This is a genomic window from Agrobacterium sp. CGMCC 11546, from assembly GCF_013365515.1.
Taxonomy (GTDB): domain Bacteria; phylum Pseudomonadota; class Alphaproteobacteria; order Rhizobiales; family Rhizobiaceae; genus Agrobacterium; species Agrobacterium fabrum.
The window spans coordinates 115,343-173,013 of sequence record NZ_CP047388.1; the positions used below are offsets into that span (position 1 = coordinate 115,343).

The window sequence follows — 57,671 nt, forward strand, 5'->3', positions numbered from 1 at the left end:
CCCGACATGCGCGACGAGCCGACGCCCATCGTGCCCTTTTCGGCGATCAACATCACCCGCTTGTCGGGGTGCTGCTGCTGCAGCGCGACGATTTGCGCCTGCGCTTCCGGCGAGATCATACACTGGCCGTGCAGCTGACGGTCGGAGCGCGAATGCGCCTGGTTGCCGGGAGACAGAAGGTCGGTGGAAATATCGCCTTCGGCGGCGATGAAGGTGACGATCTTGATCTCATCGTCGACATCGGGAAGCTTGGTGAAGAATTCGGCCTTGGCGTAGCTTTCGAGAACGTCTCTGGCGATGGCGCTGCCTGCCTTGTAGGCATCACGCAGGCGGAACATGTCTGCGTCGTAGAGGAAGACCTGGGTCTTCAGAACGTCACCCGCTTTGGCGGCGATCGCGGCATCGTCGCCGAGCGCGACATCGAGCAACACCTTGATCGACGGACCGCCCTTCATGTGCGACAGCAGCTCCAGCGCGAAGGAAGGTGTGATTTCGGGCACCAGCACTTCACCAAGGATGATCTGCTTCAGGAAGGCAGCCTTGACGCCGGCAGCACTCGTGGTGCCCGGCAGGGTGTTGTAGATGAAGAACTTCAGCGCATCGGCGCGATATTCGCTGCTGGCATCCTTGATGAGCTCGATGATTTCGGCCGTCAGAGCGCCGTCATCGATGGGTTTGGGCGCGAGACCCAGTGTTTCTCTGCTTTTGATTTCAGCCAGGTAATCCAGGTAAAGGTTCATCGCAATCCCAACGTCATGGTGTCTATGGAGCCAAACACAACGCCACCGGACGGTGGCATCGATAGCCCCGGGTTTCTGTCGTTTTCGACTACGCCAACCCGGGCCGGCTGACAAGATGCCGCACTCCGGTAAAGAACTCGTAGATCGATAAAAAGCCGGTTACTGGGTCTTCTCGAGAAGGCCCGTGCAAGCGTTCATAGAGTTGCAACCGATAGTGCATTTCACCCGGAAGTTTTCCGGTTCTCGCCGTTAATAAATTATTAACCAAATCGGCGCGAGTATTAGCTTATTCTAATTACCCGCTATTGGCGTAATTGGATGGCGTGCATGGCCAATCGGCAGCACGACAGCTTGGGAGGCAGCATGAGGTTTTCGGCATCAAGCTACTTGTTATCGCTGGCGGCACTGGTCCTCACACCGGCTTCAGGCCTTGCGCAGGTCGCCACGACGAATTTCAACGTCCAGATCACCATTCAGGCGGCATGCCAGATCAACTCGGCCGGCAATCTCGATTTCGGGACCAACGGCGTGATCGGCGCCCCGATCGACGTCACCAGTCAGATCGTCGTGCAATGTACGGCCAGCACGCCCTTCAGCCTCGGCCTCAGCGCCGGCGCCGGCTCGGGCGCGACGGTTGCCAACCGGCTGATGACGTCGGCTGCGGGTGCGACCATTTCCTACTCGCTCTATACGACTGCGGCACATAGCACGGTATGGGGAAATACCGTGGGAACGGACCGGCAAACGGGCACGGGAACCGGGGCACCGCAAAACTTCACTGTCTTTGGGCGCGTACCTGCCCAGACGACACCCGCGGTCGGCGTCTATACCGATACGGTGACGGCCACGCTCAATTACTGATCGCCATAGGGAGGATCGCGCATGCGTCTTTTTACCTTAGCGGCTGCGTTTTTTGCCGGTTTGAGTGTCTCACCTTCACAGGCTGCATCCTTGCGGGTCGCCCCCGTTCTTCTCGATCTCAAGGCCCCGACAGCGGCCTCCAGCCTTCGTATCTGGAACGATGCAAAAACCCCGATCAACGTGCAGGTCCGGATTTTCCGCTGGACCCAGCAGAACGGCCAGGATGTCTACACGGCGGTAAACGACGTCGTCGCCAGCCCGCCAATGACGCAGCTGAAGGGTGGGGCGGAAAATCTAATCCGCATCGTCCGGCTCTCCAAAACACCCGTCAGGGCGGAGGAAAGTTACCGCATCATCGTCGACGAATTGCCGCCAGCGGGAAAACCGCAATCCGGCACCGTCAATCTGGTGGTCCGCCACTCCATACCCGTTTTCTTCTCGCCCGCTTCCACCGGTGACGCAGAGCCGGTCTGGAAGGTGACGCCGCAGGGCAAGGGTTACAAGGTCTCGGTGTCGAACGCAGGCGAAAGGCGCATCAGGATTGCCAACCTGATACTGTCAGGCGGCAACGGCCAGCCAATTGGCCGGCAGCAGGGCCTCGTGGGTTATGTGCTTGGCAAATCCGCGGCAACCTTCCTCGTTCCGGCAACGGGCGGCAAGGCCGGCGGCACGCTGAAGATTTCGGCAGACAGCGAAGGCGGCCCCGTCAATGCGACGGCGCGCGTCTCGGGCGGCTGACCTTGCCGTTTTGACGATTGCCGGTTTGACGGTCTTTTTTTCGGGCAATTTCTCCATGGCGCAGGATATTCCCCCTGCGGCAGCAGCGCCTTCTTTTGCCGCAGGAGAAGCGGGACAATTGCAGCTCGAAGTCTACATCAATGATGTTTCGACGGACCTGATCGCCACATTTCGCCAAAACGACGCCGGATCGCTCCTCATCGAACCGGATCAGCTGAAGAATATCGGAATTTCCCCGGTCGAGAGCGCGGTCAGTGCGGATGGCTGGATCGATGTCTCCCGGCTGCCCGAGGTGACGGCGCGTTACGATGAAAGCACCCAGTCCGTGCATTTCACCCTGCCCATGGCGGCGCGGGCGAACAAGGTGATCGACGCCTCTGGCAAAAGCACGAACGAAGAAGGCGACGAGACCGGGGAGAAGGCCACGAGCAACTTTGGAGGTCTGGTGAATTACACGATCTATGGCTCGTCAGGCGGTGGCACATGGTCTGACATCGCCGATTTCAACGGCGTTTCCGCCCTTCTGGAAAGCCGGGTCTTCGGCCCGCTCGGCGTATTGTCCTCGTCCCAGGTTCTGAGCACGTCGCGCCTGTCGGAATTCGACACCCAGCGCCTCGATACCACCTGGAGCTATTCGAATGAAGAAACACTGACCACCTATCGGGCCGGTGACCTTATTACCGGCGGGCTGAGCTGGACCCGCCCCACCCGGCTGGGCGGCCTGCAGATCCGCCGGAATTTCGATCTGCGGCCGGATATCGTCACCATGCCCATGCCCGAATTTGCCGGTTCCGCCGCGGTGCCCTCCACGGTTGATGTCTACGTCAACAATATCCGCCGCCTGTCGCAGGATGTGCCGGAAGGCCCCTTCTCCATCACCAATCTTCCGGTCATCAGTGGCGCAGGCAATGCGAGGCTGGTGGTGCGGGATGCGCTCGGCCGCGAAATCGTGTCGGAAACGCCGTTTTATACCTCGCCCGACCTGCTGGCAAAGGGTCTCGTCGATTTCTCGGCCGAACTCGGTTTTGCCCGGCGCGACTACGGAACCTCGTCTTTCGATTATGACGACAGGCTGCTCGGATCGGCGACGGTGCGTTACGGCGTATCGGACGGGTTCACGGTCGAAGGCCATGCGGAAGGCGGAGAGGATTTCTACAATATCGGCCTCGGCGGTGTTTTCACGCTCGGAGCCCATGGATTGGCAGCACTTTCCGGCGCATCTAGCCATTTCGGCGATGAAAGCGGCTATCAGATTTCCGCAAGCGTCGAGGCCGAACTGCTCGGGGTGAGACTTAACGCGCGATCGCAACGAGCGTTCGGTGACTATAACGACATGGCATCCGTCTCCGCCAATACGTCGAAAATACAGCCGATTTCAGGGCTGCTCAGCGTGCGGCCGCCGCGCGCCCTCGACCAGATTTCCGTTTCCACGCCGCTCGGATTTGATGAGACAAGCCTGAATTTCTCCTACACCCAGCTCGAAACCTTCGATGAGCGCCGATCCCGCCTTCTCGGTCTCTCCGCCACGCGGCCATTTGGCGAAAACGGTAATATCTTCATTACCGCCTATAAGGACCTTGAAGACAGCAACTCCTACGGCATTTTTGCCGGCCTCTCCTGGTCTTTCGGTGGCGGCGTCTCGGGCTCCGCCGGCATGTCCTCCAATGCCGATGGATATTCCCTGACGGCTGAGGTCGTGAAATCCGAAGAACAGGCGGAGGGAAGTTACGGCTGGCGGCTGCGCGGCGCGCTTGGCGGCAATGATGTCGCCTCCGCATCCGGCAGCTATCGCGGCAGTGCCGCACGCGTTTCGGCCGGTGTCGACCAGTTCAACCGCACGACACAGGCCTATGCCCAGATCGAAGGATCGATCGCGGTCGCCGGCGGCGATGTCTTTATCGGCAACCGGATCGATGACGCCTTCGCCGTCGTGGATGCGGGGGCACCCGGTGTCGATATTCTGCTCGAAAACCGCCCGATCGGCCAGACGAACCGCCGCGGCAAGATATTGCTGCCGAACCTGCGCTCCTACGACATCAATAACATCACGCTCGACCCCAGCAACCTGCCGGTCGATGCCCGCATCGACCACACGAAACAGACAGTGCGACCGACCGAGCGCGCCGGCGCGGTCGTCAATTTCAAGGTGGAAACCGAGGGCCAGGTGGCGCTGGTGACCTTGAAGACGGAAAGTGGCGACTTCATCGAAACCGGATCAACCGGCACGATCGACGGCAAGCGCGAGTTCATCGTCGGCTATGACGGACAGGCCTATCTCGACAATATCGGCGAGACCCATCGGCTCAGCATCACGCAACCCACCAGGGGAAAATGCGAGGCCAAGATCACCGTTTCCACCGCAGGCGCTGAACGCACCACTCTCGAAACCCTCTGCAGGAGCGTTCAATGAAAGTCCTGATCCGCGCGGCGCTCGCCATCGCCGCCTCTTTCGCCGCCTCCCCCGTTCTGGCGCAAAGCTGCACCTTCAGCATGTCGGACATGAATTTCGGCTTCGTCAACCTCGCGGGCGGCGCAGCCGTGGACACCACGGCGACATTGTCGGTGACCTGCAACAACCCGTTGTCGCTGGCGCTTTCCATTCGCATCTGCCCCAACATCAATGCCGGCAGCGGCGGACAGTCGGGCGGCATCCGCCGGATGCTCCAGGGGAGCAACATCCTCAATTACCAGCTCTATCAGAACTCTGCCCGAACAACCTCCTGGGGATCGGTCACCCAGCCGGCGCTCGGCTCGCCGCCACCGATCGATATGGCGTTGCCGCTGCTGATCAACACCACGAGCCGCACGGTTTACGGCAGGATCAATGCGAGCCAGGCCTCTGCGGCACGCGGCCTTTATCTTTCCAGCTTTGCCGGCGGCGAGACCAACTTCACCTATACAAGCTACACGCTCCTGGCGCCCAGCTGTTCCTCCGTCACCCAGAACCCAACGCAGGTACCTTTCACCGTTTCGGCCGCGGTGGCGCCCACCTGCATCATCTCGGCCCAGAACATCAACTTCGGCAGTCACGGCGTACTCAATACGGCGGTCGATGCGAATGGCGCCATCAATCTCACCTGCACCAACGGCCTGAATTACAGCGTGGCGCTGAATGGCGGCCTGAGCAACAGCCCGCCCGCCGCGCGCCAGATGGTGCAGGGTGCTGCGTCGATCATCTACGGCCTCTATCGCGATGTAAGCCGCACCAATGTGTGGGGAAGCGCCGCCGGGCAAATCGCCACCGGCACCGGAAACGGCAGCCTGCAGACTTTGACCGTCTTTGGGCGCGTGCCGGCGCAGAATACACCGGCACCCGGAAATTACGCCGATACCGTCGTCGTGACGGTAAATTACTGACGTGCACCGGGTAAGGCGCCAAGTTCCAGCCGCCGATCGATACCGATGCCGGAGAGAAACGCCTCATCATGGCTGACGACCAGCAAGGCGCCGTCATAGGCCCTGAGACCCGCCTCCACGGCCGTAATGGAATCGATATCCAGATGGTTCGTCGGCTCATCAAGGATCAGCAATTGCGGCGGCTGCGGGCCACCGAGAACGCAGGCAAGGCCGGCACGCAACATCTGCCCACCCGAAAGTGTTCCGACGATCCGCAAGGCGGCATCCGCACGGAACATAAAGCGCGCGAGCGCTGCCCGGCAGGCATTTTCCCCTGATTGCGGGTTGAGCCTGAGGAAGTTATTGCGGATCGACAACGTCGCATCCAGCAGGCTGACCTGCTGATCGAGGAACGCGGCGCTGACACCGAGGTAAACGCTGCCTGCAAAGGGTGGCAAATCCCCTGTTATCACCGATAGCAGCGTCGTTTTTCCCGATCCATTCGGGCCGGTGACGGCGACCCGTTGCGGACCGGTTATCTCGAAGGACAGATCCTTAAGCACGGGATTTTCGGGAAAATATCCTGCGGTCAGACCTTGCAGGCTCAGGACGGTTTTAGTCGCACGCAAGCCGCTGGGCGGCAACGTGACGGTGACGTCCTGCAGGATTTCGATCCTTTCGCGTGCCGTCCGCAAATCATCCGCCGCTTCGGTTTTCAGGCGGCTGGCGAGATTGGCATTGTCCCCGCTCGTCTTTTCGGCGCGCCTCTTCATACCGCCGGCAGCGATGCGCGGCATGTCTCCCTTCGCCGCTTTTGCGGCCCCCTTCGCATCACGGCGCGCCTTGCGTTCCAATGCCTCCTGCGACTTCTTCCTGACCTCGGAGAGGCGCTTTTCGGCGCTGGCAATGTCCTGTTCTGCAGCGGCCAGTTCCAGCACCTTTTGCGCGCGATAATGGCTCCAATTGCCGCCATAGCGCATGGCACCGAGCGTGTTCATCTCGACGATGGCATCGAGCGTCTCGAGAAGCTCGCGATCATGGCTGACCACGATCGTTGCGCCGCGCCAGACCGCCAGGAAATCGACAAGGAACATGCGGCTGTCGCGGTCGAGATTGTTGGTCGGTTCGTCGAGAATGAGGAAATCCGGCACGGCGTGGATCTGCGCGGCAAGCGCTGCCCGAGTGCGTTGCCCGCCCGAGAGCGCAGAAAGCGGTGTGAGGGGGGATGCATCGAGCCCAACCACGGCCAGCGCCTCGGCAATCCTCTCCTCCAGCATCCAGTCGACATCGCCGAGTTCCTCGAGCGTTGCCATTCCCGCCTGCGCGCGCGAAAGGACGTGCAACGCATGGCGCGCCTCGAACAGGTCGGCGATGGTCTCATCGTCCCCGACCTGCACGCTTTGCCGCAGAACGCCGATCCTGCCGGAAAGGGAGACCGTGCCTGTTGATGGCAGCAGCTCACCGGTGATCAGCTTCAGAAGCGTCGTCTTGCCGACGCCGTTGCGTCCCACAAGGCCAACGCGTTCGAGGCCGAAGCGAAGATTGATATCGGAAAAAAGCAGATGACCGTCAGGTGTTGCCCACGAGAGGTCTGAAAGGGTGATGGCATGCGGCATGGATATGGGTTCTCCTGATGACAAGGCGTTGCGGCTTTGTGATCGGGTTGAAATCCATGATGCACCATCCTGTTGGTATTGCGGAGAAAACGCCCTTACGCGAACAAAGCGGCGCGTTCATGGCGTGGGTTCAATGTTCCGAAGGAAACGCCGGGAGGATGCCCCCGGCATTTCTTTTTTTCAGGCCACCAGGCCCTTGGTCAGTTCCAGCGCCTGCCGCTCGAACAGCCGGCGGTAGATGCCGTCATGGAGGCGGATCAGCGCCTGATGGTCGCCCTCCTCGACAATCCTGCCCTTGTCGAACACCAGCAGCCGGTCGAGCGCCCGGACCGTGGAAAGACGGTGGGCAATGACGAGCGTGGTGCGGCCATCCATCAGCCGTTCCATCGCCTGCTGGATCTGCACTTCGCTTTCGCTGTCGAGGCTTGACGTCGCTTCGTCTAGGATCAGCACCGGCGCATCCGCCAGGAACGCCCTGGCAATGGCGACGCGCTGGCGCTCGCCGCCCGACAGCTTGACACCGCGTTCGCCCACCATGGTCTCATAACCCTTCGGCAGGGACATGATGAAATCATGGGCGCTCGCCTGTTTCGCCGCCTGCTCGATCTCACGACGCGAGGCATCCGGCCGGCCATAGGCGATGTTTTCCGCCAGCGTGCGGTGGAACAGGATGGGTTCCTGCTGCACGATGGCGATCTGGCCGCGCAGGCTCGCCTGCGTGACATCGGCGATGTTCTGCCCGTCGATGCGGATAGCCCCCGCCTTTATGTCGTAAAGGCGCTGGATGAGCTTGACGAAGGTTGTCTTGCCCGAACCGGAGTGACCGACCAGACCCACACGCTCGCCCGGCTTGATGGTGACCGAGAAGTCCTCATAAAGCGGGGTTGCATGCGCGCCATACTGGAAGGTGACATGATCGAAGACGATCTCGCCCTTGCCGATATTGATCCGCTTGGCGTCCGGCCTGTCTTCGACACCCAGCGGCATCTTGTCGAGCAGCACCAGCTCTTCCATGTCATTGACGGCGCGCTGCAGGTTGCGGATATCCTGGCCCACATCGCGCAGATAGCCCTGCAACACGAAAAACATCGCCAGCACGAAGGTGATGTCGCCCGCTGTCGCCAGACCCTTCTGCCACATGATGAGGCCGGTGCCGAGGATGCCCGCCTGCATCGATACCATCATGAAGCTCTGGATCGTGCCGTTCAGCGTTCCACGTTTCCAGGTTCTGCGCGTCCGATTGTCCCATTTCACCAGCACATGACCAAGCCGCGTTTCTTCACGGGTTTCGGCACCGAAGGCTTTGACCACCGCGTTGCAGCTGATCGCATCCGCCAGCGCGCCGCCAAGCCGGGTGTCCCAGGCATTGGCAAGCCGCGCCGCCGGCGACACATAACCCATCGAAAGCCCGACCGTGACACCGATATAGATCAGCGAGCCGAGGCCGACGATCAGGCCCATGACCGGCCAGTAACTGCCAAGCACGATGGTGGCACCCATCAGCATGACGATGGAGGGCAGCAGCGCGACGAGCAGCAGGTCGTTGAGCGAATCCAGCGCCCACATGCCACGCGTGATCTTGCGCACCGTTGAGCCGGCAAAGCTGTTGGCGTGCCAGTCGGTGGAGAAACGCTGCACCTTGTGGAAGCCGTTATTGGTGACGTCAGCCATCGTCTTCAGCGTCAGCCGGATGATGCCGTTGAAGATGAACCAGCGCAGCACAACACTGGTAAAGCCAAGCGCAACCACGATGACGAAAGCGCGCAGAGCGCCATCACCCGCATTGGCACCCCCATTGTCACCAGCGATGGCATCAACGATCCGGCCGGAAAAGACCGGCACCATCACTTCGGCGAGCGTGCTGGCAACCACCAGCACGATGATGAAACCCACGAGCGCCTTTCGGTGGCTCCAATGGTTGAAAACAAAGCCGAGCACATGGCGATAGGCATCGGCGCGGAAATCGAGCTTCTTGCGAGACATTTTAACCAGCCCGGCGCCACGAAACAGGACGACCGGTCCTCAAAAACGGAAGTTGGACGGCACAGCCCGGGCGGGAGACAAGATGATCCCGTCAGATCAATCGGGCTATGAAGGAAAAGAAAACCGCATGTCGGGCGCGCATAAGGCGGGCCGCGAATGGATATGACCTAGTGTCGGGTCATTCCCTGCGGGAGGGTCTTGATGAATGATGATGTCATGCAACGCCTCCCTTTGTTCGATCTGACGCGGTGAAGTATTTTGTAGCTGAGCCGCTCGAGCTTGCCAAGCAGGTTTTTGCAACCTTGTGGCAAGTGATGTCAAAATAACACACCAGCCGACCGGTCGTCACAATCGTGGCCGCTCCGAGTGCGGCCACGATCTTCGAGGTCAATATCATCCGCCGCGCAATAAGACAGGATGCGCGACGGCAAGCCGGAAGCAGGGATTTAACGCTCCCGATCAGTCCATCTGCACATTCGCGTTCTTGACCACGGGTTCCCATTTGGCGATCTCCGCCGCGACGTGGTCTTTCAGTTCATCCGGCGAGGAGGCGACGATCTTTGCACTGAACTCCGCCATGCGGGCGGCGACGCCAGTATCGGCAAGCGCCTTCTTGGCGGCGGCGTTGAGCTTGTCGATCGCATCGGCCGGCGTGCCGGCGGGCGCAAAGAGCGCGTTCCAGGTGTAGGTCTCGTAACCCGGTACGGTTTCGGCAATCGTCGGCAGATCCGGGAAGGACGACGCCCGCTCCTTGGTGGTGACGCCGAGCGCCCGCAAGGTGCCGGATTTTATATGTCCTGACGAGGACGGCAGATTGTCGAACATGATGGAAATCTGGTTGCCGAGAAGATCGTTAAGCGCCGGTCCGGCTCCCTTGTAGGGCACATGCTGCATGCTGACGCCGGCCATGCTCTTGAACAGCTCGCCGGAAAGATGCAGCGGGGTGCCGTTGCCGGAAGAGGCATAGGCATATTTATCGGGTTCAGCTTTGAGGAGAGCGATCAGCTCCTCGACGCTGTTGACGTTGAGCTTCGGATTGACCACCAGCACATTCGGAACCACCACCAGCAGCGAAACCGGTGCGAAATCCTTCTGCGGGTCATAAGGCTTGGTCTTGAGGATAAGCGGGTTGAGCGCGTGGGTGGCAACCGTGCCCATCAGGATCGTATAACCATCGGGCTCGGCGCGGGCCACCCGGTCGGCGCCGAGATTGCCACCGGCTCCGGCGACATTTTCAACCACGATCTGCTGGCCAAGTTCGTCACCCATCTTCTGCGCGATGACACGCGCCACCACGTCGGTGGAGCCGCCCGCCGCGAAAGGAACGACCAGCGTGATCGTTCGATCGGGAAAGCCCTCGGCATTAGCAGTCATTCCCATCATGCCGAAAGACACCGCCGCGGCGGCAAGTTTCAACACGGTGCGCCGTTTTGAAGACCGGTAAATCATGAACCCTCCTTATACATGGCCTCCTCGCCATCGGCGCATAGTAGCTAAAATGCAAATCAGGGCAACCCGCCGGGTGCCGGGCGATCCCGGCAGGTTTTACGCAGCAGAAGCCCGTCAGGCCTTCAGGCGCTCTTCGACAACCCGCCAGTTGACCAGCTTGTCGAGCACGGCGCGGATATGGTCGGGCTTGCGGTTTTCATAATCGAGGTAATAGGCGTGTTCCCAGATATCGATGCCGAGATAGGCCGGGCGGCCAACGGCCACGGGGTTGTTGCCGTCCTCATATCCGATCAGCGCGAGCTTGTTGTCGTCGTCGCGCGTCAGCCACACCCAGCCGGTGCCGAACACCGTGTCGGACACATCGACCGCGCGTTTGATGAAACCGTCATAATCCCCGAAGGTCTCGTTGAGGGAAGCAGCGAGATCGCCTGTCGGCCGGTTCGGGCCGCCCGGAACGAATTGATCCCAATAGGCGACATGGTTCCAGGCCTGCGCGGCATTGTTGAAGATTTTGACATCCGCCGCCGCCTTCGACCTGGCGGATTCCTTGACGATCCCGGCCAGCTCCATGTCGGCATAGCGGGTGCCGGCCGCAAGCGTGTTCAGCTTGTCGAAATAGGCCTTATGGTGTTTTCCGTAATGCAGGCCGACCGTTCTTGCCGAAACGACGGGCGCCAGATCGGCCTCGGCAAAGGGAAGTTTCGGCTGTGTCAAAGGCAGTGCGGCCCGCGCGACATGCGGGCGGGGAAAAATCGCAACGGTGGCCGTTGCCGCGCCGGCGGTGAGAATGGTGCGTCTGGTGATGTCCATCATATCCTCCTCATGAACGGTGATATGGGACTAACCCCGAACTACGGCCCTGGTTTCCTCACGCGGATGCAAATCTGTCGCGAACCATGACGATCGGGGTAGCGACGTTGTGTAGACACTCTCCCCGGGGGACAGATGGATGGGTGACCAGCGCATAAAGAAAGGCCCTCCCGATTGGAGAGGGCCTTGCCCATCAGTAGCGATAGTAGTCACGACGGTCGCGGTAGTCCCGGCGATCGCGCCATTCACGCCATTCCCGTCTCGCCTGACGTTCACGCCATTCCCGGCGGCCTTCCCAGCGATCGCGCCGGTCCCAGCCGCGCTCATAACGTGGCGGGCCGTTCGGGCGGCAATAACCGCGCGGTGACAGGTGGAAGCCGCGTCCGCAGGCATAATCCACCGTCTGAACGTGGGATGCCGAAGGTGCGGACGGTTGGCCGACAGGCATGGCATTCGCGCCGGTGCCGAACAGGGCGCCGAAAATCAGTCCGGCGGTTAAAATCATCTTGCGCATCTTATCTCCCTCCTTGTGGGATAGGGGGATTTAGCGCCCAGCCGGGTGAACTGTGGCTGAATGAATCGTGATTTTTTCGTGGCAGCGGGCCGCAGCCGTGACCAACATCGGCGCGTTTAGAAGGAACCCTGCGACGGCTCGTACATTTACCAATGCAAGGAAAAATACAAAGGGAGAGCCCAATGGATTGGAATCGCGTTGAAGGCAACTGGAAGCAGATGAAGGGTAAGGTCAAGGAGCAGTGGGGCAAACTCACCGACGACGACCTCGACGTCATCAATGGCAAGCGCGAGCAGCTCGAAGGGAAGATCCAGGAGCGTTACGGCTACGAAAAGGATCGAACCAGGAAAGATATTGACGACTGGTACGGTCGTCAGGGCTGGTAGAGACAAGACCCCGCTTCGGCGGGGTTTTTGTTTTCTGCCAACTGCTTGCCGAGTGGACATCTCTCGATAATCATTCCAACTGCACCAGATGGCCAGGTGATACCGTTCTGTAATGTCGCGTCGGCGCTTCATAACCCATTGTTCGTATCGGGCTTTTCAGCTCGTCATTGGATATGCCGCGTCTCATCCCGCGCCGGGCCGGGTCGGGCACCGGTACCGCTGCCATGAGCTTTTTTGTGTACGGATGCTGCGGATTGTCGAAAACGGCGGCCCGCGGCCCGATTTCCACGATCTCGCCGAGATACATCACCGCTACACGATGGCTGACGCGCTCAACCACCGCCATGTCGTGCGAAATGAACAGGAAAGCAAGATTCAGGCTCTGCTGCAGGTCGAGCAGCAGGTTGCAGACCTGCGCCTTGATCGATACGTCGAGCGCCGAAACGCTTTCGTCGGCGACGATGACCTTTGGATCGAGCGCAAGCGCGCGGGCAATCGCGATGCGCTGGCGCTGGCCACCCGAAAATTCATGCGGGTAGCGATTGGCCATATCGGCCGACAGGCCTACCTTCTCCAGAAGATCGGCCGTCTTTTCCTTCGCCTGTTTCGTGCTGCCTAGCCTGTGCTTGATGAAAGGTTCGGAAATCGCCGTGCCAACAGTCATGCGTGGGTTGAGCGAGGAGAACGGGTCCTGAAAGATCATCTGCACGGATTTGCGCATGTTGCGCAGCCCAACGGTATCGAGCCGCATCACATCGTAACCGTCGAGCGACACATCGCCGGATGACGGTTCCACGAGGCGCATGATCGAGCGGCCTGTGGTGGATTTTCCGCAGCCGGATTCCCCCACAAGCGACAACGTCTCCCCCTGAAAGAGATCGAAGGAAACGTTTTCGACGGCATGGACCGCACCCGTCTGACGCGCCCAAAGACCGGAGCGGATGGGAAACCTTGTCACGAGGTTCTTGACCGACAGAACCGGTGTCTGACCGCTCGCAACCGTCTCCGCCACCTCCTGAGGTTCGGTCGAAAGACCGGTTTTGAGGTCGAGCACAGGAAACCGCGTCGGCCATTGCCGGTCATGCATCGAGCCGAGCTTCGGCACCGCCGAAAGCAGCGCCCGCGTGTAGGGATGCTGGCCACGTCGGAATATGTCCTCGGTCGCTCCGGTCTCGACCGCGTCACCGCGATACATGACGATCGTCCGGTCGGCGATTTCGGCCACCACGCCCATGTCGTGGGTGATGAAGAGAACCGACATGCCTTCCTCTTCCTGCAGCAGCTTGATCAGATCGAGGATCTGCCCCTGAATGGTGACGTCGAGCGCCGTCGTCGGCTCGTCAGCGATCAACAGTTTCGGGCGGGAGGCGAGCGCCATGGCGATCATCACGCGCTGGCGCATACCGCCGGAAAACTGATGCGGATATTCGTCGAAACGGCTTGATGCATTGGGAATGCGAACCTTTTCCAGAAGCCGCACCGTCTCCGCCCTTGACTGCTGCTTCGAAAGCCCCTTGTGGCGGATGAGGACTTCGGAAATCTGGCGGCCGATGGTGAAGATCGGATTGAGCGAGGTCATCGGCTCCTGAAAGATCATCGAGATATCGTTGCCGCGCACGCCGCGCATCTCTCTTTCCGAAAGCGCCAGCAGATTGCGCCCGTTGAGTAGCACTTCGCCGTCGATGCGGCTGGAGGCCGGGGCGAGCAGTCGCATCAGCGACAGCGAGGTGACCGACTTGCCGGAACCGGATTCGCCGACTATGGCGACGGTTTCGCCGGACTTAACATCGAATGAGACGTCGCGCACAACGCTTTTCCACTCGCCATCGACAAGGAAGGAGGTGGTAAGGTTTCGGACGGAGAGGACTGGTTTTGTCTCCATGATGTCACCGTCCCACCGCGTAGGCTTGCATGAGCCGCGGTGTGGCGGCAGCGCGCAGCAGGCCATCCGCATCCCGGCGAGCAGCGGTGAGCCGACCGACCGACCAGGCATCGGCAACAGTGACCCGGTGGCCGCGCCGGCGCAGCTCATCGAGCGTCGCCTCACCCACCGTGCTTTCCACCATGATTTCACCCGGCGAACTGGTGCGCGGATAAAACGAACCCGGAAAATGCGAGGTGTGGAACAGCGGCATGTCGATGGCCGCCTGCAGGTTCTTGCCGTGGTGAACATAACGAAGGAAGAACGGCAGTTGCCACTGGTCCTGCTGGTCGCCGCCGGGCGTGCCGAACACCATCGACGGGCGTCCCTGATGCAGCGCTAGTGAGGGCGTCAGCGTGGTGCGCGGCCGTTTGCCAGGTGCGAGCGACGTCGGCAGACCTTCCTTCAGCCAGAACATCTGGGCGCGGGAATTGAGCGCAAAACCGAGGCCCGGCACGATGGGCGACGATTGCAGCCAGCCACCTGAAGGCGTGGTGGAGACCATATTGCCCCAGCGGTCGATGACATCGATATGCACGGTGTCACCGCGCTTTTCCGTCAGATGCGACATGGTCGGCTCGTAGACGGTGCCCTTGCCGCTCATTTCGGCCAGCATGGCCAAGGTGGCATCCACCTGCTTTTCGTAACCAGGCACGGTGCCGGGGCGCAGTTCCAGCGAGGCCTTGCTGCCGATCAGTTTGCGACGCCCGACATTGTAGCCTTCAGAGAGAAGATACTCGGTCGGGATTTGTCCGAATTCCGGATCGCCGTAATAGACCTCACGGTCGGCAAAGGCGAGCTTCATGGTCTCGACAATGGTGTGGATGAAATCAGGACCGGACGGGTCCATGGCCGCAATGTCGAAACCCTTCAGAAGTGCCAGCGATTGCAGCAGCACCGGACCCTGTCCCCAGGCGGGCGTCTTGGCAATCGTCCAGTCGTGATAGTCGAGCGTCTGCGGCGCTTCGACGGTTGCGCTCCACCCGGCCATGTCCTGCGCCGTCAAAACCCCTTTGTGCTTCGAGCCACTAGCATCCATGACCTCTGCGGTCCTCACGTAACCGTCGATGGCTTCCGCAACGAAACCCCGATAAAACGCATCGCGCGCCGCCTCGATCTGGTTTTCGCGGCCGGAGCGCGCTTCGGCTTCGGTGACGATCCGCTGATAGGTCGCGGCCAGAACCGGGTTACGGAAATTGGTGTGAGGCTCCGGAGCCGCACCACCCGGCAGCCATGTCTCATGGGAGGTCGGCCATTCCTTCTCGAAGAAATCGGCCAGCCCCTTGATGGTGGCGGAGACGCGCGGCAGTGTTGGATGCCCATGCTCGGCATAATAGATGGCGGGTTCCAGCACATCGCGCACGCTCATCGTGCCATAATCACGCAACATCAGCATCCAGCCGTCGAATGCGCCGGGAATGACGGTGGCGAGCAGTCCGTCACCGGGGATCAGCTTCAGCCCTTCCGACGTATAGTGCTCAATCGTCGCACCGCTCGGGGCCGGCCCCTGCGCACAGATGACTTCCACCTTGTCCTTCTGCTTCGAATAAAACACGGCGGGCATGTCGCCGCCGGGGCCGCAGAGATGCGGCTCGACGATCTGCAGAACGAAACCGGTGGCGACGGCGGCGTCGAAAGCATTGCCGCCTTTTTCGAGGATCGCCATGCCAACCGCCGAGGCAATCCAGTGCGTTGAGGTGACGACGCCGAAGGTGCCAAGGATTTCAGGGCGTGTGGTGAATTCAGTCATTCCGATATTCCTTGTAAAAAATCATGCTTCGCGCGGATCGAGCGCGTCGCGCAGGCCGTCGCCGAGGAGATTGAAGCCGATGACGACGAGGAAGATGGCGATGCCGGGCCACATCGTCATCCAGGGTGCCTGGCTCAGGAAATTCTTCGCGGTGTTCAGCATCGAGCCCCAGGATGGCGCGGGGGCTTGCTGGCCAAGGCCGAGGAAGGAAAGGCTCGCCTCCGCGATGATGGCGGTCGCCACCGTCAGCGTCGCCTGCACGATGATGGGGGCAAAGACATTCGGCAGGATGTAGCGGGTCATGATATCGATGTGGTTCAGTCCGATGGACCTCGCCCCCTCGACATAATCTTCCATCTTGACGGCCAGCACCTGCCCGCGCGTCAACCGCACGAAAATCGGCATGGCGGAAAGGCCAATGGCGATCATCGCATTGGTGAGGCTCGGGCCAAGGAAGGCCGCAAGCGCAATCGCCATGATCAGGAAGGGCATGGCCAGCAACGCTTCGGTGATGCGGGAAATCACCATATCCACCCAGCCACCGAAATAACCGGCAATCAAACCGAAGGGCACGCCAATCACCACCGCGATCATCACGGAGACGACGCCCGCCATCAACGAGGCGCGGGCGCCATAGATCATGCGTGAAAGAATGTCGCGTCCGAGATCATCTGTGCCCAGCCAGTGGGCGGCCGACGGCGCCTTGCGGATGGCCGACCAGCTCGTCGCAACCGGGTCGGCAATCGGCAGGATCGGCGCGGCGATGGCAAGCACGGCGAAAAACAGCACGATGATCAAGCCGACAAGCGCCGATTTGTTGCGCTTCATTTTTTTCCAGGCGCGGCTTTCCTGCCGTGCCGCCGGTACGGATAGGTTTTGATCGAGAACGGTCATGATATCAGCCTCAGATTGTCGCCCTGAGGCGGGGATTGAGCAGGACATAGGCAATGTCGGCCAGAAGGTTCATGAGGATGAAACCAACGGCGGTGCAGAGCACAATGCCCTGCACGACGGCATAGTCGCGGGTGAACACCGCGTCGACCGTCATCTTGCCGAAGCCGGGAATGGTGAAAATCTGCTCCGTCAGCACCGCGCCGGCCAGCAATTCGCCGAAAAGCAGCGCCAGCAGCGTGATGACCGGCAGAAGCGCATTACGGAAACTATGCGACAGAATGATCTCGCGCGGCGAGAGCCCCTTGGCACGGGCGGTGCGGATATAGTCCGAACTCAAAACCGCCACCATCGCCGAGCGGGTATGACGCATCAGCGTCGCCGCTAACGCGTTGCCCAGCACGAAGGCGGGCATGATCATGGTTTCGATCGAACGGACAGGGTCTACGAAGATCGATTCATAACCGGACGCCGGCAGCCAGCCGAGCTTCACCGAAACAAGCAGGATCAACATGATACCGAGCCAGAAATTCGGGATGGACAGGCCGGAAAGCGCCACGATATTGGCCGTGTAATCGATCCACGTATTCTTCTTGACAGCAGCCAGAATGCCGATCGGAATGCCGATGACCATGGCAAAAAACATCGCCATGACAGCCAGCTGAATGGTGACAGGCAGCTTCTGGCCGATTAGTTCCAGCACGGGCTGGTTCGTCCGCAGCGAGATACCGAAATCGCCCGTCACCACGCCACCCAGCCAGTTGAGGTACTGCAACGGCACGGGGTCATTGAGGCGATATTTCTCACGCAGGAATTCGATCGTCGCGGGATCACGCTCCTCGCCCGCCATGGCAAGCACCGGATCACCCGGTAGCAGTTTCTGCAGCGAGAAAACGAAGATGGAAATGATCAGAAGCGTCGGGATCGCGACCAGTAGTCGCTTGCCGATATAAACAGGCATGGCATTGCCCCCGTTTGGGTCCGGTCTTGGCGGCCGCACGGCAAGCCGTGCGACCTATGCGAAGCGATCAGTCCTTGGAAACGCCGAGAAGGCGGATCATGCCATCAGGCGAAGGCGCCCAACCCTTGACCTTGTTGGAAATGGCATAGGCATAGGGCTGGTGGCCGAGATAGATGATCGGCATGTCATCGTTGAGGATGACGCTTGCGGCATCGTATTTTTCCTTGCGGACCGCATCTTCGGTCGAGGCGCGGGCCTCGTTCAGCAGCTTGTCGACCTCGGGATTGCAATATTTCACATCATTGATGCCGCCCTTGCAGGTGACGAACTGGTGCAGGTTGCCATCGGGATCGATACGTCCCGACCAGTCGGAACGGCTGAGCTGGTAGTTGCCGGCGGTCTGTTCGGACAGAAGCGTTGCAAATTCGGTCGCCTTCAGGGTGACGTTAAAGCCGGCCTCAGCCACCATGGACTGGATGACCTGCATCATCTGCGTCTGTGTTGTGTTGTTGGCGTGCTGGAGTTCGACATCAAGCGTCTCGTAGCCCGCCTCCTTCATCAGTTGCTTGGCCTTGTCGATGTCGCGCGTCGGTACTGGCAGGTTCTGGTTGAACCATGGGCTTGTCGGTGGGAATGACTGATTGCCGGCTTTGGAGGTACCCTCAAACACGATCTGGCCAATCGCTTCGCGGTCAATCGCGTAAGAGAAAGCCTGGCGCAGACGCTTGTCCTTGCCGAGCGGATTGTCGGCGCGCGCGCCATTATTGATGTTGACATACATAGCCATGTAACCCGGCCCGATCACATCGGCATAGATCAGTTTGGGGTCGTTTTTGACCGATTCCGCATCCGACGCCGAGATGCGCTCGGCGATATCAAGGTCGCCGGCACGAAGGTTCGCGAGCTTCACGGTCGTATCGGGGATTGGCAGATAAACGATCTTGTCGACGAGGATCTTGTCCTTGTCCCAATAGTCGGCAAATTTCTCCAGCACGATACGGTCCTGCTGGATGCGCTCGACGAATTTGAACGGTCCGGCGCAGACCGGCTTGGAGCCGAAATTCGCACCCAGTTCCTTCGCCGCTTTCGGCGCCACGATCATACCGGCGCGGTCGGAAAGCTGCGCCAGCAGGGTAACGTCAGGCGTCTTAAGCGTAAATTTAACATCCAGCGGTCCCGTCGCCTCGACCTTCTCGACCGAGGACAGTTCGCTCTTGCGGCGCGATTCCGGCAGCGTCATGTTGCGCTCGATAGTGGCGACGACGGCAGCCGCATCCAGTGTCTCGCCATCGTGGAATTTGACACCATCACGGATTTTCATGGTCAACACCTTGCCGCCTTCGGACCAGGCCCATTCGGTGGCCAGCTGCGGCACGATCTTCATATCCTGCGAGATATCCACCAGCTTGTCGCACATGGCGGTGTAGACGATGCGGCCGACAAAGGTGCGCGACTGCGCGGGGTCGAGCACATCGGCGTCGTCGTTGAGGCCGATGCGCAATTCGGACGATAGCGCCGGCACGGCGAGCACAGCGCTTGCCAACAGCGCAGCAGTCAGTGTCTGGATTTTCTTCATGTTCTTTCCTCTGGTCTGGTTATTTTGACTTTTTTGTCATTGGCCGCTCCTTCAAGGGACGACAGTTTTCACCCGTGGCCTCAAGAAGCCTCGGTTAGCGAATTATCGGCCTCAGCCGCATCGCCCTCCCCGGTTCTCTCTTCCAGAAAGCCGAGCGAGGTGGCGCGGATCAACCTTTCCTGATGCATGAGAAGGTGCTGGCGCATGGCTTCACCAGCGCGCGCCGGATCACGGTCGGCGATGGCTTCAACAATGGCCATGTGCTGTTCAAAAGACGCCCTGCCATTCGTACCACTGCGGCGGGCAAGTTCACGGATCGACTGCCATGTATCGTCCTGTCGGATACGGTTGACGACATCGAAGATCGACAGGAACAGCTTGTTGCCGGCGCTCTGGGCGATCTGCCGATGGAGCGAACCGTCCCATAATTCCTTGGCATCGGCATCGGTGCTTTGGCCGGTCTTTTCCACAAGGGCGCGCATACGCTCCACCTCGGCCGGCTTTGCGCGCATGGCAGCAAGCTGCGCCAGTTGCGGCTCAATGCGCAGGCGCACCTCCATGATTTCCATGAAATCCGTACCGGCGACCAGTTCCGTGACCTGGGCGGACCAATCATCCGGTTTTTCACCCACAAAGGTTCCGGCCCCCTGCCGCCGCCAGATCAGGCCCTCTGCTTCCAATACTTCCAAGGCGCGCCGAACGGCGCGGCGGCCGACGTTAAAACTTTCGGCAAAGGCCCGTTCTGTCGGTAAGCGGCCGTCCTTCGAGACCTCATTCGTGTGAATATAGTCCCGAAGGCGAGCAAGCGCGTAGTTGGAGTTGTCGTTGGGACCCGCCGTCAATGCCGCACCATTTCTGTGAACCAATCTTGTATTGGTTCATTTGGGGAGAAATTCGGGTGCAGGTCAAGCGTATTTTTGAACCATAATTTTTGGTGCTCAAAATATGGGCACGAAGCATTTTTCAAAGGCTGCGCGCGGCTTTCATCTGCACGTTCTAGAACAGGGAACCCGACAACAAACGTTCCCTCCGCAACACGCTGCAACACTTGGCGAAACCATGCGTTATAGTCTCGCAGATCATGAGATGCTGGGGGCGATATGGACGACAGCGTGGATATTCCGAAGATCAACCGGCTTGTGTTGCAGAACCTGATAGCCGGGCTGAGTGACGGGCTGATATTGCTCGAAAACGACGGAACAATCGCCTGGGCAAACAGGGCCGCACTTGAGATGCACCGCAAAGAGGCGATATCCGAGCTTGGCGCTGACACCGAAAGTTACAGGCGGAATTTCACGCTTCGCTATCGCAACAACCATCTTCTAGACGAAGGGCAGTATCCGCTTGAACGGCTTCTCGCCGGAGAGACATTCGAAGATGTGACGGTGGAGATATCCCCAAGCGACGATGAAACCGAATGCTGGGTCCACACCGTGCGCGGTCTCATTCTCGAAGATGCCGGCGCGAAACCGGATGTGCTGGTGCTGATCATTCGCGACGAGACACCGCGCTTCGAGGCGGAAGCGCGGTTCGAGAGCGCCTTTAACGCCAATCCCGCGCCGGGCCTGATCTGTAGGCTGGAGGACGAGCGCTTCATTCGCGTCAACCAGGGTTTTCTGGAAATGACCGGTTTCAGCCGCGAGGAGATCATCGGCGTCAGCGTCGAGGAGCTCGGGCTGTTTTCCGAATGCGAGACGGGGGAAGACGCCCTCAAGCGCCTGCATGAGGGCCGCATCATCCGCCAGCGCGAGGCGCTCATTCCCATTCCCGGCGGCGACAGGCTGGTGATCGTGGCGGGGGAAACGATTGCCGTTGCCGAAGAGCCCTGCATGCTTTTCACCTTCGCCGATCTCGATGGCCGCCGAAAAGCCCAGAATGCCCTTCGTCAGAGCGAGGAGCGTTTCTTCAAATCCTTCCGCCTCTCGCCCGTGCCGGCAGCGATTTCGAGGCTGGACGACTTTGTGCTGACCGAAGTCAATGATGCGTTTCTGACGCTGTGCGGGCGCAAGGAAGCCGAGGTTGTCGGCAAGACCGCGAGCGAATTGCGACTGTGGGACGATGTTCCGGCGCGGCGCGACATTGAAAAGCGGCTGAAGGACAATATCCCGATCCGCAATGAGGCCATGCGCATGAACCTTGCCGATGACGGCACGGCCGAATGCATCATTTCCGCCGAACGCGCCGAAATCAACGACCAGCTCTGTGTCATCTGGGCGATACAGGATGTCACCGAACGGCGCAGATCCGAGAACGAGTTGATCGAAGCCATCGAAAGCGTCATGACCGACACCTCCTGGTTCAGCCGCACCGTGGTGGAGCGGCTGGCGGGGCTGCGGCAGAATTCGCGTGGTGCGTCGCCCTCCGCCTCGCTGAAGGACCTGACGGACCGGGAGGAGCAGATATTGTCACTGATCTGCGATGGCTCCAGCGACAAGGAAATGAGCGACCGGCTGAACCTTTCCAAACACACGATCCGCAACCACATCGCCTCGCTCTACGGCAAGATCGGCGTCAACCGTCGCACCGCGGCGGTGATCTGGGCGCGAGAACGCGGTTTTACCGGCCGCAGGGAAAAATAGCGGTCAGCCCACGTAAATTAGGTCAGTTTGTACCAGTTGAACTAGTAGCTATTGCTCTACATGAGGCGATTTTCCCGGCCTATCTTTCCATCATGCCGTTATTAACAGCGGCACTCTCGAACGATGGAAGGAATTCGTCATGGATAATAACCGTATCGAAGGTATCGCCCGTCAGGCAAAGGGCACCATCAAGGAAGCCGCCGGAAAGATTACCGGCAACGACAAGCTTCAGGCGGAAGGCAAGGCCGAGAAACTGGCCGGCCAGGCGCAGGAGAAGCTCGGCCAGACGAAGGACACCGTCAAAAAAGCATTCAAGTGAACCGCCAATGTTCAAGGTTGGAGGTTTCACCATGATGCTTGCTTGTGAAGTAACCCCGGCGGCAAGCCTCCCCCAGGAGGTCAGCCTGTGTGCCGCCTTGCAAGCAGTGCTCGCCTATGCAGATGGACAGGAACACAGCTCGATCTCCGTCACATCCGTCGAGGGCCGCATCGTGCTCTCGGGCGAAGTGGAAACGCTTTCTGCCTTCGAACGTGCAGTCATCATCGCAGAATGTTTCGCATCGCGGCCGATCATTGCCGATCTGGCGATCCGGCAGCGCCCCCACACCTACCTGGATGCCGCTTCCCCGCGCATCCGCCTCGTGAATAATAACAGGAGTGACAAACAATGAAGAAACTCGTTCTTGCAACGGCAATCGCAACTCTGGCCATTGCCCCGCTCGCTTCCGCCGAAACCAAGCACAGCGGCAAGCGTGCAACGGAAACCGCCCAAAAGGAACGCGTCGGCACCCTGTCCTGTGAAATCGCTGGCGGCGTCGGTCTTGTCGTCGGTTCCAGCAAGGCCGTGAACTGCGAGTTCCGCCAGCGTTCCGGTAAGACGGAGCGTTATACCGGCACGATCGGCAAGCTCGGCCTCGACATTGGCGTGACCGGCAAGACCTATATGAGCTGGATCGTGCTGAATACCGCCGCAAGCCGCGTGGGTGACGGTGCGCTGAGCGGCGACTATGTCGGCGCTTCGGCAGGTGCGTCTGTTGGTGTCGGCGTTGGCGCCAATGCGCTGATCGGCGGTAATGCCAAGAACTTCGCGCTACAGCCGATCAGCGCCGAGGTCGGCACCGGCGTCAACGTTGCAGCGGGTGTATCGCACCTCAAGCTGAAGCGTGCAGGTTAAGTCGCCCATCCGGGCATCTCTCCCCCGGCAATGAGCAACGCAACAGCAAGCGCGCCGCGATGATCGCGGCGCGCTTTTTCAATTGCAATATGGATGAGAAGCATCAGGGCTTCGGCGGAGGCGGCGGTGCGTCCTCCATCGGACCATGGCCGATTTCACCCGCCGGACCGCGCCTCATATCATGCTTGGGACCATGGCGAGGCGGACCACCTGCCGGGCCCAATGCTTCGATGGTACCATCCTGTCGAACGATATAGCTCGCATGCAACACACCATCATCGAAACGGCCCTGTACGCTGATCGCCTCATCCACCTTCGCGGCTTTTCCATTTTCGCCTTCCGGTCCGGTATCAACGAGGGCACGGCCGCTGTCATCCTGAACGATGAACTTGTTGCCGAAGATTTCCGCCACCTTGCCCTTGAAGGTGACGAGGTTACCTTCCTTGACGGTGGAAATGGCAACGGGCGTCATCGGCGCCATTTCAGGCGTCGGCCTTGTCAGTTTGACGGCACCTGCACCGGCGGCGGCACCGACAGCAAGGATGGCAACGGCCGCGAACGTCATGGCCGCGGTTTTGCGACGGTGTTTCCGGTGTGGCGGCACCGGCGCTTCCGTCGCAGCTTTCGGCGCGGGGGAAGATTCGATTTCTTTATTGTCTTCAGAGTGGGACATGTTGATCTCCTGTTTGAATGGACAGGCATGTTTTAACCGCAGCCGGCCACCAGCAGCCTGAACCTTGTGGTTCAGCTTGAGTTAAGCCTTCCGGGCCTAATAAAACGCATCCAACACCATGAGCAAGCACACCATGCGGGTACTTCTTGTCGAAGACGACGGCGACCTTTCAAAGCGCATCGCGGCCAGCCTGCGCGCGGAGAATTTCGTCGTCGACATCGCCCAGAATGGCGAGGATGCCGAACATGCCGGCCTGACCGAGCTTTACGACGTCGCCATTCTTGACCTCGGATTGCCCAGGATCGACGGCGTTTCGGTCCTGAAATCCTGGCGGGCGGCGCAGCGCAACCTGCCTGTGCTGGTGCTGACGGCGCGCGACGGCTGGCCGGACAAGGTGGCAAGCTTCAAGGCCGGGGCAGATGATTTCCTGACCAAGCCGTTCAAGGTCGAAGAACTTGTTCTGCGGCTGCGTGCACTGGTTCGCCGCGCCACCGGCCATGCCGCCTCCATCGTTACCTGCGGTTCGCTTGTCTTCGACGCGCAGCTTGGAACCTTCGAACAGAACGGCCTGCCGCTAAAGCTCACCGCGCTGGAATGGCGCGTGCTCTCCTGCCTCATCCTGCGAAAAGAGGTGGTGGTTGATCGCCGTGAACTCATCGAACGGGTTTATGAAGGCGATGCGGAGGTGGATTCCAACTCCATCGAAGTCATCATCGCCCGCCTGCGGCGCAAGATCGGCGCCGAGCATATCGAGACCGTTCGGGGCCGCGGCTACATGTTGAAGGCCGAGCCATGAGCGAACCCAAGACCAACCACGGACCTTCGATATCGCGCCGCCTAACGGTTTTTTTAGTAATCTTCGTCACCGCAAGCGTGATGATCGCTTCGATCATTCTTTACCTCATCGTTGCCGGCGTCGTGCGTGAACAGATTGACCAGCGGCTCGATACGCAGATCGAAGGCCTGCGCAGCGCCCTTTCCAGCGACGAGGCCGGCCGGCTGACGCTGAATGCCGCCCTCGATGGCCCGCCTTTCGACAGGCGCGGCTCCGGCTGGTACTGGCAGATCCGTGGCGAGGACGTTGCCATCACCTCACGCTCGCTCGCCGGACAGAGCCTGGACAATCCACCTTCCCCCTTTAACTGGGGCAAGATGATGGAGCATGGGCCGCGTCCCGGCGTCAACGCCGAGCTTCACGGTCAGGACCTCTATCTTCGCTCCATCCAGACCATGGTGGGCGCGAAACTCATCGAAATCACTGCCACCGCACCCCGTTTTGCGCTCGTTGCGCCTGCCCGCAGTGCGCTCTTATGGCTGATCCCGGCCATGACGCTGCTGGGCGCAAGTCTCGTCGCGGGCATTTTCCTGCAGGTGCGCTATGGTCTGCGGCCCCTGCGGCAGCTGACTGCCGACATTTCCTCGATTTCGGCCGGCACGCTGGAACGATTGCCTGACGCGGATGTGCAGGAACTTCGCCCTGCCTCCCGCGAGATAAACCGCCTTGTAGAACAGAACAGCGAAAGGCTGACCGAGACGCGCCTGCATTTTGCCAATCTCGCCCATGGCCTGAAAACGCCGGTCACGAGCCTTTATCTCGCGCTCAACGATACCAACGACCCCGATAATACCATGCGGGCGCTGGTGGACAGGATCGACCAGAGAATCCGCCATCATCTCGCGCGCGCCCGCAAGACCGCTGCCGGTGGCGTGGCTGCTACAACACCGGTCAGGCCGAGGGTGGACGATATTCTCGAGATCATGACGCATATATATGCGGACCGGGGTGTCGTCGCGACTGTGGAGGTGGATGACACCTTGCGGGTGCAGGTCGGGCCTGAAGATCTGGACGAGATTATCGGCAACATTACGGACAATGCCTTCAAATGGGCAAAGGGTCGGGTCAGAATTTCTGCCCGCCAAACGGGGCGCGATATCTTGCTCACGATCTCGGACGATGGCCCTGGCATCGACAACGCTCTCGTCGCAGAGGTATTTGAACCCGGCAGACGCATGGACGAGACCGTGCCGGGAGACGGTTTCGGTCTTACCATCGTCAAGGAACTTGTCGAACTTCACGGCGGCAGGATCAGCATGGAGCGCAATGGCGATGGCGGGCTTACCTGCCTGCTCACCCTGCCCTCTGCGATATGATGCTCTCCAATCGTGGCCTGTTCCTCGATAAGCTTCTGCCTAGCGCCTGAAACAAATCCGGGCAGCACAGGGCTGCCCGGAGAATGTCAAAGGCGTCAATAATCAGCCGAACAGCGCAAGGCTGCTCTTCACCGTTACCCATACACCCCAGAGCAGCGGGATGCCGACCGCTGCCCAGGCGAGAGCCGCCTTGGCATCCAACCCGCCGCGGCCGATACCGAAGGAGCCAGTGGGGCCGGCATTGGCAGCGGCCGTCTTCGCCTGCAATGCTGCAACCTCAGCATCCGACATGAACCATTTATCGGCAAGCGGCCGCACGAAGGCATTGGCAATGAGGCCGATGGCCAGCATGCCGGCGAGGATATACATGGTGCTGGTATAAAGTGCAGGGCCCGGAGCAACGCCCGCGGCGATCTGTGCCTCGCGAATATAGTTGACGACCACGGGTCCGGCGATGCCGGCCGTCGCCCACGCCGTCAGGAGGCGGCCATGGATTGCCCCCACGAACTGCGTGCCGAAAATATCGGCGAGATAGGCGGGAATGGTCGCGAAACCACCGCCATACATGGAGAGGATGACGCCGAAGGCGAGCACGAAGAGCGCCTTGTTGCCCATCGTCGCCAGCGTCGGTGCCAGCGCATACAAAATGATGCCGAGAACGAAGAAGCAGAAATAGGTGTTCTTACGTCCGATCTTGTCGGACATCGACGCCCAGAAGAAACGACCGCCGATGTTGAACAGCGACAGGAGCCCGGTGAACCCGGCGGCAATCGCTGCGATCTGTGCCTTCTGTCCCGCATCGAGATCGGCAAAACCGACACTCGGCAGGCCGATCAGCGAACCGGCAAAGATTTCCTGCAACATCGGCGAGGCCATGCCGATGACGCCGATACCGGCAGAAACATTGAGGCAGAGAACCGCCCAGATCAACCAGAACTGCGGTGTTTTGTGCGCATCACGCAGATGGACGTGGCGAGTGGTGATCATGGCGCTTTTGGCCGCCGGCGCCGTCCAGCCTTCCGGACGCCAGCCGGCCGGGGGGATACGATAACCGAAGGCGCCCGCCATCATGAAGGCGAAATAAACCAGCGCCATGACGACGAAGGTCTGCCAGACGCCAATAGAGGCTTCGGTCTTGAAGGTATTCATCAGCAGGTTGGCGAGCGGCGCACCGATCATCGCACCACCGCCGAAGCCCATGATGGCCATGCCTGTCGCCATGCCGCGACGGTCCGGGAACCATTTGATCAGGGTCGAGACCGGGGAAATATAACCGAGGCCGAGGCCAACACCGCCGATGACGCCCGCACCCAGCCACATCAGCCAGAGCTGATGAGTGGCGACGCCGATTGCGGCCACCAGAATGCCGCCGCACCAGCAGCAGGCGGAAACGAAGCCCGCCTTGCGGGGTCCTACCCGTTCCAGCCAGCCGCCCCAGATGGCCGCCGAGCAGCCGAGAAGCACGAAGAACAGCGTATAAATCCAGCCGAGATCGGCCACGCGCCAGTTACACTCCGTGGTGAAAAGCGCCCCCATCAGAGTCAGGCTCGAGCAGCTCGGATCGGTCGCCGGCAGCGCTTTCGACAGCGGCAGCCAGAAAACACTGAAACCATAGGCCATGCCGATGCACAGATGGATGGCAAGAGCTGCCGGCGGCACCAGCCAGCGATTGAAACCCGGTCTTGCAATTATTCGTTCGCGGTCCAAAAATCCGGCCTGCGCCGCCTCTCCCGCCGTTGCGTCTGCTACTGCCATCGACATTACCTCCCTCGTGGATGTCTGGACATTTTCCATTCGCCCCGCCAGGCGAATCTCGATACCGCCGAACGTCCTCCCGTGCGGCGAAAAGCTTTATCGGTTTTCGCCCGGATCAGGCACGCGTCGTTTCCGGCACGCTCGGTTCTGACAGGGACTCGCCCGCAATCGGTCCTTTCCCGCCCGGCGCGCCCTTGGCATCGTCGCCGAGCCCCACGGCATCGGCTGCCGGCGCATCAGGCCTTCTGATCTCTTTCGATGCGGCAAGCACAAGCGGCAGAAACTCACCGGCGCCCGCATCCACCATCTCGAAGAAGCGGCGGCGCATGCGCGGTTCCCAGAACTTGTTGATATGCGTGGCAACGCCATCCACCCGAATATCCTCCGGCTGCGACAGGAAAAACGTCGCGATCTGGTTCGCCATCCTCACCAGCTTTTCATCCGTGTGATTGAGCAACATGACCTACTCCCCGCGCCAGCTCCCCGGCCAACGCCTCCATGAATGAGAAGGCCGGGACTGGCCCGGCCCCCGATTATTCCGCAGCTTCGAGCTTGCCGGCGATCCGGCGGGACTGACGCGCGAGCGCATCATATTCTTCCTGCCATTCCGTCGGCCCGTTGGAGGGCGACACCTGAACCGCCGTCACCTTGTATTCCGGACAATTCGTCGCCCAGTCGGAGAAGTCGGTGGTGATGACGTTCGCCTGCGTGCCGGGGTGATGGAAGGTCGTATAGACCACACCCGGTGCCACACGGTCGGTGATCAGCGCCCGGAGCGTCGTATCGCCGGACCGGCTGACGAGCTTGATCCAGTCGCCGTCCTTCACGCCGCGCTGTTCGGCATCGTGCGGATGGATTTCCAGCCGATCCTCCTCATGCCAGACCACGTTTTCGGTGCGCCGTGTCTGCGCGCCGACATTGTATTGCGACAGGATGCGGCCGGTGGTGAGCAGCAGCGGGAAACGCGGACCGGTGCGTTCATCCGTCGCCACATATTCGGTGCGGATGAATTTGCCCTTGCCACGCACGAAACCGTCCACATGCATGATCGGCGACCCTTCAGGGAATTTTTCGTTGCAGGGCCACTGCACCGACCCCATCTCTTCCAGATAAGCATATGAGACGCTGGCGAAGCTTGGCGTCGTTGCCGCGATCTCATCCATGATCTCAGAGGGATGCGTGTAGTTCCAGGCAAGGCCCATGGCCTGCGCCAGTTTCTGGGTCACTTCCCAGTCGGCATAACCGTTCTTCGGCGACATGACCTTGCGCACGCGGTTGATGCGGCGCTCCGCATTGGTGAAGGTGCCGTCCTTTTCGAGGAAGGTGGAACCGGGCAGGAACACATGGGCATAATTCGCCGTCTCGTTCAGAAAGAGATCGTGCACGACAACACATTCCATGGCCGCCAGGCCGGCGGATACGTGCTTGGTGTCCGGATCTGACTGGAGAATATCCTCACCCTGGATGTAGATGCCCTTGAAGCTGCCATCAACGGCCGCATCCAGCATGTTGGGGATGCGCAGCCCCGGCTCGTTGTTGAGCTTCACGCCCCAGAGTTTCTCGAACACGTCGCGTGTCGCATCGTCTGAAATATGGCGATAGCCCGGCAGCTCGTGCGGGAAAGACCCCATGTCGCAGGAGCCCTGCACATTGTTCTGACCGCGCAGCGGGTTGACGCCGACACCTGGACGGCCAATGTTACCCGTGACCATGGCGAGGTTGGCGATCGCCATGACGGTGGTCGAACCCTGGCTGTGTTCCGTGACACCAAGACCGTAATAGATCGCGCCATTACCGCCGGTGGCATAAAGCCGGGCCGCACCACGCAGATCTTCAGCCGGTACGCCCGTGAAACGTTCCGTCTCTTCCGGGCTATGCTGCGGCTCGGCGACAAAAGCGGCCCAGTCCTCGAATTCCGACCAGTCGCAACGCTCGCGAATGAAGGCCTCGTTGAACAACCCTTCCGTGACTATCACATGCGCCAGTGCTGTCAGGACGGCAACGTTTGTTCCCGGCAGCAACGGCAGATGGAAAGCGGCCTCCACATGCGGCGTGCGCACAAGATCAATGCGGCGCGGATCGATGACGATCAGTTTCGCGCCCTGACGCAGCCGCTTCTTCAGTCGCGAACCGAAAACCGGATGGCCGTCGGTCGGGTTGGCACCGATGACAAGCACCACGTCGGATTGTTCGACGCTGTCGAAATTCTGCGTGCCTGCGGAGGTGCCGAAGGCCTGGCCAAGACCATAACCCGTCGGCGAATGGCAGACGCGGGCGCAGGTATCGACGTTATTGTTGCCGAAGCCGGCGCGGACGAGTTTCTGCACGAGGAAGGTTTCCTCATTCGTGCAGCGCGACGAGGTGATGCCACCAATGGACTCCCGGCCATACTTGCCCTGAATGCGCCGAAACTCCGAAGCAACATAGGCAAAGGCCGCATCCCAGCTCACTTCCCGCCAGGGATCGCCGATGTTCTCGCGGATCATCGGGTTGAGAATGCGATCCCTGTGGGTCGCATAACCATAGGCGAAGCGACCCTTGACGCAGGAATGGCCGCGGTTTGCCTGCCCGTCCTTCCACGGCACCATGCGCACCAATTCCTCGCCGCGCATTTCCGCCTTGAAGGAGCAGCCGACGCCGCAATAGGCGCAGGTGGTCACCATCGAATGTTCCGGCTGGCCGATCTCGATCACCGATTTTTCGGTAAGTGTCGCGGTCGGACAGGCCTGCACGCAGGCGCCGCAGGAAACGCAGTCGGAATCGAGAAACGCCTCGTGCGCCCCGGGCGATACGCGGCTTTCGAAACCACGGCCTTCGATCGTCAGCGCGAAAGTGCCCTGCACTTCCTCGCAGGCCCGCACGCAGCGGGAACAGACGATGCATTTGGACGGATCATAGGTGAAATAGGGATTGCTTTCGTCCTTCGGCATCCAGCGGGCATTGAGATCGCCCCCTCCGGTGCGGGACTTGACGTGGTTGTCGCCCTCGTAACCGTAACGCACATCGCGAAGGCCCACGGCACCTGCCATGTCCTGCAATTCGCAATCGCCATTGGCGGCGCAGGTCAGACAGTCGAGCGGGTGGTCGGAGATATAAAGCTCCATCACGCCCTTGCGGATCTGCTTCAGCCGCTCGGTCTGGGTATGCACGACGAGACCGGCAGCAACCGGCGTGGTGCAGGAGGCGGGCGTGCCGTTGCGGCCCTCCACCTCGATAAGACAGAGGCGACAGGAACCGAAGGCATCCACCATGTCGGTAGCGCAGAGTTTCGGCACATCGATGCCAGCTTCGCGCGAGGCGCGCATGATCGAGGTTCCCGTCGGAACGGTGACCTGTCGACCGTCGATCGTGAGCGTCACCATATCCGTCGCGTTGGATTTCGGGGTGCCGTAGTCGAATTCGGTTACAAGGGCCATGGTCTTACTCCGCCGCTTCAACACGTGGGATGGGGGCAAAATCTTGCGGGAAATGTCTGAGCGCGCTCATGACGGGATAGGGCGTGAAACCGCCCAGCGCGCAAAGCGACCCAAATTTCATCGTTTCGCAGAGATCTTCGAGCAGCGCCGTGTTTTTCTCCCGCTCGATGCCAAGCGCGATCTTGTCGACAGTCTCGACGCCGCGCGTCGAGCCGATACGACAGGGCGTGCACTTGCCGCAGCTTTCGACCGCGCAGAATTCAAGGGCGAACCGAGCCTGATGCAGCATATCGGCGGTGTCGTCGAAAACCACGATCCCGGCGTGTCCGATAAGACCGCCAGCCGCCGTGAACGCTTCGTAGTCGAAGATCGTATCGAACAACGACACCGGAAAATAGGCGCCAAGCGGGCCGCCCACCTGCACCGCCTTAACGGGGCGGCCGGTGATCGTGCCGCCACCAATATCATTCACCAGCTGACCGAGGGACAAGCCGAAGGCGGTTTCGTAAAGCCCGCCATATCTGATGTTTCCGGCGAGCTGGATGGGGATGGTGCCATGCGACCGGCCGACGCCGAAATCGCGATAGAAAGCGGCACCGCGATCCATGATGACCGGGATGGACGCCAGCGAAATCACATTGTTGACGACGGTCGGCTTGCCGAACAGGCCCTGCAATGCCGGCAACGGCGGCTTGGCGCGCACCGTGCCACGTTTGCCTTCGAGACTGTTCAGGAGCGAAGTCTCCTCGCCGCAGACATAGGCGCCGGCGCCCATGCGTACTTCCATATCGAAAGCGCGGCCGGAACCGAGGACGGAGGACCCAAGAATGCCCTCACGCCTCGCGATCTCGATCGCCTTTTCCATGACCCTGATGGCGTAGGGATATTCCGACCGGGTATAGATGAAGCCCTTGGTGGCACCAACGGCAAGGCCGGCAATCGCCATGCCTTCGATCAGCACGAAAGGGTCACCCTCCATAATCATGCGGTCGGCGAAGGTGCCGCTATCGCCCTCATCGGCATTGCAGACGATATATTTCTGGTCTGCCATCGCATCCGCGACGGTCTTCCATTTGATGCCGGTCGGGAAACCCGCGCCGCCGCGTCCACGCAGGCCGCTTTCAGTCACCTGCGCAACGATGGCGAGCGGCTCCATGGTGACGGCTTTTTCGAGGCCTTTCATTCCCTGATAGGCGCGGTAATCCTCAAGCGATAGCGGGTCGGTCACGCCGCACCGGGCGAAGGTCAGGCGCGTCTGGTTTTTCAGAAAGGGAATGTCCTTCGTCGGCCCAAGACAGAGACGGTGATCGCCACCGGCAAGAAATTCCGCATCGAAAAGCGACGTGACATCGGCGGCCTTTACCGGCCCGTAGGCGATACGGCCATGCTCGGTGCGCACTTCCACCAGCACCTCGAGCCAGAGCATGCCGCGCGAACCGTTACGGACAATATGGATGTCGAGATTGCGGCTGGCCGCCTCTCGAGCGATGGCGTCAGCTACACGGTTTGCGCCAACGGCAAGTGCGGCGGAATCGCCGGGAACAAAAACGGTGACACTCATCGACGCGCCTCCGCCAGAATGTCGCCAAGACAGTCATCGTCCAGTCTCGCATGGACCTCACCATCCAGCATCAGGGCCGGCGCCTGCGCGCAGAGCCCGAGACAGAAAACCGGTTCCAGCGTGACGGAACCGTCAGCAGCAGTCTCGTGCCAGTCGAGACCGAGGCGGCTCTTGATGGTTTCCGCAAGAGGCTCGCCACCCATCGACTGGCAAGCCTCGGCGCGACAGAGCTTTAAGACGTGCCGGCCATGGGGATGATCGCGAAAATCGGGATAGAAGGTGACGACGCCATGAACTTCCGCGCGCGATATATTCAGCGCGGAGGCGATGATCTGCTTGGCGCTTTCCGGGATGTAACCAAATTCTTCCTGCACCGCGTGCAGGATGGGCAGCAAAGGCCCCTCCAGGTGGAGACATTCGTTGATAACAGCGGAAACACGGGCCGCCTCATCTGCGGCAACCGCTCTGATATTCATAAGCCAGTCCTCCCAAACCGACAGGGGCAAGGAATGATGAGCGGGATATGGTGAAATCCCGTCGCAGCCCTGCATTGGCTGAAAGAATGGCGAGATCGGCAGGATCAGGTCAATAATCAGTTTCCGTCGTTTGATAGGAAATTCCTATCAAATGCTTTTTCCGCCGCTCGCTGGCGGGCCTCGTGAAGCAGCGCCGAGACGAGTGGCGTGTGTGGTTCGCGGTGCGTGGCAATCAGACCGACCAGATGTTCGGCATCCGGCTCAGTGATCGGAATGATTTTTATCTGTTTTGGAAAACCAAATGATTCCGCAAGGTTACGCGGCATTATTGAAGCCCATTGTCCGGTTCGGATATGGGAAAACAGCACGATCATGGAGTTGGATTCCAGTGTCGGCTTTGCCTCTACACCGGCCTCTGCCATGTGTTTGTTGATGATGCGTCGGTTCTGCATATCCGGCGTCAATAGGCATAACCTAAGACCCGACACCTGCTTCCAGGTAACGCTTTCCTGATCAGCGAGCGGCGTTCCACCTGCCGTGATGAGGTGATATCGCTCGGAATAAAGCGGCACGGTGGTGACTCGGCCCAGCGGTTCGTTGTCGAGATAGCTGATTCCCGCATCGATCTCGAGATTTTCGATCTGCCCCAGCACCTGAAGCGAGGTGCGTGACGTGACGGAAAAGGTCACATCGGGATGGCGCGCCTGGAAGGATTCGGTCAATCGCGGCACCATCGCCAGCGCGGTCGGAATGACGGCAAGGCGAATGTGTCCGGCAAGACCCTTGCGGGCAGCGCGCATTTCCTCCCTCATGGTGCGCGCATCGCCAACGATACGGCGCGCCCACTCCAGCACCCGCTGGCCCTCCGGCGTCAGCCCCTGATACCGCGCCGAACGCACCACGAGAACGACGCCCAGTTGATCCTCCAACTGCCGGATTGCCGCCGACAGGCTGGGCTGGGAGACACCACATTCCTCCGCCGCCCGGCCGAAATGTTCCGCCCGTGCCAATGCAATGAAAAATTCCAGTTTGTCGATCATACGCTCTCCCCCGCGGCGCGATCACTTGACGGGTGCGCGCAGGAGAACACTAGAACGTGGCGGCAGCGCCCGCAAATGGCCGCAGGCATTTTCCTGCAAACTAGGCGCAGGCGACGAGGGCTGGCCCCTTCACGCGTGGATAGTCATAGGCATTGACCTTCGAGGTCGTATAACCGGCGCCGACCAGCGCTTCGGCGAGCTTGATCGCAGCCGTAACGCCATCGATGACGGGCACGCCGGTGGCATCCCGCAGGCGGTCGCAGAGCGACGACATGCCGGCGCAGCCGAGAATGATCGCCTCCGCCGCATCCTCACGCTTGGCGGCCTCGATTTCGCGGCGAAGCAGGGCTTCCGCGACTTCCGGATCCTCCTCAAGCCCGAGAACCGGCAGGTCGATCGCGCGCACCTTTCGGCAATACCGCTGGGCACCATAATCTTCCACCAGATCCTCGATAATCGGTATGGACCGTGGCAGCGTCGTGATGATCGAAAAACGCCGGCTGATCGTCATCGCGACCTGCACAGCCGCCTGGCAGATGCCGATGACCGGCCCCCGCGCCACTTCGCGCGCAGCGTGAAGTCCCGGATCGTCGAAACAGGCGATCACATAGGCATCCACGCCATGCGCCTCGCCCTTGCGGATTTCCGCCAGAAGCCCGGGAACGGCCATCGCCTCATCCGCCTGCCCTTCGATGCTGACGGGGGTATCGACAGGATTTGCCGCAGAGACGTGGGTCTCCTTCTGCTTGACCCGCAAGGCGCTATCGAGGGCCTGCGCGGTCATGGAGGCGGTGGAATTGGGATTGATCAAACGAATATGCATCGCACGCATCCTGAATAGCCTTCACTTGCCGTCAGGCGTGGTGAAATCGGTGATTGGTGGCGCCTTCAGAACGAACTGGCGATCCGAGGTGATGTAGTTGTCGGCGTGAAGCCGGGCGATCGGCTGGTAGCGATCGGGATCGACATACCGCCCCTCTTCGTCGAGGCACTCTTTATGGACATGCATGTGCACCACTTCGCCCAGCACCAGCGTGCGGCGGGGGTAATCGATCAGCCGCTCCACGCGGCACTCGAATGCACAGGGTGATTGCGCCGCATAACTCGCGTCGATCTTGCTGCAGGGCTTGGCCGTCAGTTGCGCCATCGACATTTCGTCGACTTCATTGTCAAAGCCGAGGCCGCAGATGAGCATCTGCTCCGACAGCGCCATATCCACCATATTGATGACGAACTCGCCGGTGCGGCGGATATTCACCATAGTATCCTTCTCCTCGCCGCTCAGCTTCGGCTGAATACCGAGGACGACGATGGGCGGATCATGCGAAAAAACGTTGAAGAAGCTCATCGGCGCTGCATTGTTATGGCCCGCTTCCGAACGGGTTGTCACAAGCGCGATCGGTCGCGGACCGATAAAATTCGTCAGAAGGCGGTAGCGGCTCTGGGGCTCGAGCACGCTGAAATCGAATTCCATGATCGGCATCCTAATTTAGTCTACAATTATCTTTCATATTGTTGACAATGTTGCAACCAAAATCCCGTTGATACGGTTGACTTTTTCATTCACATCACGCTTCTCTAGGGCGATTGGGGAGTATGTCGAATGACCGAGCAGGCCGGCCCGTCCACGCAGCAGATTGTCGAGAAAGTATGGCTTTCGATTGCCGAACGCCGGTTGCGTCCGGGCGTGCAGCTGAAAGAAGAGCAACTGGCGACAATCTTTAGCGTCAGCCGTGCAAGAATCCGCCAGGCTTTGTCCGTTCTTGAGCGTGACGGGCTGGTGACCATCGTTCCCAATCGCGGCGCTTTCGTCTCCAAACCTTCGGTCGAGGAAGCCCGCGATGTCTTCTTCGTACGCCGTACCGTCGAGCAATGCGTCGTCGAAAGACTGTGCAGGTCCGCCACCAAAACCGATCTCAAAAAGCTGCGCGACCATGTGGCCAAGGAACGTGTGGCCAATACCAGGAACGTCACGACCGACATCATCAAGCTTTCCGGCGGGTTCCACCTTCTGCTTGCGGAAACGCTCGGTTCTGATTTCCTTTTTACCACCATGCGCGACCTCATTTCCCGCTCATCGCTCATTACCGCCGTTTACCGTAACACGGATCGCTTCAACTGCGGCCCGGACGAACATGCCGAAATCGTCGATGCGATTGCCAACAATGATCCGTCGCGGGCCATCCATCTGATGACCCACCACCTGGAGCATGTGGAAGCGGAACTCGATCTCAGCGAAATCCGCGACCTTTCCCACGACCTGCGCGCCGCCCTCGGCTGATCCCCTTCTCAGGCGCGCTGCCGCTGGCCTGCCCATTCCGTGTCATCTTCAACCAGATGGCAGGCGACCCGCGTGCCGTTGGCGAGGCTTTTCACTTTCGGCACCTCTGCCGAACATTGCGCTGTTGCAAGCGGACAACGGGGGTGAAACGCGCAGCCCGAAGGCGGCTTCAAAGGGCTCGGAACTTCCCCTGCAACAATCTCCCGGTCCCGCTGCGGGGTCTTGATATTGGGGATCGTCTGGAGAAGCAGCCGGGTATAGGGATGGCGCGGATTGGCGAAAAGCTCTTCCGTATCGCCCTCCTCCACAATCCGCCCGAGATACATGACCGCGATGCGGTCCGACATGTGACGGACAACGCTCATGTCGTGGCTGATGAAAAGATAGGTGAGACCGAGTTCATCCTGCAGGCGGCGCATGAGATTGAGCACCTGTGCCTGCACCGAGACGTCAAGCGCCGATGTCGGCTCGTCACAGACGAGAAATTCCGGTTCGCTCGCCAATGCACGGGCAATCGAGATGCGCTGGCGTTGGCCGCCGGAAAATTCATGCGGAAACTTCTCGCCATCGGAGGCTGATAGACCCACGGTCTGGAGTAATTCCTCCACGCGCTCCATCGCCTCGGCCTTTGTCGCGCGCAGCTTCAGCTCGCGGATCGGTTCGGCGATGATGTTCTTCACCCGCCAACGCGGATTGAGCGAAGCATAGGGATCCTGGAAGATCATCTGTGCCGACAGGGGTTTGCCGTTGCCGCCCGACGCGAAATGAAATGCGCCGGCGCTTGGCCGGAAAAGCCCGGTCACCAGGCGGGCAACGGTCGATTTGCCGCAGCCGCTCTCACCGACGATGCTGAGACAGCCGCCAGCAGGAACGGCGAAATCGATATCGTTGACGGCCTGCACGAACTGCCGGGGTTTGCGCTCAATGATGCGGTTGAGCAGCGGGGCCGACACGTCGAAGGTTTTCGTCAGGCCTTTGACGGTCAAGGCCGGCTGATGGGACGCTGCCTTATGGGATGCTGATTGTGTCATGCTGTACCTCCTGCATTCAGCCAGCACGCACTAGCACCGTTGCCGACGGTTTCAAGTTCAGGCCGTTGCCGCAGACAGCGCGGCCCCGCAAAACTACAGCGGGGATTAAACGCGCATCCGGGCGGGATCGCATCGAGACGCGGCATCGCCCCGTCAATCTGGTTGAGCCGCTCTACCCTAGCGCCAAGCGACGGAATGGAGGCCATCAGGCCCTGCGTATAGGGGTGGCGCGGTTCGTGCAGCACTTGCTCGACCGGCCCGACTTCGATCAGCCGGCCGGCATAAAGCACGGCCACGCGGTCGGCGGCCTCGGCGATGACGCCCATGTCGTGGGTGACGAGCATGACCGCCGTCTGCTTCTCTTTACACAGCCGCCGCAGCAGCGAAATGATCTGCGCCTGGATCGAGACGTCGAGCGCGGTCGTCGGTTCGTCGGCGATGATGAGCTTCGGCGAGGCCGAGAGGGCCAGCGCAATCACGACACGCTGGCGCATGCCGCCGGAAAACTGGTGCGGATAATGATCGATACGATCCGCAGGCGACGGAATGCCGACATCCCTCAGCAACTGAATGGCGCGTGCACGCGCATCCGCCTTCGACAACGGCAGATGCTGGCGGATTGTCTCCACAAGCTGGGCACCGACCGTGAAGAGCGGATTGAGCGAGGTCAACGGGTCCTGAAAAATCGCGCCTATCTCACGACCGCGAATACTCTCCATCGCTCGGTCATCCAGCTGATCGATACGGCGCGACCCGAGCCAGATTTCACCATCGGCAATACGGCCGGGCTTTTCGAGCAGGCCCTGTATCGCAAGGCCCGTCATGGATTTCCCGGCGCCGGATTCGCCGACGACACCCAGAATTTCGCCGGGCCTGATCGAAAGGCTGATATCGGAAAGCGCGGTAACAGTGCCGCGCCGACCGGGAAACTCGACCTTGAGATTGCGGACATCGATGACCGATTGGTTCATTTCAACCATGTTGTGCAACCTCCACCGGATAGCTCGGAGGGAAAATTTCGGAGACGGGCGGATTTGCCCAGCTCCGTTCGGGATATTTGGCAATCAGACGATCAAACTGCGCCTGCGCCTGTTCGCGAGCACGCCGCATGTCGATATGGGCGACCTGTCTTTCGCGCATGGAAAGACGGCCATCGACAAAAACGGCTCTCGTGATCTTGCCCGAACCACCGGTCACCAGCGTCGTGATCGGATCGACGCTCGGTACCATGACGGCATCGTCGAGATCAAAGACCGCAATGTCTGCCCTTGCACCGCTTGAAAGATGACCGAGGTCAGAGCGACCAAGTGCGCGCGCACCGCCGAGCGTCGCCGCATCGAAAAGATCGGCGCAGCGGATCTGGTCCGGAGCGCCGTCATTGATGCGACAGGTGATCAGGCCAACAAGCAGGTTCATCAACATGTCCGCCGGCGCCGTATCCGTTCCCATCGCAATGTTAATGCCGCGTTTGCGGCAGGAGGAGAAGGACGAGAGCGTGCTGCCGCCACGGCTCGAGACAAGCGGACAATGGACGATCGACACGCCGTTCTCCGCGTATAGCGCCAGATCTTCTTCCGTCGCATTGGTGGCATGCGGCGCGATCAGCCTTTCGCTGAGGAGCCCGGCCTTGGCGAGCCAGACCGGCGCGGTCGAACCGTGAAGCTTGCGTACCGTATCGACCTCCATGACGCCCTGCGCCATATGGAGACGGAACTTGCAGCCTAGTTCGCGGGCCGCTGCGTCGGTGCGCTCTATCAGGCCAAGTGTGGAGGTTTCCACCCGATCCGGCGCAAGCATGCCGCGCACCAGATCGCCGTGTCTTCCACTCTGTTTTTCGATGAAGGCGATCGCGTCGGCGAGCCCCCGAAAACCGCGCTCCTCATCAAAGACTGGCACCATGCGGCCCGGCTCTTCCAGAACCATGCCGCCTGAACGGAAGGCGGGGCTGAGATAAACGCGCAGGCCAAGTTCGCCGGCAGCATCGGCCGCCGCTTCGAACTCCGCCACGGTCTCCCCCCACTCGCGATAAAACAGCGATGCGATGGGGGCTGCCGTGGTGATGCCGTTTAGGAGCAACTGCCCGAAGGCGAAACGCTTCTGAAAGGCAAGCTCTTCCGGGGAATACATTTCGTAAGGACCAGCCTCGACATAGGAGCGCGGCCAGACACGACCCTTCGCCCAGCCCGGATGATGATCGATGCCGAGGATCGTCGTATCCAGATCGGAAAGCGCATCGAGATCGATCAGGCCGGGGCTGACGAGCGCATTGCCAAAATCGATACGCTGGGCGACCTCTCCGGGAAATCTATGCCCGACAAAGACGATTTCGCCGTCTTCGAAAACAACTTCGCCGTTTTTAAGCAGCCGGTGCGAACCGTCCCGGTGCCCTACAACCCAGCTGGCTGTGAGCAACGTCCGTCCTTCCGGCCTTTTGCCAAGTTGCAACGAATTGAGAACATCGCTCATCACGGCGCCTCCACAATGGCTTTGCCATCTCTCGCCGTAACGCGGCCGCCTTTGACGACCAGTGGCCGGGGGGCGATATCGACAACGGCTTGCGCCAGCGTTTCACCGGTCAAGAGGGTAAAGTCGGCAGCGCAGCCGATTTCCAGGCCGTAATCTTCAATGCCCATGACATCGGCGCCACCCTTGGAAACGACATGGAGCACATGAGCAAGTTCGATATCCGAACGCAGGCCGTTTTTCATGCCGATGATCTTGGCGCGATCCAGCATATCCGGCTGTCCCCACGGACCCCATGTATCGCGGATACCATCACAGCCACCGCCAACGCGCACACCCGCTTCCTTGAGGCGCATGATCGATGGCACGCTTGCCGATGGCGCACCCGTGGTCAGGATGGCGACATCAAGCCGCGCAATCTCGTCGATCAGCCTGCCGACGCGAAGATAGTCATTCATGCCGAGCGCGAAGGCGTGGCTGATGGCAACGTTGCCCTGCATGCCGTTTGCCCGGATGCGCTCGAAGATGAGCTCCATGGTGAAGGCGCCGAGGTCGGCTGCTTCGTGCAGATGAATATCGATCGGCACGCCGTGTTTTGTCGCGAGCTGAAAAAGAATGTCCAGCTGACCCTTCGGATCGCGGTCGATGCCACAGGGATCGATGCCGCCAAGCACGTCGCAGCCCTGCTTTAAGGCTTCATCGAGAAGCTCCACCGTGCCGGGCATGACCATGACGCCCGATTGCGGGAAGGCGACGACCTCGATGTCGATGATGCCATCAAGCTTTTCCCGTGTTTCCCAGATGCCTTCGACCAGCTTCAGCCCATGGGTCGGGTCGATATCGACGTGGCTGCGAATATGGGTGCCGCCATTGGCCGCAAGCCCGATGGCATGGCGCATGGACTGGCGATGCGGATCGATGCCGATCTGAACGCGGTTTTCCCGCTCGAAATCGATCCGCTCGCGCAGGATGGCGGCACGGTTGTTGACGTGCCAAGGCATGCCCCACGTCGTCTTGTCCAGATGCGTGTGGGCATCAATGAGACCGGGAACGGCGATTGAACCCTTGCCATCCTCGACCGGGAGGCCGGGTTCGGCGTCGAACTTTCCGAAGCCGGTAATCTTGCCGTTCCTGATCATGATGTCGCAGGCTTCGCCCGCCATGGGTCGTACGTTGCGCAGAAGAAGATCGTGCATGGAACTCACCTCAGTTTCGGATTGAGCGCGTCGCGCAGCCAGTCACCCAGAAGGTTGACGGTGACGACGAGCAGGCAGAGCTGGAAGACCGGAAACAGCACGATCCACCAGGAACCGGAGAACAGGAACTGGTTGCCGATGCGGATCAACGTCCCGAGTGACGGCTGGCTGGGCGGCATGCCGATGCCGAGGAAGGACAGGGTTGCTTCCGTGAGGATCGCCATGCCGAAATTGAGCGTCGCGGCAACCATGATCGGCGTCAGCGTATTGGGCAGGATATGCGCCGCCATGATGCGGCGGGCGGGCACGCCGATCAGCTTTGCTGCCTGCACATAGTCCTTGCCAGTTTCGACGATCGCCTGGGCGCGAACCGTGCGCGCATATTGCACCCAGGCGGAAAGTGCGATGGCGAGAATGAGCACCGCGGATGCACCGACCTCCCGCAGGCTGTCGGGAAGCATCTGCCGCACAACGGTGGAAACGAGGATCGCGACGAGAATGGTCGGAATGGACAGCGTGATATCGCCGATACGCATCAGGAGGCCATCGGCAAACCCACCGAAATAGCCCGCCACCAGACCTGCCGTCATGCCGATGACCAGCGAAAGCACCACGGAGGCGACACCGATGACGATGGAAATGCGTGTGCCGTAGAGAATGGCGGACAGCATGTCCCGTCCCTGCGTATCCGTTCCCAAAAGAAACGGCCATTCGCCGCCCTCCTGCCAGATCGGCGGCAGCTCGGCCTTCCACATGTCGAGCGATGCACCGTCATAGGGGTTCTGGGGTGCGATCCACGGCGCGAAGATGGCCGCCAGGATCAGGATTGTGAGGACGAGCGCACTGATCTTGGCCGATTTGCTGCGGCTGAAAGACCAATAGAGATCGCTGTCGCGCATGCGGCTGAAAAGCGACCGGCGGGCGGGTTTATCCGTTTGCGAAAGGTCTGTCATGAAACCGGCTCCCTTCGGTTAGCGCGCAGTGCGCAGACGCGGATCGATGACCGCATAAGCGATATCGACGAACGTGTTGAGGACAACGAAGATGAAGGAGATGATGCAGAGATAGGCCGCCATGACGGGAATATCGAGGAAGGTGACCGCCTGAATGAACAGCATGCCCATGCCCGGCCACTGAAACACCGTTTCCGTAATGAGCGCGAAGGCGATGAGCGAGCCGACATTCATCGTCGTCAGGGTCACCACCGGCATCAGACAGTTACGCAGCGCATGACGGAAATAGATACGCCAGCGCGGTATGCCGCGCGCCCGCGCAAATTTCACGAAATCGGATCGCAGAACTTCAAGCATTTCCGCCCGCACCAGACGCATGACAAGCGTGATCTGGTACAGCGAAAGGGCAATGGCCGGAAGGATGAGGGCCGCACGTCCGGATGACGTCAAAAGCCCCGTCGACCACCAGCCGAGCTGGACGACATCGCCGCGACCAAAGGCCGGCGCCCAGCCGAGGGAAACGGAAAACACCAGAATGAGAAGGATGCCGACAACGAAGCTTGGCAGCGAAACCCCGACAATCGAGAGGAATTGCAGACCTTCCGTATACCATTTCCCGCGCCGGATTGCCGTCAGAACGCCCAGAGGCAGGCCGACGACCAGCGATATGACGGTGGCCACCAGCACCAGCTCAAGCGTTGCCGGAAACCTTTCCGCGATCAGCGGCAGCACCTGCTGGCCGTTGCGATAGGAAACGCCGAAATTGCCCTGTACTGCGTCTTTGACAAATCGCAGATATTGCGTCGGTAGACTGTCATTGAGGCCCAGCCGCTCACGCAGCGCGGCGCGATCCTCCTGCGAGGTCTGCTCCCCGACCATCAGCTCGACGGGATCACCCGCCAGCCGAAAGATGAGAAAAGCGATAAGCGCGACGGAAAGCATGACCAGCACGGCATTTCCCAGACGCTTGATGATGAAAACCAGCATTGTTACCTCTCGGACGCGAGCCTGAGCCACGCGGGCATGCAGGTTCGATCATTCTCTTCCAGAGACGGGGCATAGGTTACGCGGCATCCAAGAACCACGAAACCGTTGCAACTTTGTCGACAATTTCTGACGCAGATCATCGCGCTGCCAGACGGATGCCTGCTGAAAACAACCAAGGCGCTCGGTCGAATGACCGGCGCCTCACTTGCAATCCGTCTTATTTATCGAGCTGGGTCAGCCAATGGCGCGGCTTGTTGTCGGCGCGGAAGTCGACGCTCTTGACCTTGGCGAGCATCGCCCAGGCAATCGGCTGCTGGTGCAGCGGCACGAGCATGGTCTCGTCCTTGGCGATCTTCAACGCAGCCTCTTCGAGCGCCAGGCGCTTCGTATTGTCCTGCTCCTGCGCCGCCTGCGCGACAAGCTTGTCAATTTCCGGGTTGGACCAGCCGCCATAATTGGAGACGCCCATCGCACCCTTGCGGGTCGAGAGTATCTGCGACAGCATCGAGAAAGCGTCCAGCGTTGGTTCGTTCGCCCAACTGAGGTTGAACACGTCAGCCTTGCCGCCATTGCGCTTGGGAGACTGCACCGAACGTGGTGCGATGTCGATGGTCGGCTGGAAACCGCCGCGCTTCAACATGTTGGCAACGCCCGAGCAGATATCCTCTTCGTTGACGCTCTCATCATTCATGCAGGTATAGGTGAAGGCGAGGTTCTTCATGCCGGCATCGGCCAGCAGCTTCTGCGCCTTGGCCGGATCGGCGGGCTCAAAGGTATCGAGCGACTTGGCATAACCTGCGATTTCTGGCGCGATCAACGAGCCGGACGGTCTTGCGAGACCGCGCATGACTTTTTTGTTGATCAGGTCACGATCAATGGACGCTTCAAAGGCCTGACGGACACGCAGATCGTTGAAGGGGTTCGGCTTGCCGTCTTCCAGCTTTTCGCGGCGGTTGAAGCCGATGAAAAGGGTGCGAAGCTCGGTGCGCTTCTTGACCGAGATATTGGGCGACGATTCAAGGCGCGGCAAATCCTGGATTGGGGCGGAATCGATGAGGTCGATTTCACCTGACAGGAGTGCTGCAACGCGTGTTGCCGCAGATGCAATCGGCACGAATTCGATGCGGTCGAGATTGTGCTTTTTCTGATCCCACCAGCCTTCATTTGCAACGAGAACAGTTTTGCTATCGGGAACGCGGCTTTCGAGCTTGAACGGGCCGGTGCCGTTGGTGTGCATGGTGGTGTAGCCATCGACCTTCGACGCGAAGTCGGTAGGCTTCTCGCTATTGTTATCTTTCAACCACTTGGCGTTAAAGATGAAGATATTGGTGATGTCGTTGAGGAAAAGCGACGTCGGAGCACTGACCTCCAGATCGACCGTGTAATCATCCACCTTTTTGACGCCAGCAAAAACAGGAATATTGCCGCGCAGTGGCGACGTCGCATCCGAAGCTCGGGTAAAAGACGCTACGACATCATCGGCAGTGAAATCTGAACCATCATGGAATTTCACACCTTTGCGCAGGGTGAAGCGCCACGCTTTTCCGTCGATAAGCTTCCACTCGGTGGCAAGTGCAGGCTCAATCTGGAAATCCGGCCCGTAACGAACGAGGCCCTCATAAATATGGTTCAGAAAAGCGAGGTTGGATGTGGACGGCACCGAATATGGGTCTAGCGAGTAAAGATCGGCGCGACCACCCCAGCGGAGCGTCTCCGCATGGGCGGGAACGGCAATGGCTGCGGCAGCCATGGCCGCCAGGACAAAACTTCTGATACGGGACATTTGATCCCCCCTTTTTATAAATCGTTGGAAGACCGGCAGGCGGTCCGGTCGGGCAAGGGGAGTATTGTTTCGCCCAAGCTTATTGTCAATAATATTGTTGACAATTATCGTACTCAAAATCGTAAGTTTTTGGATACGAGCTCAAAACAGGGAGGACGGAATATGACAGGCTTTCTGCTGCTGCACGGAACGATCGTCACGGTCGACAGGGAACGGCGCATTATTGAAGACGGCGCGCTGGCCATCGAAGACGACAGGATTGTCGACATCGGCACCGTGGATGAACTGGAACCCCGCCATGGGGGCAAGGAGGTCATTGACTGCCGGGGAAAGCTGATCATCCCCGGCCTGATCGATGCCCATGGCCATGCCGGCCACGCGCTTCTTCGCAGCATCGCTGCGGACACCAATGCGATGTGGATGAAAATCATCACCCCGACCTATTATCACTACGTAACCCGCGACTACTGGTATGCCGACGGGCTGATTTCCGGCATTGAACGATTGCGCGCCGGGGTGACGACGGGGGCCAGCATCATCACGTCAATGCCGCGCGCGGATGACCCCGTCTTCGCCATCAACCATGCCCGCGCCTATAGCGAACTCGGCCTTCGCGAAATCATCTGCGTCGGGCCCTCGGGTCTGCCCTGGCCACATCCCGTCACGCGATGGGAGAGCGGTCAGCCCGAACGTCGCGACGTGAGCTTTGACGAGATGATGGACGGCAGTGAGGCGGTGATCGAGACATTGCATGGGAGCGCCGATGGCCGCATCAGCGTTTTCCTGACGCCTTTCACCATTGTGCCTTCGGTCGAACCGTCCAACGCATCCTCGCCTGATCAGGCTGTGAAACTGACCGAGGGCGACAGGATGCAGGCCCGACGGGTACGCGAGATGGCGCGCAAGAGAGGTGTCAGGCTTCATTCCGACGCCTTTGCCGGGCAAATCCGCATGGCGTTTCAGGACAAGGAAAATGCCCTGCTCGGCCCTGACATTCACCTTCAGCATTGCTGGGGCATCTCCCATGATGAGATCGACATACTGGCCGAGACCGGCACCCGCGTGACCCACGCGCCGCCGGGCCGCGCAACCCCGGTCATGGAAATGATGTCGAAAGGCATTCGTGTCGCAATCACCACCGATGGTGCCGCCCCAAGCCGCCATTTCGACATGTTGCAGACGGCGCGCCTGGCACAATTCACGCAACATCTCCTGCACAATCACGACCGCTACCTGCTGCCGCCAGGCAAGATATTTGAAATGATCACCATCGATGCGGCCCACGCCATTGGCATGGAAGACGAGATTGGTTCGCTCGAAATCGGCAAAAAGGCTGACGTCGTCATCATCGATATGCGCAAACCACATCTGATGCCCATGTGGATGCCGGTCCACCGCCTGGTGCATCAAGCCCTTGGCAGCGATGTCGACACCGTCTTTGTGGACGGTAAATTGCTGATGGATAATGGACGGGTGCTGACATCAGATGTTGATGCCGCCATCACTTTTGGCCAACAGGAGGCCATGGCGCTGGCCGAACGGGCCGGCCTGAAAGCACATATGCACGATCCTGGCTGGGGCCGCCTGCTGCGCACATTCGACGAACCGGTGTACCCTCCCCGTCCGCCGAACGACGCGAGCTACCGAGTAACCGACCACGAGTCCGGTCAAGATCACTAAATCTAAAGACGGCGGCAGGCACCTTCCCAAGCCCTAGCCAGCATCACGACAAAAACTCCCCGGCCTGGAGTGGTCCGGGGAGCAAACCTGACATCATGTCAGGAACTTTGACTGGAGCTAGTGACTCACCCGTTCGAAAACGGGGTGGATCTGAGTTGCCTAACCCGGCTTATGCTTTTTATGCAGACGATTAGAACGAACGCTCGAGGCGAACGAAACCGGTCCAAACTTCAGGCTTCTTTTCGACGTCGAGGTAGTTCGCAGTCAGCCTCGTGGAGAAGCCGTCAGTGATTTTGTAATCAACCGTCAGACCAGCCTTCCAGGCATCGTTGTTCGAGAAATTATCCCAGGAAGCAAGGCCGTAGCCACTGTAATACTGGACGCCGGGCGTGATCTTCAGCTTGTCGGTTGCCTTGATGGCGTAGGAAGCGGCAACGGCCCATTCGGAAACGTTGTAATAGGCGTTTGCGCCGGAAGCCCAGACACCGGCCAGGCCGAGAGTGCCCGGTCCAACGCCAGCTTCTGCGATCAGGCGGACAGCGCCGTTTTCGCGATCGGTGTCATAACCACCGATAAGAGCGAAGGAAACGCTGTCGAACTTGGCGCCGACACCAGCGGCGACACCAACGTTGTTGGAGGTGTTACCGTTCTTGTCGTAGTTGACCTTGTTGTAGCTGACCGAAACGCCCTCCAGTTCGTCAACCGAAACGCCTGCCCAGAACGAGCCTGCGTCATAGGTGTAACGAATGGAGTTGAACTTGGAGTTGGAAGCCAGTTCGTCGGTTTCGCCACCGAGGCCATCGTCCCACCAGCTGGTGAACTTACCAACCTTAAGACCAGCAAGTTCGATGAAGGCCTGATCAACAAAAACAGCCGAGCCCTTGTCGCTCGAGCCGGACGTCGTGGACGCTGCAGCGGAACCGCTGTCAGCATTGCCCTGGAAGCCGATGAAGCCGCGCAGAACACCGAGCTCGGTGTCGGTACGGGTATCAACTTCAAACTGCGCACGGGTAAAGGAATCCCAGTCAGACTTGCCTGCCTTGTCACGGCCGAAGTCGGTCTGGAAACGGACATAACCCTGGAACTTGAGGCAGGTTTCGGTGCCGGGCATATAGAAGAAGCCCTTACCGAAGGCGTCGCAGACGCGGACATATTCCATTGGCTCGGGTTCGGCCGCGACGATGGCGTCAGCAGCTTTTGCGCCGGATACGGCCGCGAGAGCGGCAGCGGAGCCGATCAAAAGACTCTTGATGTTCATTTGTAATCTCCAGTCAAAAAATTTTTTCAACAAATGCGCAAATTTGAGGGCTGGTCTTTCCCTGCCGCCCGCTTCCCTGCGCTGATTGAGCAAATGACAGAAACTACTGCGGAGTCGCAATTCAAATCGAACAAACTCAAATACAATTTAAGTACACATTCAGCTTAAGTAGTAAAATTACAACAATTTAATACTTTAAAATATAGTAATTTCGTCATTTATTACGTAATAGTTCTATTTATTACTAAGAATAAATTTTCTAAAGTAATCATATTATTACGCCACGGAATAAGTCGAAACCTCGCGTAATCCTGCTAGAGACCGAGAACGCACTCATGGGCGGGATGAGGCGAAGACTTTCCTTGCGGAACCAGAGCGAGAAAGGAAAATGCGCAGCAATAACGCGGCGGTTTGCGGAAGACATGGCAGCATGTGCGCTGCTCCGTCACATCCGTTAAAGGCGGGGGCTTATGACCTGCCGCCGGAGAGGCCGGTGGGGAATATCGTCCTGTTCGCCAACGTTGCCTCGATCGCATCCGCAGGAAGAGGACGACTGAAATAATAGCCCTGACCGTAAGGGCAGCCGGCCGTGCGGAGGAAATTCGCCTGCTCGGCGGTTTCCACGCCTTCGGCAATGACATCGATTCCAAGCGATCCGGCAAGCTGGATCATGATCGTGACGATGGCGCTGTCCTTGGTTTTTTCCGGCAGGTGGGTCAGGAACGACCGGTCTATCTTCATACAGGACAGCGGGAATGTCTTAAGCATGCCGAGGCAGGAATAGCCGATGCCGAAATCATCCAGCGCCAGGCTGACGCCCATCTGTTTTATGGCGTGCATGATCCGCACCGATGTCTCGACATCCTGAATGATCAGCGTCTCGGTGATCTCGATTTCCAGCAGGGAGGGCGCCAGTCCGGTTTCCTTCAGCACCGACCTGATCTGCTGCACCAGCCCGCCCTGAAACTGACGTGGTGAGATGTTGACCGCCATCTTGACCGGCGAAAGGCCGGCGGCAACCCATGCCTGCGCCTGGCGGCAGGCCTTTTTGAGGATGTTTGCCCCGAGTTCCACGATCAGGCCGGTTTCTTCCGCAAGCCCGATGAATTCTACGGGGCCGAGCAGACCTTCCGTAGGGTGCTGCCAGCGCACCAGCGCCTCAACACCGCTGATCCGGCCATTTGCAAGATCAACCTGCGGCTGGAAATGCAGGACGAATTCGTCCCTTTCCACGGCTTTGCGCATTTCCTCGATCCGGGTGAATTTCTTCCTTAGATCATCCGCCATGTTCGGTGTGAAAGTGGCGATGCTGTCGCGTCCATTATGTTTGACCTCATACATGGCAAGATCGGCCGCCGCGACAATTTCCGCCGTGGTTTTCCCATGTTCGGGGAAAAAGGCCATGCCGATGCTGCAGGTGACCTTGATGTCGTAATTGCGGATGCGCAATGGCTGGGAAACTGCGGCGCGAATACGCTGCAGGTGCTTTTCGACGTCATCCTTATGCTCTTCGAGAATAATGACGAACTCGTCGCCACCTACCCTCAGAACGAGATCGTTTTGCCTGAGGCTCGCGGCAATGCGCTCTGCGGTTTTCGACAGCAGCGCATCGCCGATGCTGTGACCGAGCGTATCATTGATCTGCTTGAAGTTATCGAGATCGAGAAATCCGATACCGACCCTTCTGTTCGCCTTTGCCGCCGCTGCCAATATCTCTGGAAGTCGGGTATCGAGGAAACGACGGTTGGGTAGCCGGGTCAGCATGTCATGATCCGCCAGAAAGGCGATGTGTTCCGCCGCCCTTTTGCGGTCTATCGCCAGACCCGCCATGCGCGCCGCAGCGCCGATAAATTCCACCAGTGCTTCATCCGGCTTGCGGCCGGCCAGCTTGCACCAGACGAAACCATGCGCCTTGCCTTCACTGGCGGGAATATCGAAACTGAAGGCCGTATCTTCCCCCGAATGGGCGAGGCTTTCGGGATCGCTGACATTGGAGATGAGTGCGGTCAGTCCCGCCTGCTGCGCAAGCGCGGGGGAAACATAAACCGATGGCTCTCCCACTGCGGCCTCAAACACCCGCACGGCACAGGCAAGGCCGGTGGCCAGATTTTCGATGGCCTTGACAAATTCCTCGAGGAAATCCTCGATACGCGCCGCTGCCACAATCATTTCCAGAATATGCGCCTGCGCCTGAAGCAATCGCTCCGAGGCCTTTTTCTGGGTGATATCGCGCGAAGCACCCACGACGCCGATAATCTCGCCGGATTTATCCTTCAGCGGCACACGCGACATCATCAGCCAGCGATCGACATCCCCGCGCATGGCGCGTTCTTCATAACCGAGATCCGGCTCGCCGGTGCGCATTACCCGCGCTTCGGTATCGGGAATGCCGGCGTGGCGCGCCGCTTCACCGTGAATGTCGTAATCGGTGAGCCCGATCAGCTCCTCGACACTTTCAAAGCCGTTTTCATTAACGATGGCGCGGTTGGCAAAAAGAAAGCGCCCTTCCAGATCCTTGGCATAGATAAAATCCGGCACATGGTCGATCATCGCTTCAAGTAGCGTGTGCCGGCCGGAGGGATTAGCATTTTCGCCCATTGCTGGAGAGGCAGATGGCGTTATGTCGCGCTTTTTTCGCGACATCCGATTCTCTTCAGGTGTCTTCGGGCCTTTGGAACGCACCTCTCCGCCTCATCACTTTATAAGGAAGCAGAATAGTAGGATTATACATATTATATAATGATGAACGTCGAGCCGGATTGCGCTGTAAACACCGCTTCAGGCACCTGCGTGGATTACCGCCAGCCAAAATCAAAATGGCGCGGACAAAGCCGCGCCGAAAGATTGCAGGTATTGACGGGGAATGTATCAGACCACCGGTGTCGGCAGTTCCCTGCCGGCGAAATGCGCGTCGAGATTGGCGAGAACCAGATCAGCCATGGCGCGCCGGGTCTGGTGCGTCCCGCTGCCGATATGCGGGGCAAGCGTGACGTTTTCGAAGGCGAAAAGCGCTTCCGGCACACGTGGCTCATCCTCGAAGACATCAAGCGCTGCGCCACCGATCATGCCGCTCGAAAGCGCCTCGACCAGCGCCGTCTCATCCACCAGTGAACCGCGCGCCACGTTGACGAGCACACCTTGGGGACCGAGAGCCTTCAGCGCATCCGCATTGACGATATGGCGGGTTTCAGCGGTGGCAGCAGCGGCGATGATCAGCACGTCGCAATTGGCGGCCAGAGCCTCGATGCTGTCATAATAATCATAGGCGACATCGCGGCGGTTTCTGGCGGTATAGGAAATGCGTGCGTCAAAACCTTCGAGCCGCTTTGCAATGGCCTGACCGATCCGGCCGAGGCCGAAAATGCCATAACGGCGGCCGGCCACACGGGTGGAAAGACCCATATCGCCCTTCAGCCATTGCCCCGTGCGCACGTGCTGGTCGGCCTGTGGCAGCTTGCGCGCCTGCGCCAGAACAAGGCCGAGCGCGAGGTCGGCGACATCAGCAGTCAGCACGTCAGGTGTGTTGGAAACGCGAAAACTGCGTCGCTTGGCCTCTCCCAGATCGACCTTGTCGAAACCGACACCGTTGATGACCACGATTTCGAGGTTGGGGAGTGCGGCGCCGACATCCGCCGGCAGGCCGATATGACCACCCGTGACGACGCCGCGGATTGCAGCACCCTTTTCGGAAAGGAATGCCGCCTGGTCTGCGGCCTCAAACAGGCGATGCACGGTAAAGCGCTGCGCGAGTTCTTCCTCCAGTGCCGGGATCAGCGGGCACAGTTGTACGATTTCAGTGGTCATGGATCTTCCTTTGCGCCGGTGAACTACTTCACATCGGCCTTGACGAATTGCCGGAGTTCCGGCGTTTGCGGATCGGCGAAGAGTTCAGACGAGCGGCCCTGCTCCCAGATCTTGCCCTTGTGCATGAAGATGGTTTCGGTCGCCACACGGCGCGCAAAGGCCATTTCGTGGGTGACGAGGATCATGGTCATGCCGCCCTTGGCGAGGTTTTCCATGACGGTCAGCACTTCTTCCGTCAGTTCCGGATCGAGCGCCGAGGTCACCTCGTCAAACAGCATCACCTTCGGCCGCATGGCGAGCGAGCGGGCAATCGCCACGCGCTGCTGCTGGCCGCCGGACAGCTGGTCAGGATAGGAATCGAATTTCTCCGACAGGCCGACGAGTTGCAGAACTTCGCGGGCGATATCCCTGGTTTCCGATTTCGCCACGTCCTTGACGATGCGCGGCGCGAGCATGATGTTCTCACCGACCGTCAGATGCGGGAAAAGATTGTAGCTCTGGAAGACGATGCCGACGTCGGTGCGCAGCTTGCGCAGCGCCTTGGCATCTTCGCCGATCGCATGACCGGCGATTTCGATGCGGCCCGAATTGATCTTCTCCAACCCGTTCATGCAGCGCAGCAGCGTGCTCTTGCCCGAGCCCGAGCGGCCGATGAGGGCAAAGACTTCACCGCGACCGACGGTCAGCGACACGCCCTTGAGGACTTCGAGAGCGCCAAAGCTCTTGTGAACGTTTTCAACGATTACTTCCGGCATGAAGCCTCCTTTCCAGCAAACGCGACAGCTGGGACAACGGGTAGCAGACGATGAAATAAAGCACGGCCACCGCGACGAAGACACGGAACGGCTGGAACGTGGCATTGTTGATGAGCTGCCCCGCTCTTGCCAGTTCGACGAAACCGATGATCGATGCGATGGACGTATTCTTGACGACCTGAACAGCAAAACCGACGGTCGGCGGCAGGGAAATGCGGATCGCCTGCGGCAGGATGACGTAGCGATATTGCTGGGCGCGGGTGAGCGCCAGCGACTCGGACGCTTCCCACTGCTGCTTCGGCACCGCCTGGATGCAGCCGCGCCAGATTTCGGCGAGATAACCCGATGTATAGATCGTCATCGATGCGCCGGCGGCGATCAGTGGCGGCAGTTCCAGTCCGGCAAGGCTAAGGCCGTAATAGGACAGGAACAGGATCATCAGCACCGGAATGCCCTGAATGACCTGGATATAGGTGCCGGCGGCGATGCGCAGCAGCTTGTTGTCCGAGGTACGGGCCAGAGCGATGAGAAAGCCGACGATGCCGCCGCCGATAAGCGCAATGATCGTCAGAAGCACGGTCCATTGCAGGGCGGTCAGCAGGAAGCCGAATTCGTTCCAGCCGAAAGTTCGAAGCGTCATGACTGCACCTCCGGCAAAGCGGTCATCGTCTTGCGGGCCACGCGGCGGCCAAACAGCCACATGCCGATAAGGGCAAGGATGAGCCGCAGGCTGAGCGCCAGCGCCAGATAGATGAGCGTGACGACGATATAGACCTCGAAGGAGCGGTAGGTCTGCGATTCCACGAAGGCAGCGGCGGCCGCAAGCTCATGGGTGGAAATGGCCGAGCATATGCTCGATGCCAGCATCATCAGCACGAACTGGCTGCACAGCGACGGATAGACCTTAGCGATAGCCGGCACCATGATGACGTGGCGATAGATCTGGTATTTCGTGAAGCCCAGCGCCTCGCCCGCCTCGATCTGCGACTTGTGCACCGCCTCGATGCCGGCGCGGATGATTTCCGTCGAATAGGCCGCGAGATTGATCGTCATGCCGATCAACGCCGCCGTATCCGCCCCGACGCGAAAGCCGAGACCCGGCAGGCCGAAATAGACGATGAACAACTGCACCAGAAACGGCGTGTTGCGGATCACCTCGACATAGGCGTCCACGATGATGCGGACGATGCCGCCATTGATGGACCGCAGTGAGGCCAGAAGAATGCCGAAAGCACAGCCGAGCACGATGGAGAGGACCGATAGCTTGATCGTCAGCCATATGCCGCTCAACAATTCGTTCTGATATTGGGCAAGTGCGCCGAATTGAAATGTATAGGACATGCGTCACTCCGTGGACATTTCCCGGCCCGCCGGAATTTCTCCCGGCGGGCGCGTTGAATGGCTCAATCAGAAGCTTGGCAGTTGCGGCAGCGGACGGCCGGTCCACTTCACCGAGATACGGTCGAGATCGCCCGACATCTTCATGAGATAGATGGAGGTGTTCAGCCACTGGCGCAGCTCGAAATCCTCGATCTTCGTCGCCATGGAATTGCCCTGCTGGAAGAAGGTGAAGCCAACCTGCAGACCGGCTTCCGGACGCTGCTTGATGATCGCCTCGCCGACTGTGGACGGCAGTGCCACGGCATCCACCTGACCGGCAAGCAGTGCCTGGGCGCTGGTGGAATCGTCTTCGTAGACGACGATTTCAAGACCTTCGACATTGGCCTTGCGCAGCGCGGTTTCCTGCGAGGAACCACGATTGACCGAAACACGCTTGCCCTTGAGGCTGTCGAGATTTTCGAACTTCTGGTCCTTGCCGGAGATGATGTCCATGTTGAAGGCGCTGTAAGGCTGCGTGAACATGACGGTCTTGGCGCGTTCACCTGTCGGGGCGAGCGTCGCGACAAGGAAATCGACCTTGCCGGTCTGAAGTGCGGGAATACGCGCCGGCGGCGTCAGTGGCACCAGCTCCACAGGCAGTGACAGGTAAGAACCGATGAGGTTGGCGACGTCGACGTCATAACCGGAAGGATTGCCCTTCTCGTCCACCATGCCCATCGGTGGAGCGCCGGTGAGAACACCGATCTTGACCTTGCCGCGCGCCGTGATCTCGCTCAGCGAAACGGCATTGGCCGAGGTAGTGGCGGCAAGCGTTGCTGCGGCAACACCGACGGCAACGGTCATGTTCTTCAAAAATCTGGATATGCTCATGGTTTCTCCTCCAACCCTGTAGTGGCTGCCCGCGCGGGAGCAGCGGCCCTTGCGCAAACCGAAAAATGTTCTCGATAACATTTTAACCCGATTTGCAAAAAACTCCTCCCAAGATGACGCAAAGATCCGAAATCGGTAGAATTTCCTATGAAATTCAACAATTTCGGCTGGTTATCGATTTTCCTCTGGTCGACACCATTTCACGTTCTTGGCAGGATCAATAATGCATGTTATCGGTATCATTGCAAGTCCGATCTACAGAACCGTTGCATCGGCATTCATTCGGGAGGGAACCATGTATACACGCTCGGCAATTTTTGAAGGCAGGATCCACGCCGGTAGGGAGGAGGAGTTTTTCCGCATCGTCGAAGAAAAGCTTCTGCCGGTCTGGAAACGCATGCCGAACGCGCAGGCGGTGCGGGTGATGCGCACGGAGCGCACCGACCCGGATGCGGCGGCGATCATCATGGTGCAGGAAATTGACTATCCGTCGATGGAGGCGGTGGAGGAAGCGCTGGTTTCGCCGGTCAGATTGGAAGGCCGGGTGCTGACGGACGAGATGATGAGCATGTGCGACGGGCGTTTTTACCATCTGGTCTATAGACGCGTCGCATAAATCCGGTGCACGCCGCGTCAATCGCAATCATGCGGCGTGCTTTCCCTTGATATCTTCGTGTATGTCTTGTCCTGAACCGGTTCCAATTCAGGGAGACATGCTTTGGTGGAGCGCACGCCCTTGGCCGCAGCGTTAGTCACGTCAAAAAAAGCAACCATGAGCGACGTCTCGAAACTCGCGGGCGTCTCCAAGATGACGGTCTCGCGGGTGCTGGCCGATCCGGCGCTGGTGTCTGAAGACACGCGCCAGAAGGTGATGAAGGCCATCGAGAAGCTTGGCTATGTGCCAGACCGGATCGCCGGTTCGCTGTCTTCCCGACGCACGAATTTCATCACCGCCATTTTGCCGACGCTCACCAACTCCAACTTCGCCGACAGCACACAGGGGCTCGCCAATGCGCTGCGCGCCGCCGATTATCAATTGCTGATCGGCTACACGATGTACGACCTTCTGGAAGAGGAGCGCGTCATCCGCACCATGATGGAGCGCCGCCCGGATGCCATTGTCGTTGCTGGCACTGTCCATACCAAGATGGCGAGCGAAGTTCTGATGCGGGCCGGCATTCCGATTGTGGAGATATGGGACGTGCCCGAACATCCGATCGATCACGCGGTTGGCTTTTCCAACTACGAAGTGGGAAGAACCGCCGCCAAACATCTGATATCGCTTGGCTTTACGAAAATTGGAGCACTTGGCTCAAGGGCCGATGGCGATGTGAAGGACTGGCGTGGCGAAAGCCGCCTCCTCGGCTTTTCCGCAGCGCTGCGCGAAGCCGGCATTTCCGACGATCTCATCATCCGCGAAGGCAGCGCGCCGGTTTCCTACGACCATGGCGCAAAGACGCTCGGTTCCCTGCTGGCGAAGGCACCCGACGTCGAGGCCATCTTCGCGGTCTCCGATATCTCGGCCGTCGGCGCGCTGATGGAATGTCACCGAAGGGGCATTCATGTGCCTGACCGGATTTCCATCCTCGGCTTCGGCGATTTCGATATCGGCCGGCAATGTTATCCGGCAATCTCGACCATCCGCGTCGACGCCCAGATGATCGGACGTAAAGCGGGCGAATTGCTGCTTTCGATATTGGAGCCGGAAAAGGATGCTGTTGTGCCTGAAGGGGCGCGGGTGGACGTCGGTTTCGAGCTGATCGTGCGGGAGACGACGAAGCGGCTGGGTGGTTGATCCATTCTCTTCCCTTATTCCTGTGCTTGCCACAGGAATCCAGCCGACGTGCGTCTCCTCGGCGAAAGGGAGTCTTTTCAGCCCAAGGACTTGGGCTGACTGGATCCCTGTGACAAGCACAGGGATGAGGGAAGTGCGGTCTAATGCCCCTACCGGGCACCCCAGGTATCCGTGAGCCGATACCCCTCCGGCCACGGATCGGACGGATCAAGCATATGCTGGTGGATGCCGGTGACCCAGCCACGGCCGGAGATTTCCGGTAGGATGGCCGGGCGGTCGCCGACTGTTGTCGTTCCAAGAATACGACCGGTGAAGGTGGAGCCTATCAGCGACACCGCCGTCAGCGTTTCGCCTTCCTTCATTTCGCCGCGTGCATGCAGCACCGCCATGCGGGCCGAAAGCGCCGTGCCGGTCGGCGAACGATCCACCTTGCCCGGCTGAATGGCGACCGCCGCCCCTGCCCTGAGGCCTTCCGCCGTGCGCTCCACCTTGCCGGCGAAGAGGCAGAAGGAAAAATGCCGCCAATCCGGGTTTTCGGGATGGTCGAAACCCAAAGCCTTGTTGGCGGCATTGGTGATGCGCACGCCGAGACGGGCAATCTCATGCGCCTCCTCCGGCTTCAGGCTGAACCCCATTGCTTCGGCATCAACGATAACGAAGCTGTCGCCGCCATAGGCGGTATCGACCTTGAGTTTGCCGAGGCCTTCGACCTCGAGTTCGGCATCGAGCTTTGCAGCAAAGCTCGGCAGGTTCTGCACGAAAATGCGTTCGGCCTTGCCGTTGCGGCATTCCGCGCGCACCTTCACCAGCCCGCCCGGCGCTTCCAGCAGCATATGAGTTTCCGGCTCCTGCATCGGCACGATGCCACCATCCAGAAGTACGGTGGACACGCAGATGGAATTGGAGCCGGACATGGGTGGCGTGTCTTCCGGCTCCATGATGATGAAGGCGGCGTCCGCGTCCGGATGTTTCGGCGGCACCAGCAGGTTGACGTGGCGAAAGACGCCGCCGCGCGGTTCGTTGAGCACGAAATTGCGCAGCGTCTCATCGCGGGCGATGAAACGGCTCTGCTCCCAGATTGTCTCGCCCGGCGGCGGCTTCACCCCGCCAACGATCA

The 57,671-nt window shown here is 59.7% G+C and carries 51 protein-coding genes (2 of these 51 running past the window's edge); 15 read left to right on the top strand and 36 right to left on the bottom strand.

The genetic code is table 11. The features are described from left to right. Positions 1-740, bottom strand: the 5' end (the start) of a protein-coding gene (locus tag GSF67_RS15420) for a bifunctional aconitate hydratase 2/2-methylisocitrate dehydratase (protein WP_006311367.1). Its footprint begins 2,050 nt before the window's first position; only the first 740 of its 2,790 coding nucleotides appear in the window; it begins with the start codon at positions 738-740; its stop codon lies beyond the left edge, outside the window. A gap of 363 nt (positions 741-1,103) precedes the next feature. Here GSF67_RS15420 and GSF67_RS15425 point away from each other — a divergent pair, with 363 nt between their 5' ends. Genes GSF67_RS15425 through GSF67_RS15440 form a run of 4 tightly spaced genes read left to right on the top strand, consistent with a single transcriptional unit; the run spans position 1,104 to position 5,696 of the window. Then, a complete protein-coding gene (locus GSF67_RS15425; RefSeq protein WP_035214789.1) occupies positions 1,104-1,601 on the top strand; it encodes a spore coat U domain-containing protein in 498 nt (165 codons plus the stop codon). 21 nt (positions 1,602-1,622) lie between these two features. Continuing rightward, complete coding sequence (locus GSF67_RS15430) at positions 1,623-2,339, top strand: molecular chaperone (RefSeq protein WP_006311365.1); 717 nt, start codon at positions 1,623-1,625, stop codon at positions 2,337-2,339. Then, positions 2,311-4,749: a fimbria/pilus outer membrane usher protein gene (locus GSF67_RS15435; protein WP_006311364.1), complete on the top strand. Its 2,439-nt coding sequence runs from the start codon at positions 2,311-2,313 to the stop codon at positions 4,747-4,749. The genes GSF67_RS15430 and GSF67_RS15435 overlap by 29 nt, the downstream gene beginning before the upstream one ends. Further along, entirely contained in the window at positions 4,746-5,696 is a 951-nt protein-coding gene (locus GSF67_RS15440; protein WP_006311363.1) for a spore coat U domain-containing protein, read from the top strand. The genes GSF67_RS15435 and GSF67_RS15440 overlap by 4 nt, the downstream gene beginning before the upstream one ends. On the opposite strand, the gene GSF67_RS15445 is transcribed toward GSF67_RS15440, so the two are convergent. From GSF67_RS15445 to GSF67_RS15465, 5 genes are all read right to left on the bottom strand, one after another. Continuing rightward, positions 5,690-7,291, bottom strand: coding sequence for an ABC-F family ATP-binding cassette domain-containing protein (locus GSF67_RS15445; RefSeq protein WP_006311362.1), 1,602 nt, complete (start codon positions 7,289-7,291; stop codon positions 5,690-5,692). The genes GSF67_RS15440 and GSF67_RS15445 overlap by 7 nt on opposite strands. 180 nt (positions 7,292-7,471) lie before the next feature. Further along, positions 7,472-9,274: an ABC transporter ATP-binding protein gene (locus GSF67_RS15450; protein WP_006311360.1), complete on the bottom strand. Its 1,803-nt coding sequence runs from the start codon at positions 9,272-9,274 to the stop codon at positions 7,472-7,474. Positions 9,275-9,733: 459 nt separating this feature from the next. Next, positions 9,734-10,723: a tripartite tricarboxylate transporter substrate binding protein gene (locus GSF67_RS15455; RefSeq protein WP_006311358.1), complete on the bottom strand. Its 990-nt coding sequence runs from the start codon at positions 10,721-10,723 to the stop codon at positions 9,734-9,736. A gap of 114 nt (positions 10,724-10,837) precedes the next feature. Further along, entirely contained in the window at positions 10,838-11,533 is a 696-nt protein-coding gene (locus GSF67_RS15460) for a superoxide dismutase (RefSeq protein ID WP_035214809.1), read from the bottom strand. Positions 11,534-11,726: 193 nt separating this feature from the next. After that, positions 11,727-12,047, bottom strand: coding sequence for a GCG_CRPN prefix-to-repeats domain-containing protein (locus GSF67_RS15465; RefSeq protein ID WP_006311356.1), 321 nt, complete (start codon positions 12,045-12,047; stop codon positions 11,727-11,729). A gap of 182 nt (positions 12,048-12,229) precedes the next feature. On the opposite strand from GSF67_RS15465, the gene GSF67_RS15470 reads away from it, so the two are divergent. After that, positions 12,230-12,433, top strand: a complete 204-nt coding sequence (locus GSF67_RS15470) for a CsbD family protein (RefSeq protein WP_006311355.1) — start codon at positions 12,230-12,232, stop codon at positions 12,431-12,433. A 70-nt stretch (positions 12,434-12,503) separates the two neighbouring features. Here GSF67_RS15470 and GSF67_RS15475 read toward each other — a convergent pair whose 3' ends face one another. The 6 genes from GSF67_RS15475 to GSF67_RS15500 form a co-directional block, all read right to left on the bottom strand. Continuing rightward, positions 12,504-14,315: an ABC transporter ATP-binding protein gene (locus GSF67_RS15475; RefSeq protein WP_006311354.1), complete on the bottom strand. Its 1,812-nt coding sequence runs from the start codon at positions 14,313-14,315 to the stop codon at positions 12,504-12,506. A 4-nt stretch (positions 14,316-14,319) separates the two neighbouring features. Continuing rightward, positions 14,320-16,104 carry a gamma-glutamyltransferase family protein gene (locus GSF67_RS15480; protein WP_006311353.1) on the bottom strand — a complete coding sequence of 595 codons (1,785 nt, stop codon included), beginning with the start codon at positions 16,102-16,104 and terminating at the stop codon, positions 14,320-14,322. A gap of 21 nt (positions 16,105-16,125) precedes the next feature. After that, complete coding sequence (locus GSF67_RS15485; RefSeq protein ID WP_006311352.1) at positions 16,126-16,998, bottom strand: ABC transporter permease; 873 nt, start codon at positions 16,996-16,998, stop codon at positions 16,126-16,128. A 10-nt stretch (positions 16,999-17,008) separates the two neighbouring features. Beyond that, positions 17,009-17,956, bottom strand: a complete 948-nt coding sequence (locus GSF67_RS15490) for an ABC transporter permease (protein ID WP_006311351.1) — start codon at positions 17,954-17,956, stop codon at positions 17,009-17,011. A 67-nt stretch (positions 17,957-18,023) separates the two neighbouring features. Further along, the gene (locus GSF67_RS15495; protein WP_006311350.1) at positions 18,024-19,532 is read right to left on the bottom strand and encodes an ABC transporter substrate-binding protein; all 1,509 of its coding nucleotides are present in this window, start codon (positions 19,530-19,532) and stop codon (positions 18,024-18,026) included. Positions 19,533-19,612: 80 nt separating this feature from the next. After that, positions 19,613-20,398, bottom strand: a complete 786-nt coding sequence (locus GSF67_RS15500; RefSeq protein WP_006311349.1) for a FadR/GntR family transcriptional regulator — start codon at positions 20,396-20,398, stop codon at positions 19,613-19,615. A 234-nt stretch (positions 20,399-20,632) separates the two neighbouring features. On the opposite strand from GSF67_RS15500, the gene GSF67_RS15505 reads away from it, so the two are divergent. The 4 genes from GSF67_RS15505 (at position 20,633) to GSF67_RS15520 (ending at position 23,285) form a co-directional block, all read left to right on the top strand. After that, positions 20,633-22,111, top strand: coding sequence for a PAS domain S-box protein (locus GSF67_RS15505; RefSeq protein WP_006311348.1), 1,479 nt, complete (start codon positions 20,633-20,635; stop codon positions 22,109-22,111). Positions 22,112-22,250: 139 nt separating this feature from the next. Further along, positions 22,251-22,430, top strand: coding sequence for a CsbD family protein (locus tag GSF67_RS15510; protein ID WP_004445431.1), 180 nt, complete (start codon positions 22,251-22,253; stop codon positions 22,428-22,430). 7 nt (positions 22,431-22,437) lie between these two features. Next, a complete protein-coding gene (locus tag GSF67_RS15515) occupies positions 22,438-22,782 on the top strand; it encodes a BON domain-containing protein (RefSeq protein ID WP_006311347.1) in 345 nt (114 codons plus the stop codon). After that, positions 22,779-23,285 (top strand): DUF992 domain-containing protein, encoded by a 507-nt coding sequence (locus GSF67_RS15520; protein ID WP_006311346.1) that lies wholly within the window; start codon positions 22,779-22,781, stop codon positions 23,283-23,285. Before GSF67_RS15515 ends, GSF67_RS15520 begins: the two co-directional genes overlap by 4 nt. A gap of 103 nt (positions 23,286-23,388) precedes the next feature. On the opposite strand, the gene GSF67_RS15525 is transcribed toward GSF67_RS15520, so the two are convergent. After that, positions 23,389-23,958: a hypothetical protein gene (locus GSF67_RS15525; protein ID WP_006311344.1), complete on the bottom strand. Its 570-nt coding sequence runs from the start codon at positions 23,956-23,958 to the stop codon at positions 23,389-23,391. Positions 23,959-24,091: 133 nt separating this feature from the next. On the opposite strand from GSF67_RS15525, the gene GSF67_RS15530 reads away from it, so the two are divergent. Continuing rightward, the gene (locus tag GSF67_RS15530; protein WP_035214788.1) at positions 24,092-24,754 is read left to right on the top strand and encodes a response regulator transcription factor; all 663 of its coding nucleotides are present in this window, start codon (positions 24,092-24,094) and stop codon (positions 24,752-24,754) included. Then, a complete protein-coding gene (locus GSF67_RS15535; RefSeq protein ID WP_006311342.1) occupies positions 24,751-26,109 on the top strand; it encodes a HAMP domain-containing sensor histidine kinase in 1,359 nt (452 codons plus the stop codon). Before GSF67_RS15530 ends, GSF67_RS15535 begins: the two co-directional genes overlap by 4 nt. A 102-nt stretch (positions 26,110-26,211) precedes the next feature. Here the strand turns inward: GSF67_RS15535 and GSF67_RS15540 are convergent, their stop codons facing one another. The 8 genes from GSF67_RS15540 to GSF67_RS15575 all read right to left on the bottom strand — a co-directional run bounded on the left by GSF67_RS15540 (position 26,212) and on the right by GSF67_RS15575 (position 35,831). Further along, positions 26,212-27,864, bottom strand: coding sequence for an OFA family MFS transporter (locus GSF67_RS15540; RefSeq protein WP_035214806.1), 1,653 nt, complete (start codon positions 27,862-27,864; stop codon positions 26,212-26,214). 115 nt (positions 27,865-27,979) lie between these two features. Next, on the bottom strand, positions 27,980-28,324 hold the full coding sequence (locus tag GSF67_RS15545; protein WP_006311340.1) for a formate dehydrogenase subunit delta: 345 nt from the start codon (positions 28,322-28,324) through the stop codon (positions 27,980-27,982). Positions 28,325-28,397: 73 nt separating this feature from the next. Next, positions 28,398-31,280, bottom strand: a complete 2,883-nt coding sequence (gene fdhF / locus GSF67_RS15550; RefSeq protein ID WP_006311339.1) for a formate dehydrogenase subunit alpha — start codon at positions 31,278-31,280, stop codon at positions 28,398-28,400. A 4-nt stretch (positions 31,281-31,284) separates the two neighbouring features. After that, on the bottom strand, positions 31,285-32,841 hold the full coding sequence (locus GSF67_RS15555; RefSeq protein ID WP_006311338.1) for an NADH-quinone oxidoreductase subunit NuoF: 1,557 nt from the start codon (positions 32,839-32,841) through the stop codon (positions 31,285-31,287). Next, positions 32,838-33,317 (bottom strand): formate dehydrogenase subunit gamma, encoded by a 480-nt coding sequence (locus GSF67_RS15560; protein ID WP_006311337.1) that lies wholly within the window; start codon positions 33,315-33,317, stop codon positions 32,838-32,840. The genes GSF67_RS15555 and GSF67_RS15560 overlap by 4 nt, the downstream gene beginning before the upstream one ends. 116 nt (positions 33,318-33,433) lie before the next feature. Continuing rightward, the gene (locus GSF67_RS15565; RefSeq protein WP_006311336.1) at positions 33,434-34,357 is read right to left on the bottom strand and encodes a LysR family transcriptional regulator; all 924 of its coding nucleotides are present in this window, start codon (positions 34,355-34,357) and stop codon (positions 33,434-33,436) included. Positions 34,358-34,457: 100 nt separating this feature from the next. Continuing rightward, entirely contained in the window at positions 34,458-35,180 is a 723-nt protein-coding gene (locus tag GSF67_RS15570) for an aspartate/glutamate racemase family protein (RefSeq protein ID WP_035214805.1), read from the bottom strand. Between the two features lie 21 nt (positions 35,181-35,201). After that, positions 35,202-35,831: a flavin reductase family protein gene (locus GSF67_RS15575; protein WP_035214804.1), complete on the bottom strand. Its 630-nt coding sequence runs from the start codon at positions 35,829-35,831 to the stop codon at positions 35,202-35,204. 129 nt (positions 35,832-35,960) lie between these two features. Between GSF67_RS15575 and GSF67_RS15580 the strand changes: the two genes are divergently transcribed. Continuing rightward, positions 35,961-36,638, top strand: coding sequence for a GntR family transcriptional regulator (locus tag GSF67_RS15580; protein WP_006311333.1), 678 nt, complete (start codon positions 35,961-35,963; stop codon positions 36,636-36,638). An 8-nt stretch (positions 36,639-36,646) separates the two neighbouring features. On the opposite strand, the gene GSF67_RS15585 is transcribed toward GSF67_RS15580, so the two are convergent. The 7 genes from GSF67_RS15585 to GSF67_RS15615 all read right to left on the bottom strand — a co-directional run bounded on the left by GSF67_RS15585 (position 36,647) and on the right by GSF67_RS15615 (position 45,051). Beyond that, the gene (locus tag GSF67_RS15585; protein WP_006311332.1) at positions 36,647-37,669 is read right to left on the bottom strand and encodes an ABC transporter ATP-binding protein; all 1,023 of its coding nucleotides are present in this window, start codon (positions 37,667-37,669) and stop codon (positions 36,647-36,649) included. Beyond that, complete coding sequence (locus tag GSF67_RS15590; protein ID WP_006311331.1) at positions 37,666-38,649, bottom strand: ABC transporter ATP-binding protein; 984 nt, start codon at positions 38,647-38,649, stop codon at positions 37,666-37,668. The genes GSF67_RS15585 and GSF67_RS15590 overlap by 4 nt, the downstream gene beginning before the upstream one ends. Continuing rightward, positions 38,642-40,135 (bottom strand): amidohydrolase family protein, encoded by a 1,494-nt coding sequence (locus tag GSF67_RS15595; protein WP_006311330.1) that lies wholly within the window; start codon positions 40,133-40,135, stop codon positions 38,642-38,644. The genes GSF67_RS15590 and GSF67_RS15595 overlap by 8 nt, the downstream gene beginning before the upstream one ends. After that, positions 40,135-41,328 carry an amidohydrolase family protein gene (locus tag GSF67_RS15600; RefSeq protein ID WP_006311329.1) on the bottom strand — a complete coding sequence of 398 codons (1,194 nt, stop codon included), beginning with the start codon at positions 41,326-41,328 and terminating at the stop codon, positions 40,135-40,137. Before GSF67_RS15600 ends, GSF67_RS15595 begins: the two co-directional genes overlap by 1 nt. A 5-nt stretch (positions 41,329-41,333) precedes the next feature. Next, positions 41,334-42,281: an ABC transporter permease gene (locus GSF67_RS15605; protein ID WP_006311328.1), complete on the bottom strand. Its 948-nt coding sequence runs from the start codon at positions 42,279-42,281 to the stop codon at positions 41,334-41,336. A gap of 18 nt (positions 42,282-42,299) precedes the next feature. Then, the gene (locus tag GSF67_RS15610) at positions 42,300-43,268 is read right to left on the bottom strand and encodes an ABC transporter permease (RefSeq protein WP_176072040.1); all 969 of its coding nucleotides are present in this window, start codon (positions 43,266-43,268) and stop codon (positions 42,300-42,302) included. Between the two features lie 217 nt (positions 43,269-43,485). Continuing rightward, positions 43,486-45,051 carry an ABC transporter substrate-binding protein gene (locus GSF67_RS15615; RefSeq protein ID WP_006311326.1) on the bottom strand — a complete coding sequence of 522 codons (1,566 nt, stop codon included), beginning with the start codon at positions 45,049-45,051 and terminating at the stop codon, positions 43,486-43,488. Positions 45,052-45,213: 162 nt separating this feature from the next. Here GSF67_RS15615 and GSF67_RS15620 point away from each other — a divergent pair, with 162 nt between their 5' ends. After that, positions 45,214-46,731 carry an amidohydrolase family protein gene (locus tag GSF67_RS15620; RefSeq protein WP_006311325.1) on the top strand — a complete coding sequence of 506 codons (1,518 nt, stop codon included), beginning with the start codon at positions 45,214-45,216 and terminating at the stop codon, positions 46,729-46,731. A 190-nt stretch (positions 46,732-46,921) separates the two neighbouring features. Here the strand turns inward: GSF67_RS15620 and GSF67_RS15625 are convergent, their stop codons facing one another. The 7 genes from GSF67_RS15625 to GSF67_RS15655 all read right to left on the bottom strand — a co-directional run bounded on the left by GSF67_RS15625 (position 46,922) and on the right by GSF67_RS15655 (position 54,759). Further along, complete coding sequence (locus tag GSF67_RS15625) at positions 46,922-47,989, bottom strand: porin (protein ID WP_006311316.1); 1,068 nt, start codon at positions 47,987-47,989, stop codon at positions 46,922-46,924. Positions 47,990-48,457: 468 nt separating this feature from the next. Continuing rightward, positions 48,458-50,632 carry a bifunctional diguanylate cyclase/phosphodiesterase gene (locus tag GSF67_RS15630; protein WP_128822089.1) on the bottom strand — a complete coding sequence of 725 codons (2,175 nt, stop codon included), beginning with the start codon at positions 50,630-50,632 and terminating at the stop codon, positions 48,458-48,460. Between the two features lie 225 nt (positions 50,633-50,857). Then, on the bottom strand, positions 50,858-51,793 hold the full coding sequence (locus tag GSF67_RS15635) for a 2-hydroxyacid dehydrogenase (protein ID WP_128822088.1): 936 nt from the start codon (positions 51,791-51,793) through the stop codon (positions 50,858-50,860). Between the two features lie 23 nt (positions 51,794-51,816). Beyond that, positions 51,817-52,548, bottom strand: a complete 732-nt coding sequence (locus tag GSF67_RS15640; RefSeq protein WP_006312369.1) for an amino acid ABC transporter ATP-binding protein — start codon at positions 52,546-52,548, stop codon at positions 51,817-51,819. Continuing rightward, positions 52,529-53,188 carry an amino acid ABC transporter permease gene (locus GSF67_RS15645; protein ID WP_006312370.1) on the bottom strand — a complete coding sequence of 220 codons (660 nt, stop codon included), beginning with the start codon at positions 53,186-53,188 and terminating at the stop codon, positions 52,529-52,531. The genes GSF67_RS15640 and GSF67_RS15645 overlap by 20 nt, the downstream gene beginning before the upstream one ends. Further along, entirely contained in the window at positions 53,185-53,889 is a 705-nt protein-coding gene (locus GSF67_RS15650; protein WP_006312371.1) for an amino acid ABC transporter permease, read from the bottom strand. Before GSF67_RS15650 ends, GSF67_RS15645 begins: the two co-directional genes overlap by 4 nt. A 66-nt stretch (positions 53,890-53,955) precedes the next feature. Next, complete coding sequence (locus GSF67_RS15655; protein ID WP_010974073.1) at positions 53,956-54,759, bottom strand: transporter substrate-binding domain-containing protein; 804 nt, start codon at positions 54,757-54,759, stop codon at positions 53,956-53,958. A gap of 295 nt (positions 54,760-55,054) precedes the next feature. Between GSF67_RS15655 and GSF67_RS15660 the strand changes: the two genes are divergently transcribed. Both GSF67_RS15660 and GSF67_RS15665 read left to right on the top strand, forming a co-directional pair. Next, positions 55,055-55,375 carry a hypothetical protein gene (locus GSF67_RS15660; protein WP_035215149.1) on the top strand — a complete coding sequence of 107 codons (321 nt, stop codon included), beginning with the start codon at positions 55,055-55,057 and terminating at the stop codon, positions 55,373-55,375. A 156-nt stretch (positions 55,376-55,531) separates the two neighbouring features. After that, entirely contained in the window at positions 55,532-56,554 is a 1,023-nt protein-coding gene (locus GSF67_RS15665; protein WP_006312375.1) for a LacI family DNA-binding transcriptional regulator, read from the top strand. Positions 56,555-56,703: 149 nt separating this feature from the next. Here the strand turns inward: GSF67_RS15665 and GSF67_RS15670 are convergent, their stop codons facing one another. Then, on the bottom strand, positions 56,704-57,671 hold the 3' portion of the coding sequence (locus GSF67_RS15670) for a proline racemase family protein (RefSeq protein ID WP_006312377.1). It continues 61 nt past the right edge of the window; the window shows 968 of its 1,029 coding nt (coding positions 62-1,029); its start codon lies beyond the right edge, outside the window; its stop codon occupies positions 56,704-56,706.

Excerpts from the sequence above, each read along its gene's own strand:
- GSF67_RS15425 (WP_035214789.1), top strand. The coding sequence starts at position 1,104 with ATGAGGTTTTCGGCATCAAGCTACTTGTTATCGCTGGCGGCACTGGTC.
- GSF67_RS15430 (WP_006311365.1), top strand. The coding sequence starts at position 1,623 with ATGCGTCTTTTTACCTTAGCGGCTGCGTTTTTTGCCGGTTTGAGTGTC.
- GSF67_RS15435 (WP_006311364.1), top strand. The coding sequence starts at position 2,311 with ATGCGACGGCGCGCGTCTCGGGCGGCTGACCTTGCCGTTTTGACGATT.
- GSF67_RS15440 (WP_006311363.1), top strand. The coding sequence starts at position 4,746 with ATGAAAGTCCTGATCCGCGCGGCGCTCGCCATCGCCGCCTCTTTCGCC.
- GSF67_RS15445 (WP_006311362.1), bottom strand. The coding sequence starts at position 7,291 with ATGCCGCATGCCATCACCCTTTCAGACCTCTCGTGGGCAACACCTGAC.
- GSF67_RS15450 (WP_006311360.1), bottom strand. The coding sequence starts at position 9,274 with ATGTCTCGCAAGAAGCTCGATTTCCGCGCCGATGCCTATCGCCATGTG.
- GSF67_RS15455 (WP_006311358.1), bottom strand. The coding sequence starts at position 10,723 with ATGATTTACCGGTCTTCAAAACGGCGCACCGTGTTGAAACTTGCCGCC.
- GSF67_RS15460 (WP_035214809.1), bottom strand. The coding sequence starts at position 11,533 with ATGGACATCACCAGACGCACCATTCTCACCGCCGGCGCGGCAACGGCC.
- GSF67_RS15465 (WP_006311356.1), bottom strand. The coding sequence starts at position 12,047 with ATGCGCAAGATGATTTTAACCGCCGGACTGATTTTCGGCGCCCTGTTC.
- GSF67_RS15470 (WP_006311355.1), top strand. The coding sequence starts at position 12,230 with ATGGATTGGAATCGCGTTGAAGGCAACTGGAAGCAGATGAAGGGTAAG.
- GSF67_RS15475 (WP_006311354.1), bottom strand. The coding sequence starts at position 14,315 with ATGGAGACAAAACCAGTCCTCTCCGTCCGAAACCTTACCACCTCCTTC.
- GSF67_RS15480 (WP_006311353.1), bottom strand. The coding sequence starts at position 16,104 with ATGACTGAATTCACCACACGCCCTGAAATCCTTGGCACCTTCGGCGTC.
- GSF67_RS15485 (WP_006311352.1), bottom strand. The coding sequence starts at position 16,998 with ATGACCGTTCTCGATCAAAACCTATCCGTACCGGCGGCACGGCAGGAA.
- GSF67_RS15490 (WP_006311351.1), bottom strand. The coding sequence starts at position 17,956 with ATGCCTGTTTATATCGGCAAGCGACTACTGGTCGCGATCCCGACGCTT.
- GSF67_RS15495 (WP_006311350.1), bottom strand. The coding sequence starts at position 19,532 with ATGAAGAAAATCCAGACACTGACTGCTGCGCTGTTGGCAAGCGCTGTG.
- GSF67_RS15505 (WP_006311348.1), top strand. The coding sequence starts at position 20,633 with ATGGACGACAGCGTGGATATTCCGAAGATCAACCGGCTTGTGTTGCAG.
- GSF67_RS15510 (WP_004445431.1), top strand. The coding sequence starts at position 22,251 with ATGGATAATAACCGTATCGAAGGTATCGCCCGTCAGGCAAAGGGCACC.
- GSF67_RS15515 (WP_006311347.1), top strand. The coding sequence starts at position 22,438 with ATGTTCAAGGTTGGAGGTTTCACCATGATGCTTGCTTGTGAAGTAACC.
- GSF67_RS15520 (WP_006311346.1), top strand. The coding sequence starts at position 22,779 with ATGAAGAAACTCGTTCTTGCAACGGCAATCGCAACTCTGGCCATTGCC.
- GSF67_RS15525 (WP_006311344.1), bottom strand. The coding sequence starts at position 23,958 with ATGTCCCACTCTGAAGACAATAAAGAAATCGAATCTTCCCCCGCGCCG.
- GSF67_RS15530 (WP_035214788.1), top strand. The coding sequence starts at position 24,092 with ATGCGGGTACTTCTTGTCGAAGACGACGGCGACCTTTCAAAGCGCATC.
- GSF67_RS15535 (WP_006311342.1), top strand. The coding sequence starts at position 24,751 with ATGAGCGAACCCAAGACCAACCACGGACCTTCGATATCGCGCCGCCTA.
- GSF67_RS15540 (WP_035214806.1), bottom strand. The coding sequence starts at position 27,864 with ATGGCAGTAGCAGACGCAACGGCGGGAGAGGCGGCGCAGGCCGGATTT.
- GSF67_RS15545 (WP_006311340.1), bottom strand. The coding sequence starts at position 28,324 with ATGTTGCTCAATCACACGGATGAAAAGCTGGTGAGGATGGCGAACCAG.
- fdhF (WP_006311339.1), bottom strand. The coding sequence starts at position 31,280 with ATGGCCCTTGTAACCGAATTCGACTACGGCACCCCGAAATCCAACGCG.
- GSF67_RS15555 (WP_006311338.1), bottom strand. The coding sequence starts at position 32,841 with ATGAGTGTCACCGTTTTTGTTCCCGGCGATTCCGCCGCACTTGCCGTT.
- GSF67_RS15560 (WP_006311337.1), bottom strand. The coding sequence starts at position 33,317 with ATGAATATCAGAGCGGTTGCCGCAGATGAGGCGGCCCGTGTTTCCGCT.
- GSF67_RS15565 (WP_006311336.1), bottom strand. The coding sequence starts at position 34,357 with ATGATCGACAAACTGGAATTTTTCATTGCATTGGCACGGGCGGAACAT.
- GSF67_RS15570 (WP_035214805.1), bottom strand. The coding sequence starts at position 35,180 with ATGCATATTCGTTTGATCAATCCCAATTCCACCGCCTCCATGACCGCG.
- GSF67_RS15575 (WP_035214804.1), bottom strand. The coding sequence starts at position 35,831 with ATGGAATTCGATTTCAGCGTGCTCGAGCCCCAGAGCCGCTACCGCCTT.
- GSF67_RS15580 (WP_006311333.1), top strand. The coding sequence starts at position 35,961 with ATGACCGAGCAGGCCGGCCCGTCCACGCAGCAGATTGTCGAGAAAGTA.
- GSF67_RS15585 (WP_006311332.1), bottom strand. The coding sequence starts at position 37,669 with ATGACACAATCAGCATCCCATAAGGCAGCGTCCCATCAGCCGGCCTTG.
- GSF67_RS15590 (WP_006311331.1), bottom strand. The coding sequence starts at position 38,649 with ATGGTTGAAATGAACCAATCGGTCATCGATGTCCGCAATCTCAAGGTC.
- GSF67_RS15595 (WP_006311330.1), bottom strand. The coding sequence starts at position 40,135 with ATGAGCGATGTTCTCAATTCGTTGCAACTTGGCAAAAGGCCGGAAGGA.
- GSF67_RS15600 (WP_006311329.1), bottom strand. The coding sequence starts at position 41,328 with ATGCACGATCTTCTTCTGCGCAACGTACGACCCATGGCGGGCGAAGCC.
- GSF67_RS15605 (WP_006311328.1), bottom strand. The coding sequence starts at position 42,281 with ATGACAGACCTTTCGCAAACGGATAAACCCGCCCGCCGGTCGCTTTTC.
- GSF67_RS15610 (WP_176072040.1), bottom strand. The coding sequence starts at position 43,268 with ATGCTGGTTTTCATCATCAAGCGTCTGGGAAATGCCGTGCTGGTCATG.
- GSF67_RS15615 (WP_006311326.1), bottom strand. The coding sequence starts at position 45,051 with ATGTCCCGTATCAGAAGTTTTGTCCTGGCGGCCATGGCTGCCGCAGCC.
- GSF67_RS15620 (WP_006311325.1), top strand. The coding sequence starts at position 45,214 with ATGACAGGCTTTCTGCTGCTGCACGGAACGATCGTCACGGTCGACAGG.
- GSF67_RS15625 (WP_006311316.1), bottom strand. The coding sequence starts at position 47,989 with ATGAACATCAAGAGTCTTTTGATCGGCTCCGCTGCCGCTCTCGCGGCC.
- GSF67_RS15630 (WP_128822089.1), bottom strand. The coding sequence starts at position 50,632 with ATGTCGCGAAAAAAGCGCGACATAACGCCATCTGCCTCTCCAGCAATG.
- GSF67_RS15635 (WP_128822088.1), bottom strand. The coding sequence starts at position 51,793 with ATGACCACTGAAATCGTACAACTGTGCCCGCTGATCCCGGCACTGGAG.
- GSF67_RS15640 (WP_006312369.1), bottom strand. The coding sequence starts at position 52,548 with ATGCCGGAAGTAATCGTTGAAAACGTTCACAAGAGCTTTGGCGCTCTC.
- GSF67_RS15645 (WP_006312370.1), bottom strand. The coding sequence starts at position 53,188 with ATGACGCTTCGAACTTTCGGCTGGAACGAATTCGGCTTCCTGCTGACC.
- GSF67_RS15650 (WP_006312371.1), bottom strand. The coding sequence starts at position 53,889 with ATGTCCTATACATTTCAATTCGGCGCACTTGCCCAATATCAGAACGAA.
- GSF67_RS15655 (WP_010974073.1), bottom strand. The coding sequence starts at position 54,759 with ATGAGCATATCCAGATTTTTGAAGAACATGACCGTTGCCGTCGGTGTT.
- GSF67_RS15660 (WP_035215149.1), top strand. The coding sequence starts at position 55,055 with ATGTATACACGCTCGGCAATTTTTGAAGGCAGGATCCACGCCGGTAGG.
- GSF67_RS15665 (WP_006312375.1), top strand. The coding sequence starts at position 55,532 with ATGAGCGACGTCTCGAAACTCGCGGGCGTCTCCAAGATGACGGTCTCG.